Below are 56,017 nucleotides of genomic sequence, written 5' to 3'. Positions count from 1 at the left end.
TCAATCAAGGTCAAGGGCCGTACCATCAGCGCCTCCGGCGGCATCAATAAAGCAGGACTATTGTGCGGCAACTTCCTGCAACGGGCGATGAACGAGAGCGATATGGCCGAAGTCGTCTGTGATTTTGTCCGCGCCGCCGAGCTGTGCCGCGAGGCTGGTTTTGATGCGGTGGAGTTGCACATGGGCCACGGTTATCTGCTTAACCAGTTCATCTCGCCGCTGTCCAACAAGCGCAAGGATGAATACGGCGGCAGTGCCGAAAACCGGGTGCGTTTTCCGGCGCAGGTGCTCAAAGCGGTGAAGCGGGCGGTCGGTACCGATATCGCCGTACTGGCCAAGATCAATGTGGCCGATGGCGTGCGCAAGGGTTCTACGGTAGAGGATGGCATCGTTACCGGTCGTGCGCTGCAGGAGGCGGGTGCCGATATGTTGATCCTATCGGGCGGGCGCAACATTGAATCCGGCTGGTTCATGTTCGGCAGCAACATGAATATGGAGGAGATGAGCAAGGTGCTGGCTGGCCAAAAGCTGACCTTGGCGATGATCAAGCTGTCGCAAAAGGGCGTGCCCAAGGTCAAATTCCGGCCAATGTATTTCCTCGATTACTCTCGCCGTATTCGTGCCGAACTGGATATCCCGCTGGGCTATCTGGGCGGTGCCAGCTCGATGGCCGATGTAGGGCAGGCGATGGCTGAAGGCTTTGAGGCGGTAGTCATGGCGCGTCCGCTGCTGCATGACCCGGAGCTGGTGCGCAAATTCCAGCAGGGGCTGATCAGCAAAAGCGGCTGCACCTACTGCAACGGCTGCGTGCCTTATATCTATGACCCGGCCGGGACGCGCTGTATCGAAAACCCACCTAATGACCTGGCGCTGAATCAACAACGGGCACGTCTGGACGTATCAGCCACGAGCTGAGCCGTTAGCTTATCGCGCGCGTGGCGCGCTCCTACACTGCGTGTTCAGCGATGTTCGATGAATGTGGCGCGTACTTATAATGCGTGCTCGGTACTTGTGGGAGCTCGCTTGCGAGCGAAGGCTGCGGTGCAGGCATAAAAAGACCCCCGGGGTGTGCGGCCACCGGGGGCAAAAAACCATGTGAGATGGTTGGACTTACAAGGGTAGTGCTCGGTAATGTTCGGGTCTTGTCCCGGTCGTGCCTCAGGCGGTCAGGCTGCCACCGTTAAGCGGGTGGATCTGGCCGGTGACCCAGCTGGCTTCGGTGGAGGCCAGGTAGGCGACGCCTGCGCCCACATCCTCCGGTGAACCGGCGCGGGGAACCATGCAGCTTTTGGCTGCGATTCTTTCCGATCCGTCCCAGTTATTCATGGTGCCCAGTGACAGGCCGTTGACGGTGATGCCCTGACGGCCGGTCTCGGAAGCCAGCTGGCGGATGAAGCCGACGGCTCCGGCTTTGGAAGCGGCATAGGCAGCAATGCCCATGGGCACACCGGCACGCCAGGATTCAGAGGTAATGCAGATGATGCGGCCCCAGCCACGGTCCAGCATGCCCGGCAACACTGCCTGCGCGCCGTGCATCAGCGCCGTCAGGTTGAGATCGAGAAACTGCTGCCACTGGGCAGGGTCGGAGTCGATGAACTTGCCGTAACCCATGCCGTCGACCGGAACGCCTGCATTGGCGACAAAAATATCCAGGCTGCCAAAGGCTTCGTCGACGCGTGCGACCATCTGCTTCAGCTGCGCCGGATCAGTGATGTCGGCAGCAACGCCAATGGCGTCAAAGCCTTCACTGCGCAGTTGTTCGGCAGCGGCCTCGGCGCGGTCCGGGTAGAAGTCGTTGACGGCTACGCGGGCACCCTGGCGGGCCAGGGCGCGGGCAACACCCAGTCCCATGCCACGACCGGCACCGGTCACCAGTGCATTCTTGCCCTTGAGGGAAAACATCGGCTCGCTCATCTTGCTTCCTCCATGATTGGCGTTGTTCGCCTGTGTGTATTGCTGTGTCAGTGTTTATTCACCGGTGAACGTGGGATGACGTTTCTCCAGAAACGCCTGCATGCCTTCTTTCTGATCGCGTGACGCGAACAGCATGGCATTGGCCTTGCGCTCCAGTGACAGCGCGCTTTCCAGTGATGCATCCATGCCATGCAGGATGCACTCCTTGACTTGCTCGGCAGCCAGCGGCGGCATGCGCGCGATGGTGCGGGCGGTTTTCAATGCCGTTTCCAGCACATCCGCGTCGGCGCAGACTTCGCTGACCAGACCGGCAACCCAGGCTTCCTGCGCGGTGATCGGACGGCCGGTGAGCGCCATGCTCATCGCCTTGGTCTTGCCAACGGCGCGTACCAGACGCTGAGTGCCGCCGATGCCGGGCATGATACCGATGCGGATCTCCGGCTGGCAGAAGCTGGCGCTTTCACCGGCAATCAGGATGTCGGCGTGCATCGCCAGTTCGCAACCGCCACCGAAGGCATAGCCGCAGATGGCGGCGACGACCGGTTTGGGGCAGTGCTGGATCGGAGCCCACACGCGCTCGGTATGGCGCTTGTAGATCTCGATCGGATCGGCGTCGATCAGGCTGGTGATATCACCGCCGGCTGCAAACACCTTGTCACCACCGGTCAGCACGATGCAGCGCACGCTGTCATCCGTCGACAATTCAGTAAAGCGACGGTTGAGCTGCTGCTGCAGGTCCAGGCTCAGTGCGTTGGTGGCGTGCGGCCGGTTCAGTCGCAGCACAGCAATACCGGGCTCTGGGCGCTCCAGGAGCAAGGTTTCTTCAGGACGTTGGCTTTCGGACACCGGACTCGCCTCACTGACTTGTTGATTTGATGGCGATTGTTGACGTGACGCCATATAAAAACATCGTCCGTTCAGACGAAGAGTGAGACTTGTGGCGCTGATTAGACTGGGGGCATTGGTTAAAACAGGAGGCGTTATATGACGCAGGCAGCACACTTCGATTATACCGGCCAGGTCGTCCTGATCACCGGCGGTACCAAGGGAATCGGTGCCGGTATTGCCCGGTCTTTTTTACAGGCTGGCGCGACCGTCATTGTATGCGGACGCAATGCGCCCGAACAACTGCCGGTTGGCAACGGACGCGAAGCGGTGTTCATGCCCGTGGATGTGCGCGACTACGACGCGGCTGAAGCGATGCTGGCGACCATCGTACGTGAATACGGCCATCTCGATGTGCTGATCAATAACGCCGGTGGTTCGCCCCATGCGATGGCGGCCGACGTATCACCGCGTTTCCATGAAGGCATTCTGCGTCTGAACCTGATTGCGCCGCTGAACATGGCGCAGCTGGCCAACCGCCACATGCAGCAGCAGGAGCAGGGCGGCAACATCCTGTTTATCGGCAGTATCAGCGCACTGCGTGCTTCACCGGGTACCGCCGCCTACGGCGCAGCCAAGGCTGCGATCCTGTCGCTGACGCAGTCGCTGGCAGTGGAGTGGGCGCCCAAGGTGCGTGTGGCTGCGGTCAGTCCCGGACTGATCGAAACCGAACAGTCGCATCTGCATTATGGCGACGACGCAGGCATCCAGGCGGTTGCGGACACCATTCCGGCGGGCCGCATGGGCAAGCCTGACGATATCGGCAACGCCTGTCTGTACATGGCTTCTCCGATCGCGTCCTACACCAGCGGCAGTAACCTGCTGCTTAATGGCGGTGGCGAAAAGCCTGCATTCCTGCAGGCGGGCACGGCTGACAACTGAATCAAACCCGGTGCCACCTCTGACCGGGTGGCCCCATTATCAGAAAGGAGACGTATCTTGGCTGATTACGCATGGTTATCGGAAGTACGTTCTATTGTGGGGCGGGAATATGGCCGCATCTACGCATGGGATGAAGTGAATCCGGCGATGGTACGGCAGTGGTGCGAAGTGATGGGGGTGGATAATCCGCTCTACACCGATTCGGACTATGCCGCCACCACCGAGTTCGGCGAGATTGTGGCCCCGCCGGCCATGCTCCAGGCCTGGTGTCTGGAAGGCTTGCACATGAACAACTACCCGCCGGGTTCCACGGACGAAAATCCGTACGAAATTCTCACCCAAATCGAACAGCAGGGTTATCCGGCTGTGGTGGCGGTGAACTCCGAGCTGAGCTTTGACCGCTATGTACGCATGGGTGAAAAGCTGTACTACACCACCCTGATCAAAGAGATGAGCGAAGAGAAAACCACGGGCCTGGGCACCGGTTTCTTTGTGACTCAGGTGATGTCGTTCTTCTCCGAGCAGGAAGGCGAAGACGAGAAGGTCGGTGAGCTGCTGTTCCGTGTGTTCAAGTTCAAACCGGCACAGGCGGCCAAGCCTGTCGAGAAGAGTGATTCGGCCGTACCCGTGATCAAGCGACCGAAGCCGGGCATCAGCGATGACACCCGTTTCTTCTGGGATGGCTGCAACGCCGGTGAATTGCGTATTCAGCATTGCAAGAGCTGCGACAAGTTGCAGCACCCGCCGGCACCGGTCTGCAGTCATTGCCAGAGCTTTGAGCTCGACTATCACGTCAGCAAGGGCAACGGCGAGCTGTACTCCTTCGTGGTGATGCATTACCCGGAAGTACCGCCGTTCGATTACCCCAACCCCATAGGTTTGATTCAGCTGGATGAAGGCGTCCGTCTGCCCGCCGGTATTGTGGGTATCGATCCGTCCGAGTTGAAAATCGGCCAGCGACTGCAGGTCGAGTTCCAGACGTTTGACGACGAACTGACTCTGCCGTTGTTCCGACCGCTGTCAGCCTGAGGAGGCGATATGGACTTTACATTGACCGAAGATCAGCGCGCGATTGCCGATATGGCGGGTGGGCTGTTTACCGACTTCTGTACCGACGAGCGTCTGCGTGAATTTGATGTTTCCGGTGCCCTGTTGATGCAGGACCTGTGGCAGACCTGTGTCGAGACCGGCCTGCACTCACTGTACATCCCCGAGTCTGCCGGTGGCAGTGGCTTGGGTATGACGGAGTTGATGCTGGTGCTTGAAGCGCAGGGGCGTGGCCTTGGGCAGGTACCGCTGTGGCGTCACCAGTTGGCCGCGACGGCGTTGGCGACGTTTGCACCGGAATACTTTGCCGCGCAGCTGGAAACGGCGGCGTCTGCTGATGAAGTGCTGACGCTGAGCGCGGGTGACCGCAGCCGTTCGACCGGCCTGGCGTTGACCGCGACCCAGAATGCCGATGGCTGGCTGCTGCAGGGCACGGCGCATGCCGTATCTGGCGCAACCGAAGCCTCTGCAGCACTGGTGCTGGCTGAAACCGACGGCGGTGTACGTCCGCTGTGTGTGCGTTTCGACAGTGAAGGTTTGAGCCGGGTTGAAGGTGTACTGACCCACGGTGAGAGCGTGGCCGATCTGGTGTTTGACCAGGTGCAGGTCGGTGCTGAAGCGGTATTGCCGGTTGCAGCGACCGATTGGCTGGAAGTGCGAGCCATTGCCGCTCAGGCTTCGCTGCAGCTGGGTGTGAGTGCGGAGCAGATCCGTCGCACCGTCGAATATGTCAACGAACGCACCCAGTTCGAGCGTCGTATCGGCCAGTTCCAGGCGGTGCAGATGAGCATGGCCGACTGTCAGGTGGCCGTGGAAGCCCTACGCTCGGCGCTGTGGCAGCTGTGCTACCGCATCGACGCCGGTCTGCCGGCACCGTCCGAAGCACTGGCAACGGCCTGGCTGGCAACCGAGGCGGGTCACAAGATCGGCCACACGGCACAGCACGTGCATGGCGGTATCGGTGTCGATCTGACTTACCCGATCCACCGTTTTCTCTACTGGAGCCGCGCCCTGAGTCTGGGCCTGGGCGGCAGCCGTGCGACGCTTGAGCGTCTCGGCGATTGGTTGGCAACTCACGATACCTTGGGATGGAAATATGACCTCGATGAAAACCATGCGCTTTGAAGATGTCAGTCTCGGTGATCAGCTGCCGGCACTGGAAATTCCCATTACCGTGGCGTTGATCACCGGTGGTGCCATCGCGACCCGTGACTACTTTCCGGGTCACCATGACAAGGATGCCGCTCAGGAACTGGGTTCGCCGCATGTGTTCATGAACATTCTCACCACCAGCGGGCTGGTTGAGCGGTTCATCGAGCAGTGGAGCGGACCGGAAGGTCGCTTTCAGGATCTGCGGATCCGCCTGGGCGCGCCGAACTACCCCGGCGACACGATGAAATTCCAGGGTGAGATCACGGCGATTGATGCGGCCAGCCGCAGCGTCGAAGTGACCCTCAAAGGCAAGAATTCCATGGGCAACCACGTCACCGGTACGGTGGCGGTAACCCTGCCCTGAGCCGGAGGAGAACAGTAATGAACGACGATATGATCAGCAACAAGGCCGCGATTGTGGGCCTTGGTGCCACTGAATTTTCCAAGAACTCCGGCCGTACCGAACTGCGTCTGGCGATGGAAGCCACCTTGGCCGCATTGGAAGATGCCGGTATTGATCCGTCCGAAGTGGACGGTTTCAGCAGCTATTCGGTCGACAAGGTGCCCGAGTACGAGATCGCCCGTTTGCTGGGCTGCAAGGACGTGAAGTTCTTCTCCCAGATTCCGCACGGTGGCGGTGCTGCCTGTGCGCCGATCATGCATGCGGCGATGGCTGTGGCGACGGGCGTGGCCAAGACCGTGGTGGTCTACCGTGCCATGAACGAGCGTTCCTGGTATCGCTTCGGCAACGGTAACTACGGCTTCGGCGACAGCCCGATTTTCGAGAATATCAACTACGGCTGGTACATGCCGCACGGTTTCCACACCCCGGCGGCCTGGGTGGGCATGTTTGCTCAGCGTTACATGCACACCTATGGCGCGACCTCGGAAGACTTTGGCCGTGTAGCGGTAGCGGTGCGTGATTTCGCTGCCACCAACCCGAACGCCTTCTTCTACGAGAAGCCGATCACCCTTGAAGATCACCAGAATTCACGCTGGATCTGTGAACCGCTGCACCTGCTCGATTGCTGTCAGGAGTCTGACGGTGCGGTGGCCATGGTGATCACCAGTGCCGAGCGCGCGAAAGACCTGAAGCAGAAGCCGGTGCTGATCAAGGCCGCTTCCCAGGGGATCGCCGATGGTCAGCAGATCATGACCTCCTACTACCGTGAAGACATCACCGGTCTGCCGGAGATGGGTGTGGTTGCCCGTGAACTGTACCGTCAGTCGGGCCTGGGTCCGGACGACATCCAGACTGCGGTGATCTATGACCATTTCACTCCGTTCGTGTTGCCGCAGCTGGAAGAGTTCGGTTTTGCCAAACGTGGCGAGGCCAAGGACTTTATCCGTGCCGGTGAGCACGCCCGTGGCGGCAGGCTGCCGATCAACACCCACGGTGGTCAGTTGGGTGAAGCCTATATCCACGGTATGAACGGTGTTGCCGAAGGTGTGCGTCAGGTACGTGGCAGCTCGGTGAACCAGGTGGATGATGTTGAGAATGTTCTGGTCACGGCCGGTACCGGTGTGCCGACCAGTGGTTTGATTTTGAGCGCAAGCTAAGGAGATCAACATGTTTGTCGATCTGACACCCGAGCAGCATGCGCTGCGATTGAAGGTTCGTGACTACTTTACAGGGCTTATGACACCTGAGCTGCGCAGTTCTTTGCGTGGCAAAGAGGGTGGTGACGAGTTCCGCAATACCATCCGCCAAATGGGCAAGGACGGCTGGTTGGCCGTGGGCTGGCCGAAAGAGCATGGTGGTCAGGGCTATGGTCCTACCGAACAGTTGATCTTCTTCGAAGAAGCCAACATCGCGGGTGCGCCGCTGCCGTTCGTCACCATCAGCACCGTTGGCCCTGCGCTGATGGAGTTCGGTACCGAACTGCAGAAAGAGAAATTCCTGCCCGGTATCGCGGATGGCGAGATCAACTTCTCCATCGGTTACTCCGAGCCGGACGCCGGTTCCGACCTGGCGGTACTGAAGACCAGTGCGCGTATTGAAGACGATCACTTTGTGGTTAACGGCAACAAGCTGTGGACCTCCGGTGCCGAGTCGGCCGATTACGTCTGGCTGGCGGCGCGAACCGATCCCGATCTGCCGCGCCACAAGGGCGTGTCGATCCTGATCGTCGACACCCAGGATCCGGGTTTCTCCCACACCGTGATTCCGACCTGCTCCAACCCGACGGCGGCGACCTATTACGATAACGTCAAGGTGCCCAAGGAAATGCTGGTGGGTGAGCTGAACAAGGGCTGGAACCTGATCACCTCGCAGCTCAACCATGAGCGTCTGGGACTGGGCTCCTGGTCTGACAAGATCGCCGGTCTGTTCAAGCGCGTGTACCTCTGGGCCAAGGCCAAGGATGAAAATGGCCGCAGTGCCATGGACCAGGCATGGGTGCGCTCGGCACTGGCGGAATGCTACTCGCGTCTGGAAGCGATGCGGCTGATCAACTTCCGTATCGCTGCCGATCTGGAACAGGGGCAGATGGATATCGCGCTGGCGTCGATCACCAAGGTGTTCGGTTCTGAGTCTGCGGTTGAAATCCTGCGCCGTCTGGTGGATATCGTTGGCAGCAACGGTATGATCCGCGAAGGTTCGGCCGCTTCCATCCTGTTGGGCGAGCTGGAATACGAAGTCCGTGCCTCGGTCACCCTGACCTTCGGTGGTGGCACCAACGAGATCCAGCGTGAGTTGATTGCCCAGTTTGGTCTGGGTATGCCGCGCGGGCGTTAAGTCTGGCACGAGGAGAAAATAACAATGAGTGCAATTGAAACGTTTCGCGCCGAAACCCGCGCCTGGCTTGAGGCTAACTGCCCCGAGTCGCTGCGCGGCCCGGCCGCGGCCGGTGAGCTGGTGTGGGGGGGCTCACAGGTTGAGTTCGCCAATGAAGATCAGCGTCTCTGGTTCGAGCGCATGCGCGACCGTGGCTGGTTTTGTCCGGCCTGGCCGGAAGCCTACGGCGGCGGTGGTCTTGCTGCCGAGGAAGACGCCGTACTGCAGAAGGAACTGAAACGTCTGCGCTGCCGTCCGCCGCAGATCAACCTGGGCATCTGGATGCTGGGTCCGGTGCTGCTGGAGTTCGGGACTGAAGAGCAGAAGCAGCGCCTGCTGACGCCGATGACCCGTGGCGAAGTCCGCTGGTGTCAGGGCTTCAGTGAACCCAATGCCGGTTCGGATTTGGCCAATATCCGCACCACAGCGGTCGATGAGGGCGATCATTTCGTCGTCAACGGCAGCAAGATCTGGACCTCCTACGGCGACAAGTCCGACTGGATGTACGCGCTGGTGCGTACCGACAACAGCAGCCCCAAGAAGCAGGAAGGGATCAGTCTGCTGGTGCTGGATATGCACGCCGAAGGCGTTGATGCCCGTCCGATCGATCTGATCAGCGGCAAGTCATCTTTCTGCGAAGTGTTCTTCGACAACGTCAAGGTATCGAAAGATAACCTGATCGGGCCGTTGAACGGTGGCTGGACGCTGGCCAAGCGCCTGCTGCAGCATGAGCGCAGCGCCATGTCCAAGTTCGGCGAGTTCAGCCTGCCGACCCATTTCGACCTCATGAGCATTCTCGGCAAGTACCTGCCGGATGCGGAAACGCCGAGCGATATCGCCCTGCGTGCCCGTGCACAGGCGGCGGCACTGGACGAGCACGCCTACAACCTGACCGTGCAGCGGATGGGCGAAGCGGCGCGTGCAGGCCAGGATGTCAGTGGTATCGCTTCCATCATGAAGCTGGTTCACAGTGAGCAGGAAAAGCAGAAGTTTGAACTGCTGGTCGATGCCATGGGCCACCGTGCCTTGGGTTGGGATGGTGACGAGTTCAGCGAGCAGGAACTGGGCATCAGCAAGGCCTGGCTGCTCAGCTACACCCAGACCATTGCGGGCGGTTCCTCTGAAGTGCAGCTGAACGTGATTGCCAAGCGGGTACTGGAGCTGCCGGATGCTCCCAAAGGAGGTGCCAAATGAGCCTGATCTACAACGAAGAACAGCGCATGCTGCTGGACACGGCGCAGGAATTCTTTGCCGAGCGTAGCCCGGTATCGGCGCTGCGTGCCTTGCGCGATCGCAATGACGCGCTGGGCTTCGAACCGGCGCTCTGGCAAGAGATGACCGAGCTGGGCTGGACCGCGATCGCCTTCCCTGAAGCGCTGGGTGGCCTTGAGTTTGGCTACAAGGGCATGGGGACAGTGTTCGAGTCTGCCGGTCGTTATCTGAGCGCGTCGCCGCTGTTGTCCTCTGTCGTACTCTGTGGCTCGGTGCTGGAGCAGGGCGGCAGTGAAGCTCAGCAGAATGAGTGGCTGGCTGAAATGATTGCCGGCAGCAAGCGTCTGGCCCTGGCGGTCGATGAGGGTGCGCGCCATAACCCGGAACGTATCGCTTTGGCTGCGACGCGCACCGAGCAGGGTTTCGAGCTGAGCGGTGACAAGGTGATGGTTGTGGATGGCCTGGGTGCTGATGGCTGGATTGTGGCGGCACGGACCTCTGCAGCCGCTGACGGCGTCAGTCTGTTCATCGTACCGGCGGGGGCCGAAGGCGTTGCGGTCAGTCGTCAGAACCTGATCGACTCCCGCAACACTGCTCGTCTGCGTCTGAACCAGGTTCAGGTAGCACCGGAGCAGTTGATCGGTGAGCTGGGTCAGGGCAATGCCCTGCTGCAGACCGCACTGGACCGTGGTCGTGCCTGTATCGCCGCCGAGCTTCAGGGCGCGTGTGAAGAGCTGTTCAAAACCACATTGGATTACTTGCGTACCCGCGTACAGTTCGATGTGCCGATCGGCTCTTTCCAGGCCCTGCAGCACCGTGCAGCCTGGATCCATGTGGATCTGGAGCTGGCGCGCAGCAGTCTGATGGCGGCGCTGGATGCGATTGACCGTGGCGATGAGCAAGCTGCTCAGTTGGTCAGTCTGGCCAAATGGAAAGTGGGCCAGGTGGCCGATAAAGTCAGCAATGAAGCAGTGCAGATGCACGGCGGCATCGGGGTGACCGATGAGCTGGACGTAGGTCTGTACTTCAAGCGCATTCGTGTGCTGCAGGCACTGCTGGGTGATGCGGATTATCACCTGAACCGGGCGGCTCCTCTACTCGAGGAGACCTGATCCTGTCGGCAGGGGGCGTTCGTCCCCCTGCTTTTGCGTGCAGCCTGTCTGCACACCGATCTTGTAGTTACTTCGACACCATGATCATGGCCATATACGGACATATGGAGATCTGTTGTGCCTGATTTAAGTAGGTGTCGCTTAAAGGGGACGGTAATGAAAATAAAAACAAAATTCCTCTCGCTCTCTATTATCCCGATGATTCTGGTGGTGCTGTCGGTGATGCTGGTGGTGAAGTGGCAGTTGGAAATGCTGGAGCAGGAGGAAGTTGCCTCCATTCGCAGTGAGATGATCGAGGCGCGGCAGCAGGAGCTGCAAAACTATATCGATATGGCCATGGGCGCCATACGACCGCTACAGCATCGTCTTGATATGCGTTACCAGGAGAAGATCGACCAGGCGACCGAAGTGCTCAATGGCATGACGTTCGGTGACAACGGCTTTATCTACGGTTACGACCTGGACGGCAATATCGTCTTTCATTCCGGCAATGCCGACATGATCGGCAAATCGGTGCTGGAGCTGACCGACCCGGACGGTAAACCTTTCGTTAAAGACGTCATCGCCAAGGCAATGGAGGGCGGCGGCTTTGTCCAATTCCGCTGGCCGCGTGTTGAGGGTGGCACACCATCGCCCCGTTTGACCTATGCCCGTGAGATCGAGGTATGGGGTTGGGTGATCGCCACCGGTTTCTACATCGACGATATTGATGCGGAGGTGGCACGGCGTGGCGAGAGTATCGACCATACGGTGACCCAGACCATGATCTGGATATTGGCCTCGGGTGTGGTGCTGGCGCTGCTGGTGAGTGGCGTCAATCTGTTGCTGTCGCGGCGGATTCTGGGGCCGTTGCAGGACACGGCCCGTGCGTTGCTCGATATCGCTGAAGGCGAGGGCGATCTGACCCGACGCCTGGATGTGACCAGCCGTGACGAAGTGGGAGACGTGGCGCGCGGCTTCAATGGGTTTGTCGACAAGATTCACCAGTTGGTGCGGGAGGTGCAGTCCGCCGTCGGCTCGTTGAGCCAGTCGACCGAGTCGATGACCGGAGTGGTCAGCCAGGCGCAGGCCGATACTCGGCAGCAGCGTGAAGATACCGGTCGTACCGCCTCGGCGATTCAGGAGATGGTAGCGGCGGTACAGGAGGTTGCATCCAGTGCGGCACAGGCTGCGCAAGCGGCGCAGCAGGCTGACAGTGATGCGCATACCGGTGATCGAGTAGTGGCCGAGACGATTCGGTCGATCAATCAGCTGGCCGAAGATGTGGACCGCTCTGCCGACGTGATTGCACGTCTGGGGCAGGATGCCGACAATATTGGCAGCGTGGTGTCGGTGATCAGCAGTATTGCTGAACAAACCAACTTGTTGGCGCTGAACGCGGCGATCGAAGCAGCCCGCGCCGGTGATCAGGGCCGAGGCTTTTCAGTGGTGGCTGATGAGGTACGCACCTTGGCCAGCCGTACCCAGCAAAGCACTGACGAGATCCAGCGCATGATCGAACGGTTGCAAACGGGTGCGCGCGAAGCCGTTGATGTGATGGCCAATAGTCGGGAGCAGAGTGCCGCAACGACAGAGCGGGCGGCAGATGCCAGTCGGTCTTTACAGCAGATTACACACTCGGTGGCGACCATCAATGAGATGAATACGCAGATTGCAGGGGCGGCGGAACAGCAAACCGCCGTGGCGGCTGAAATTGAAACCAGTGTGCAGCAAGTCGCTACTATTGCCGATAAAGCGGAGCACAATGCCGGTATTTTGGCAGAGACCACGGCAGGGATGAGTGAGCTGGAGCAGCGGTTGAGCAAACTGGTGATGACGTTCAGGGTGTGAAATCAGGGTCCGCAGTCTGTCTGCGGGCCTGTTTTACAGGGTAGGGGAAAACAGGGTAATCCGTTACAGTCAGTAAATGCGGAGAGATCAAGGTGGACTGTTACGGTTTGTAAAATCGTTCGTGGGCAGGTGTTTGCAAAATACAGACGCAAAAAATTAGCCTCAAGGGCTATTTTCTACATATACATGAGATCAAATCAGAAGGGTGTAAGTAAGTGGTCGGAGCAGAGGGATTCGAACCCCCGACCCTCTGGTCCCAAACCAGATGCGCTACCAAACTGCGCTATGCTCCGACACTATCTTACAATTTTGAGTGGCTCCTCGAGCTGGACTCGAACCAGCGACCAATAGATTAACAGTCTACTGCTCTACCAACTGAGCTATCGAGGAATACTCAATCACGGTATTAAAGGTTGGCTCCTCGAGCTGGACTCGAACCAGCGACCAATAGATTAACAGTCTACTGCTCTACCAACTGAGCTATCGAGGAACACCTCAACCGTGGGGCCGTATATTAGTGACGAGACGGCATTCCGTCAAGCACTAATTCAAAATATTTTTCCTGTGTGATCAACGAGATAATGTAACCGCTTAAGTGTATCGCTGTTTTGATTGCTTAATGATCAATTCGGCCCTGTAGTTAAGTGACAAAAAGTATATGGCGCGTGGAGCGTAGTCTGTGACAATTCCCCTTATCTCCATGCGCGTTTTTCGCTAATATAGCGCGTTTACGCAAACCGACCATAACCGGACGATCTCGTGCTGTTCAACAAGCTTCCAGATGACATATTTCTCCCGCTCTCCGGGCAGAACCGGCAGGTGTACCAGTCGGTATTGCTGGAGTTGGCGGATCTCTTCTTTGATGAAGACCTGATCGACCCTTTTATTCCCCGTGATCTGGTGCGCTCCACGGTTGAAAACGCGGTTGTGCGCCTGGGCGTGCGCCGCTGGGAAGTTGAAGCGGATGAGGAGGCGGCGACCGAGTTGCCGCGTTCTACCGCGGAATACACCAATCGCATTTACCGTCGCCTGGTACAAACCGGTTGGCTGGAAGAAGAGCAGAAGGTTTACCGTACGTACGTCCTGTTGTCGCCCTCGGTCAGCTACCTGCTGCGCTCGCTGGTCAGTATCGCCAAGCTTGAGAAACGCAGTTACGGTGGTGCCGTGCTTAACGTGCTCAGTTCGCTGGAGTCGGCCGTCAATGATCCTGAAGGACGAGGCATTACCTTGGCCGAGGCCGCGCAGACGGCGGCGGACTTCAGTGCCCACCTGACCGACATGATGCTGGCCCTGCGTGAACTCAAGATCAACCTGACGGCCAGCAACAATCCGCAGGAGATCGTGCGCAGCTTCTTCGACCGCTTTGTCGAACAGGTGCTGGTGTCCGACTACAAGACGCTGAAAACGCGTAACAACCCGTTCCGCTTCCGTCGACAGATACTGGCTATCCTGCGTGATCTGCAGTTTGATCCGCTCAGGCTGCAACAGCTGTGCGAGCATTATCAGCTGCAGTTGGATATTTCCTACGATGTGGCTGAATCCCAGGTGCATCAGCACATCAACCGGATTGTCCGTATTTTTGAATCCGTTGATCAGCGTCTGGCGGCCATTGATGATTTCCGTTACCAGCTGGAGAAACGGGTCGCGGATACCGTGCGTTACATGGACAAGACCACGCCGGGCATGGCGGCGCGTCTGTCACGCCTGATCGCGGCGGCGGCCAAACTGCCGGATGAGCAGATCACACCGATTGCCACGCTGGATGAAGTCGGCTTCATCTCTCCGGCCAGTGTGCGTGCACCGGTACGGCGTCGGGTCGAGGCCACACCACGGGTGATCACTCAGCAGGTGATCGATCCCAAAGTGTTGGAGTTGCGGCGTCTGTTCAAGGAGTGGAAAGAGCGGCGTGAGGTCAATATCGACCGTCTTGAAGCCTATCTCGACAGTCAGTTTTCCGGGCGGGATCAGCTGCGGGCGACGGACTTCAACATCACGTCAGTGGAAGACTACATCTGCTTCAGTTACATCCGCCATCTGCACTCGCTGGGTAAAAAGACACAGCAGATGCGCAAACGTTACCGAATTCAATTTGAAGACACCTACGTCAATGTCGCCGATATGGTGACCTGTCGTGGTTTTATCATCCACAGGAAACCCTAAATGCTTGGTGATCTGCAGAAAATCGTCTCCCGCACTGAACAGCACGACGCCGATGACTTCATCCGCGCCGCTGGCCTGTTGTTGAGCAGCCAGTTCCTCTATGCGGACCGCCCGGTACACCGTGACGGCTACTTCCTGATTGCCAGCAACCTGGACTACTTCCGCAACCTGTTTGCCGCCATCGGCTGGACGCTGGTGTATCAACCGGATGAAGCGTTTCTGGGGGTGATTCCCCAAGGCGAAGAGCGCGTGCTCAAGTTGAAGCTGGATGAATCCCTGCTGATGCTGTGTCTGCGTCAGCAGTATGAGCAGAAACTGGAAAACTTCGAAGTCGAAAGCGGCAAGGCCTATACCAGCACCAATGAGCTGCTGCGCCTGTTTGCCAGCCTGACCGGCAAGGATATTCCCAACGAGACCCGGCTCAAGGAGATCCTGTCGCTGTTCACCCGTCATGGTTTGATTGAACGCGGCAAGCTTGACGAGACTGATCCGAAGAATATCCCGTTGAAAATCAACCCGACCATCCGTCAGGTCGTCGTTGAAGACTATATCGGTCAGCTGGAAGCCCTTTGCGATATCGACCTGAGCGATGCGCGTGACAGCGACGGTGAAGAGAGTGATGCCAGCGAAGAACAGGCGGACGCGACACCCGTTGTCGAAGCCGCTGCTCCCGAATCTGAACCCGAATCCGATAGTGAGTCTACCGAACAGGCTGATGAAACGACCGTGCGTAACGAGGAAGACCCGTCATGAAACAGCTGAATCGCATTGTACTGGTCAACTGGTATGTACTGGGCGCGGTCGAGATCCCGATCAAGGGTAACGTTGCCATCGTCGGTCCCAACGGCTCGGGCAAGTCCTCGCTGCTGGATGCCATCCAGACCGTCTTGATGGGCGGGCACAAGCGCCATCTGAGCTTCAACGCCTCCGCCGGCGACAAAAGCGAGCGTTCACTGCGCACCTACTGTCTCGGTTTCATGGATGATCAGGGCAAAATGGCGTCGGCCCGTGAAGACTCGCTGACGTACATGGCCTTGAGCTTCTTTGACACCGAAACCGCCAAGGAAAGCTGTATCGGTATCGCCATCAGCGCCTCCACCGCCACCGCTGAAGAGGACGTGCTCGGCCGTTTCATCCTGCCGGAGTTTTCGGTCTCGCTGGATGACTTCTCGGTCAAAGAAGGGGATGGCCGCATGCCGCGTCCCTGGAACGAAGTGCGTGACAGCCTGATGCAGCAGTGTCCGGATATGGTGCTGGAGAAGCGGGCCAACCGTTTCATCCGCGATATGGTGACTCACTTGAGTCACGACCCGCAGATGCCGAATGATGACGAAAAATTCGTCAAAAACTTCAAGAATGCGCTCAAATTCGTCCCGATCGACAGCCCGACCCGCTTTATTCGCGAATTCGTACTCGACGAAAACATCGTCCATGTTGGCGCATTCCGCAAATCGCTCGACGAATATCGGGCGATGGAAAACAAGACGCTGGAAGTGGCCAACCGCATCGGTGAGCTGGAAAAGGTGCAGGAACTCTGTACCGGTATCAGTCGCAACGTCAGGAACGCGGTGGAATACGAGTGGGTGGTACACGAAAGCCGCTTTGAAAATGCCGACCTGCGTAAGGAAGATACCGCCGAGCGTCTGGAAGGTGCCGCCGAGAAAGAAACCGAGCTGCAGCAGCAGCTGGAAGAAAACAGCACGCGCCTGAATCAGGCGATGCAGGACCTGGCCAACGCCCGCGCCGAGCTGAACACCAGCGACTCCGCGCATAAGGTTCAGGCGTTGGAATCCACGGTCAAGGCACGTCAGCATGAGCTGAGCGTGGTTGGCAGCAAAATCCAGCAGGCGTATAACCTGCTGCGCACTACCGTCGGGTTTGCCAATGATCACGACCTGCTGCCGGATGACTTCGCGCCGCTGGTCGAGCGGTCGGTGGAGCTGTGGCGTTCCGGTGAAGGCTTGGCGGCGGATGCCTGGCCTGCCGAGCCGGTCAGCGTCGATACCGTGATTGAACAGCTTCGTGGTCAGGTGGATGGTGTGCGCAAGGCAATTGCGCGCCGTTACGAAGAATCGGTGATTCGCATCAATGATCTGCGCAGCCTGATCCAGAATCAGAGAAGCGCGGTCGAGCAGCTGCAGCAGGGCCGCGCGCCGATCCGTCATAACACTCGTGAGCTGATGGAGCTGCTGGGCGAATACGGCATCGAGTCGACGCCAATCTGTGAACTGGCCGACATCAATGATGACAAATGGCGTATCGCCATCGAATCCTTCCTCGGTGCCCGTCGTGAAGCCTTGATCGTCGCACCGGACCGGGTCAAGGAAGCGATTACGCTTTACCGTCGCAAGGGCCGCCACCTCAAGGGCTGCCGGATCATTAACACTACCAAGTCCGGTGACTGGCTGCACCGCAGCAAGCGTGGCTCGCTGGCCGAGTTTATTGATACCGACAACGAACACGCCCGCGCCTATATGAATCGTGCGCTCGGCGGCGTGATGGCGGTGGAAACCGAACATGAACTACTGCAGCAGGAGCGGGCACTGACCTACGACTGCATGCTGCAGACCGAAGGCTCCACCACCTCGATCAATGAACTGAGCCCGATCATGGGTATCCGTCGGCGTCAGGATCAGCTGGTGGTGCAGGGCCGTGAAGTGGATGAACTGATTGCCGAGTTCACTACTCTGGGCAAGCGCCATGAAGCCTTGGAAAAACTGCGTGACACCCTGATCAGCATGACTGCCGGGCTGACGCAGATGACTGAAAGCGTGTTCGACCTGACCAATCAGCGTGAGCAGTTGAATGCCGAGATTCAGGGATACGAGCAGGCGGTAACGGACCTGCGTAACCACGATGACAGCGGCATCCAGATCCGCATTGCCGAGTTGGCCGAACAGCAGAAGCAGGTTGAATCCCGCCAGCGCACGCTGATGGACAAGTTGCAGAAAGTGCGCACCGGCATGATCAAGGACAATGCCAGTCTGGAAGTGCTGGAACAGGAGCTGGTCGAGCACGCCCAGGCCCGTAGTCGCTGTGCCGAGCAGGCGCACTTTGATGCCCAGTCTGCACAGGAAAAGCGCGACTATCTGGATGAAAGTTGTGCCGGTGAGCTGGAGCGCATTATCTTCGAAGCGGCGAAAAAGGCGCAGTCCGAACTGCAGCTGCATGAGAAGAAGAAAAACGCCGTGCGTGACGGCGTGGCCCAGTACAAGGCTCGCTACCACGGTGGCGGCATGAGCCATCAGGAACTCGACAATATCAGTGCCGAGTCCAGCCACGAAGATCTGGAATTTTACGTCAACAAGACCGTGCAGGCGCTGCGCGACTCTGAACTGGCGGAATACACGCACCGTGCCGAGCGGGCGCGTCTTGAAGCGGAGACGGCGTTCCGGTCCGACTTTGTGGCGCACCTGAACGACCAGATCAACAAGATCAAGGACTTGATTCGCGAGCTGAACAGCCACCTGAAGAACCGTCCGTTCCATCAGGAAATGTACAGCTTCGAGATGATGCCCAACCCGGAATTGAAAGATATTCTGGAGCTGGTCGAAGCCTATACCCGTCTGGATCAGGCCAATGTCGGCACCCTGTTCGATATTCAGCATGAGGGCGACAACACCCACCGTGACGCCCTGAACAAGATCCATGATGTGCTGCGTGACGAAGGCGAAAGCAGCCTGCTGCAGGATTACCGCAACTTCTACAATTTTGAACTGGTGGTAAAAGACCTGCAGGGCAACCGCAAAACCACGCTGACCCAGCGTATCAAGACCGGTTCCGGCGGTGAGCATCAGGTGCCGTTCTACGTGGCTATGGCTGCGGCGCTGGGCGCGACCTATCGCCTCAAGGAAAGCGGCGATGCACAGCCGGTGGGTGGCATGAGCCTGTCGGTGTTCGATGAAGCGTTCAACAAGCTCGACTCGGAAAACACCGTCACCTCGCTGGGCTTCATGTCGGATCTGGGCTTGCAGACTATTATCGCCGCCCCGGACGAGAAATACTCGCTGCTCTCATCCTGCATGGACACCATCATCAACGTCTGCCGCGATGGGCGGGTGGTGGATCTGGATGTGGAGTTCCCGACCGAGAAAGGCAAGGCGCTGCTGGCCTCTGACCATCCCTACACCCTGATGGCCGCTGCCGAAAAAGGCGAAAACGCGGTGCCGGTGTAAGCCGTTAGCGCAAGGGGGCGGCCAGCAATGGCTGCCCTTGATCCACGGACCGGGACGGTGGGCTGAGATCGGGAATCAGGCTAATCAACGGCTGGCGACGGCAACTGATCAGCAGGCGAGGCCCTGACGGGCTGGCACTCCAGTCTTCTGCATGGGCCAGCAGATCCAACAGCAGGGCAGCAGGCGTCAGGTTGATGCCTTCCTGTTCGCTGCGCCAATCACGGTACTGTTGATTGGCGAGCAGGCGTTTCAGGTTCCGGCTATCCCAGTATGCAGGCAGGCGACGTAGCGGGGTGAGTACCTCGCTGCATCCCGGTGCATGCAGGTGCGGGTCACGCGGGGTTGAGCGCCGTGCGCTCATATCGGTGTGTACGCCCAGCAAGTCGTTGTCGCGGACATTCCCTCCAAAATCCAGTGTATCCAGTCCCGCCACCAGTGTACTCAGGCTCCAATTGCAGCGTTTGATCAACTGCCAGGCCGGATCAATGGCGCGGCGCGAGCCCAGTGTATAACGCACTGGTGCGCCCTCGCCAAACAGGGTCAGCTGCAAAAAGTGGGTTTGAAAGTCGACCAGGCAGGCCGGTGTATCGACCAGACAATAAGGTGCCTCGCGGCGGCAGAAGGCGATCCACTCGGCTCGGCTTTCAAGATGTGGCAGTACGCGGATAATCATAAGTACTCGTGTTCGTTATAGTCCGCAAGTATAAAGCAAAGCCCGACGTATTGACGATCCGTCAGGGCTGTCCAAGCCGGTGACAATTCTTTACAGTTGTGGTTTTACTCGGGCTTGCCGATGAATATCCATCCTCTGCGTTCACACCTTTACGATGAGCTGCATTCGCGGCCCTTTCAGGTTATTCCCAGCCCGGCACGGGTCACGCATATCGCGCTGTTGTGCTCCGAGGCGGAAAAGCAGGCGCAGCATGAACATCTGCAGCAACTCCATGGCCTGTTCGGGTGTCCGGTGAACCAGCAGGATCTGAACTGCTATGAATACGACTGCGGTGATTTTCGTCTGCGCCGCGAAAAGCATACCGAATTTACCACCTACACCTTTATCAATCTTGATATTCCGGCAGACGCCGATGCTTTTGATGTAACTGGTCTCACACCTTTGCCCCAGGGCTGGATCGAATCGTTGCCCGGTGAAGTCGTGGCTGCCTTTCATGTCAGCATCGAAGATGCACGCGAAGGGGAGGAGCCTGCCTTACCGGCGGTGAAAGCAGCCTTCGAAGAGATGCGTCTGGTTGGCAGCAGCCCACAAGGGGGTGATGCGCAGGTGTGGGCCAGCTTCCAGCTGCACTCGGATGGTTTTGGCCGCTTGATGGTGGTCAACAAGCAGATGAGTGACAGCCAGCTGGGTCGACTGACGCAGCGACTGATGGAGATCGAAACCTACCGGTTGATGGCACTGCTGGCTCTGCCGCTGGCCCGTTCGGTCTCGCCGGAACTGGGACGGATGGATGCGCGGTTGGCCAAACTCACCCAGCAGCTGGCCGACAAGGGGGAAGTGGATGAGCCGAGCCTATTGGCCGATCTGATCGACATGGCGGCCAGTATCGAGTCATGGCGGGCGCGGCTTACCTTCCGCTTCAGCGCAACCAAGGCCTATCATGCGCTGGTACTGACCCGGCTTGAAGAGTTGCGCGAGAACGAAGTGTCCGGCCATTTGACCATCACCGAATTCATGACTCGGCGATTAACCCCAGCGGTGCGTACCTGTCAGGCCAGTGGCGAGCGTCTGGAAGACTTGTCGCGCCGCGTTGACCGTGTTTCTGACATGATGCGTACGCGGGTAGAGTTGGGTATTCAGCAGCAAAATCAGCAGCTGCTCAGTTCCATGGACCGGCGTTCACGCATTCAGTTGATGATGCAGCATACGGTGGAAGGACTGTCGGTGGTGGCAATCAGCTACTATCTGATCGGCTTGCTGAAGTATGTGTTCGAGGCGGTGTATGATGCCGGTATACCGATCGACAAATCACTGGCGACCGGTGTTTCGGTACCCGTGGTGGCGTTCAGCGTTTGGCTGGCGACACGGCGTATACATCACCGTTTTATTCAGATGGCGCGCAAGGAAAAACCGCAAGGTTAAGCCCAGTGTCTTCCCTGTACGTACGTGGAGTAGAGATGAGTATTGCAGAACAATTGGAAAGCCTGCTGAGGGCGGGTTTGAACGTCGAGCACCTTCAGCTGGAAAACGAGAGTCACATGCACTCCGGGCCTGCCACGGAAAGCCATTTCAAGCTGGTATTGGTGAGCCCTGATTTCGAAGGTGAGCGTCTGGTACCACGGCATCAGCAGGTGTACGGATTGGTTGCGGAGCTGATGCAAAACCCGATTCACGCCCTGGCGCTGCACCTGCATACGCCGGACGAGTGGCAGGCGCGCAACGGTGAAGTACCGTTGTCGCCGACCTGTAAGGGTGGTTCCAAGGCGGATCAGGGATAATATCGAAGGTGTCAGTGCCGGGTCGGCGTGAACGTCATCTCTTCGGCGGTCATGCCCGAGCTGAATTCATCAAGCGAAGGCTCGGCAGCAATCTGATAGCCCTCGCTGGCCCACTCGCCCAAGTCAATAAGACGGCAACGCTCCGAGCAGAACGGGCGGAAGGGATTGCTTTCAGCGTAAGCGGCGGGCTGGCTACACTGCGGACATTTCACCATTTTCACGCGGGTATCAGTCATTGCGGCTGTTCTCCTCGGCGGCCAGTGTTTGCAGTTGCGGATGCAGGGCGGCGACTGCCGCTGCCAAGGCATCCTGAGAGCCACTGTTGTCCAGTATGTAGTCGGCGTGGCTAAGGCGTTCCTCACGGGTGGCCTGTGCCGCCAGGATCTGCTTAACCTGCGCCTCTTCAATGCCGTCACGCTGCATGGTGCGCTCAACCTGCAGTGACTCGGGCACATCGACCACAATCACCTTGCTGATCAGCAGGTGCTGGTCGGTTTCCAGCAGCAGCGGCGAGGCCAGAATGGCGTAGTCGTGGCCGTCGGTGTCCAACTGCTCAATGGTGTCCAGAATCTGATTGCGAATCAGCGGATGCAGTAGAGTTTCCAGCCAGTTGCGCTCGCGCTCCTTATCGAACACGATGCGGCGCAGCGCCGGTCGGTCCAGCGTGCCGTCGGCCGTGATCACGTTTTGGCCGAAATGCGCAGCAATTTTGAGCAGGGCTTCGCTGCCTGGCTCAACCACCTGACGTGCGACTACATCGGCATCAATCACCGGTACGCCCAGTGCCGTGAAACATGCAGAGGCAGCACTTTTACCGCTGCCGATACCACCCGTGAGTCCTGCTACCAGCATCAAAAACTCCCAAGATATGCGGAAATGATCGGTTCACCCCAGAGCAAAGCTATCCACCCGGCGATCGCCAGGTAAGGTCCGAAAGGCAGAGGATTTTGCGCTTGATGACGGCGAAAAGCAATCAGCAGCATGGCTATCACCACTCCAACTACGGAGGAGAGCAGGATCACCAGTGGCAGAACTTGAAAGCCGCCCCAGGCACCAATGGCGGCGAGCAGCTTGAAGTCACCATAGCCCATGCCTTCTTTACCGGTTAGCAGCTTGAACGCCCAGTAAACCCCCCAGAGAATCAGGTAACCGGCAGCTGCACCAAAGACCGCACTCTCCAGTGAGGTAAACAGGCCCTGGGTATTCAGCAGCAGACCCAGCCACAGCAGCGGCAAGGTGATGGAGTCGGGCAGCAGGTGGTGGTCAAAGTCGATAAAGGTCAGCGTGATCAGGGCCCAGGTCAGCAGCACCAGTGCGCCACCTTCCACAGTGAAGCCGAACTGCCAGATGATCCAGCCGGAACCGGCAGCGGTCAGCAGTTCGATAAACGGATAGCGGAATGAGATGCCTGTACCGCACCCGCTGCAGCGCCCGCGCAGGAACAGCCAGCTGATCACCGGTATGTTCTCGAACCAGCGGATTTCATGGCCACAATTGCCGCAGCGCGAGCGTGGCGTCATCAAATTGAATGCGGGCTGCGCCTCGGCAGGTTTGCCAGATTCAGCATCGGCTTCAGCGGCCAGCATGGCATCCCATTCCCGCTGCATCATCACCGGCAGGCGCAGGATAACCACGTTCAGGAAGCTGCCGATCAGTAGCGAAAGCATGGCAGTAAAAAGAGCCACCAACAGCGGCTCGGCTTGCAACAGTTCAAACATTAAACAACGTTACCCAGCTGGAAGATCGGCAAGTACATGGCAATTACGAGGCCACCGACCAGCACGCCGAGTACGGCCATGATCAGTGGTTCCAGCAGGCTGGAAAGGTTGTCCACTGCGTTATCGACATCCTCTTCATAGAAGGTAGCAACCTTGTCCAGCATCATATCCAGGGAGCCGGCTTCTTCGCCAATGGCAATCATCTGGATGGTCATGGTGGGGAAAACACCGGTCATGGTGATGGCGTTTTGCAGTGACTGACCGGTGGAAACACCGTTACGGATCTGGATGATCGCGTCACTGTACACGACATTTCCTGCTGCGCCTGCGGCTGAATCGAGCGCTTCTACCAGCGGTACACCGGCTGCAAACGTGGTAGACAGGGTGCGGGTAAAGCGTGCAATGGCGGCTTTATGCAGAATGGGGCCAAGTATTGGGATACGTAACACTGCGCGGTCAACAAAGTTAGAGAATTTTTCGGATTTGGCACGGGCCTTGGTAAAGGTGAAGCCTATGCCCATGGCACCAATCAGACCGATAAACCACCATTGTTGCATCCATTCAGATAGCCCAATGACCCACTTGGTGAAGGCCGGCAGGTCTGCGCCAAAACTGGAAAAAACACTTTCAAACTGTGGTACCACTTTCACCAGCAAAATTGCGGACACGACAATACCAACCACTACAACAGCAGCGGGGTAAGTCATCGCCTTTTTAATTTTTTTCTTCAGTGACTCGACCTTTTCCTTGTAAGTGGCGATGCGGTCGAGCATGGTTTCCAGTGCGCCGGACTGCTCACCGGCATTGATCAGTGAACAGACCAGGTCATCGAAATGTTGCGGATGACGTTCAAAGGCGCGTGACAGGTTGGAACCACCGTTGACATCATCACGGATGGCATAAATCATCTGTTTGAGTTTCTCTTTTTCAGCTCCGTTGCCAACGATCTCCATCGCCTGTAGCAGGGGTACACCTGCTTTCATCATGGTAGCTAATTGGCGGATGAAATAGGCAACATCCGCTGGTTTGACCGGCTTATTCTTTGCGCTGAAAATAGAGCTGCGCTCTTTGACTACCTTGCCGGGCTTAATGCCCTGTTTGCGTAACAAAGTCTTGGCGGCTGCCAAGCTTTCTGCATCGATTTTACCCTTACTGGTATTGCCGCTTTTATCTTTGCCTTGCCAGTCAAAAGTGGCTCTCTTTGGGGCTTTTCTTGCTACCGTTGCCATGCTCTATCCCTGTCAGATTTTGATTACGCGGTTAAGCTCTTCAAGGCTGGTAACACCTGCGGCCACTTTGAGCAGTCCCGATTGGCGCAAGGTACGAAAGCCCTGTTGCTGAGCAACACGCAGAATATCGATGGAGTTGCCATTTTCCATAATACATTCGGCAATTTCAGGCGACATCTTCATCATCTCGTACACACCCACACGTCCTTTATAGCCTCTGTTGCATTTGCTGCAGCCGTCGGCATTAGCAGCATAGAGTTGCAAGTCAGGTATCTGGTTGGGCGTAAAGCCCTCTTCCAGTAGGGCAGCTTCCGGAAGATTGACGGGCTCTTTACAGCTTTCACATAAGCGTCGCCCCAGGCGCTGTGCAATGATTAGACTGACCGATGTAGCGATGTTAAATGCCGGTACACCCATGTTGCGCAAGCGGGTCAGTGTTTCCGGTGCGCTATTGGTATGCAGGGTTGAAAGCACCATATGGCCGGTTTGTGCCGCCTTGATGGAGATTTCGGCGGTTTCTAGGTCACGGATCTCACCCACCATGACGACATCCGGGTCCTGACGCAGGAATGAGCGCAACGCTTCGGCAAAGGTCAGCCCTACCTTGGCGTTTACGTGTACCTGGTTGATACCTTCCAGGTTGATTTCCACCGGGTCTTCCGCCGTGGAGATATTACGCTCTTCGGTATTGAGAATGTTCAGGCCGGTATACAGGGAAACGGTTTTACCGGAGCCGGTAGGGCCGGTTACCAGGATCATCCCTTGGGGCTGCTCCAGTGTGGTCAGGTATGCTTCTTTCTGATCGGGCTCAAAGCCTAGCGCCTCAACGCCCATCTTGGCACTGCTGGGGTCGAGAATACGCAGTACGATCTTCTCGCCCCATAGGGTCGGCAGGGTGTTAACACGAAAATCGATTGCGCGTTTGGCGGATACTTTCAGTTTGATACGGCCATCCTGAGGGACGCGTCGTTCTGATATATCCATCCGTGACATCACCTTGAGGCGAGCTGTCATGCGGCTAGCCAGGTTCAGCGGCGGGCGATGAACTTCCTGTAGCATGCCATCAATACGGCAGCGGACGCGATAGCTCTTCTCGTAGGGCTCAAAATGGATGTCCGAAGCCCCCTTTTTAATGGCGTCCATCAGTACTTTGTTAATGAAGCGGACGATAGGGGTTTCGTTCGCCGCATCTTCAGCACTTTCCTTGTCCTCAGTCTTGGGTTGGTCGTCTCCCAGTTCGATGTTATCGAGGTCGGCGTCTTCAAGCGCGTCCATGGCATTATCGGCACCATCAAGAAAGTGCTCCAGCCTGCGACTGAGTTTATCTTCCTCAACAATGACCGCTTCGGTAGTTTTACCCGTGTGAAACTTGATTTCATCCAGTGCTTGAATGTTGGTCGGGTCTGCCAGCGCGATATAGATGCGATTGTCACGCTGCATCAATGGCAGTGTTTTGTGCTTGGTAATCAAGGCCTCAGATATCAGGCTTTGCGGGATGGCATCGTCACCGAATGAGTCCAAATCGAAAAAAGGCAGGCCAAATTCTTCTGAAGCGGCCGTTGCCGCCCGGTGCGCACTGACCAGTCGATGGCTGATAATGTAATGAATGAGTGGCTGATTGGCTTCACGGGCTTGTGCCACCGCATCCTGGGCGACCTCAGTCGAGAACACACCATCGTTGACCAGCCGTTTGGCCAAGCCGGTTAGGGGCTGCAATCCTTGAGACACCGTAGCTCCTGTTGCCATGTAGAAGTTATAACGAAAGGGTAGGGAAAAGAGGTGCTAATAGTACTGCAATCAAACCACAGGCGCAGCTGAAGTGTAAACCGGCGAGTGTTAAGTACTGGTTTATTGATCAGGCTCAAGTCAATTGAGTGTTCAGTTTGTATTCAGGCTGGACACAGGGGGTCGCCGCTGTCTACTATGGTCACCAGCAGGCAATCACAGGATGTTGATTGCAGGCTTTCAAATATGGATTGTTAACTCGCTGGAGAGATAACTCAATGAACAACGAAATGATGAAGCACAATCAGCAGGGTTTCACCCTGATCGAACTCATGATCGTAGTTGCGATCATCGGTATTCTGGCTGCGATCGCGCTGCCGGCCTACCAGGATTACACGGGTCGTGCACAGGCGGCAGAAGCGTTGAGTGCTACAGCAGGTATTCGTGCGGACATCGCAGTTGTATTGTCTGAAGATGGTGACTTGGCTGACATTCCTGGACGTGTTGACGATGCGGCAGCTGCGCTCAATGGTAAGTATATTACAGACGGTGGGGCAACTATTGCCGCCAACACTGGCGCAATTAGCGTGCCTTTTGATAGCGGTGTATTGAGTGGTGAGACAATGACAATTACTCCGACTTTGAATGGTACTCAAATTTCTACTTGGGTATGTGCTGATGTACCTGCACAGTTCATCCCGTCTGGCTGTGAAGCTCCGTAAGTCAGATATATGGGGTGTCATGTCATGAGTTGATTTATTAAGGTGCCCCTTTAGTAGTTGAAAAAGCCTCGCTTAATGCGGGGCTTTTTCATGTGTGTGTTTTTTCATCTTGCTCGAATGTGTCGAGTTTTGTTTTTATGTCTATTATTGATACAGAGTTTGATATTAAGTGCCGATAGTGTGTGCTTGAAAATTCGTTCATGATGACCCTGTGCATGGGGTAAATTAAAGTAAGGGCTGCAATTCAATGGATAAAAATAAAGGCTTTACCCTGGTTGAGTTGATGATTGTAGTTGCAGTTATTGGTGTTTTGGCTGCGATTGCATTGCCTGCTTATCAAGTATATACCGCTCGTGCTCAGCTAATGGAGGCATTAACATTGACTGACGGTGTTCGTCAGACTGTCGGCATTTATTTTTATGAATACGGCCGCCTGGATGTTGCCAGCTCTGCCAGTGACTCTGCTGTGTCGATCAAAAATCGAGCGGCTGCACTGGATGGTCGCTATGTGAGCCAAGTCAGTATCCATGGCGCGGCAGGCAGTATCGGTGTTGCCTTTGATCAAGGTGCACTTGCTGGTATGGGATTGAGGTTTGAGCCTTCAGTGAGCACTAGCCAAATCGTTACTTGGCGCTGCATTGCTGATGGTAGCGTCGCAGGTGCGAGTGCCCCTGTTCCTGATAAATATCTACCGAGTTCATGTCGATAATATAGGTGGTAAGTATCTGGATAATGTCTTGTTCCCGAGCTATCCATGATAGACAGATACACACCTGTCCATCCGATATTCCAAAGGTGAAGGGTGCTACAGTGCTTCTTTTAGCTGTATGTTAATCAGAATAGAGGTTCGATCTACATCGTTAAAACAATAGCGGCCAGAATCCCATTCCATTGAAGTAGTAGCGCCGAAGCAGACTATTGGCTCTTGCAGGATGGTCCTGTCCCCATCGACACCCACCGGGTGGAGAACTTGATTCGTCTTTGTGTTCTGGGCCGCAAGAACTTTCTGTTCGCGGGTTCGTTACGCAGTGGTGGCCGTGCGATCGCCAAAATGCGCTACAGCATCAAAACTGGAAGCTGATAGATGACGCCTGACCAGAGACGGTTACGTTGGCAGGTAAAGACAATCAAGCTGGTACCCCAAAGCAGCAGAATATAGTTCCTGCTGCTTCGGAATCGGACGGCTACCTTTATTAATTAATGATTTCATACCAGTCTTTCATGTCGCCGTTGAGGCCAACACCAATGCTGTCTCCAGTGTTATCCAGTGCATCCGAGCTGTACTTAACGTCGGGTGTACCGTTACCGGCGAAAGGTGTATAGCCTTCTGGGCAGCCGGTTGCATCAACAATGATGGCACCATAGACAGAAAAGTTACCACCAAAGTTAACTTCGTTGCAGTCACGAATAACTATCAGGCCAGCATAAGCGCCGGTGCCTTGGTTTGACAGCGTACCGGGGTTGCCATTCTCATCAGTACCTTCAATTATCAATAAACCACCGGCAGTTGAGCCAGGCATATTGAAGTTGTCAGTTGCAGGGTTGATGACCGATGCCTTGGGGTTATTGATCGTGCCCAAAGAGCTGTCGGCGTTGGCGGCGGCCTTGAATATATCTTTCATGAACTTGCCGTCTTTGCCTACATAATCAGTGTCTTTGGGGGCCGTGTTGTTACCATCTGTATCGTCCGGGTAGTCATTGGGTCCCCAGACAGCACCGCTGCTTTTGTCCTTGCCACTGGCAACATCTGTATTGTTTTCATCACTTGAGTTGAAGCGGTCGAGGCCCGTAAACGCCTTTTTCTTCTTTCCGTTTGATCCGCCCTGAAGGGTGACATCACTGTCACTATAATCGGAAAAAAATACGGCAGGCACCACTGCCTTGTCAGCGTCGACAGGGTCAACCCAGCATGCGCTGCCGGTACAGCCTTCGTTTGGAACGGGGTGGTTTTGACCACTGATAGGAGCGTCGTTTGCAGCGCCGGCTTGGACATTACAAGCACCGCCAAAGCAGCTTATGGCGGCTGGTGCTGGCGGCATACCAATGCCGCCACCGCCAACATCAAGGTCAAAACCGATCATGCGCTGTGCGTTACCGGTTTGGCCCAGGCTGATTAATTTGAGCTTGCCGGGAGTTGGAGTAGCACTGCCACCTTCGAATATGGGTTCTGCCATCACGGTGTAGGTGGATGCAGGGCCGTTACCATTATTAGCGAAAGGGATGCCTGCAAAGTTGGGCAGGTTGCGAGGTTTTTCATTTGGCCCCCAGTTTTTTGTTACCTGGCCATATACCTTGTCCCAATTCTGCTGAGCTTTTGCAATTTTTTCGGCTTTTTTATCAGGCGTACTGTCGTCCATGTTTGCCGCCGTCACATGATCGACAAATGCTCGGCGACCCGCTTCGGCTGCAAAAAAGGCTTCAGTATGTGTTTTACTGTTACCTGTCATCCTTTCGTCGCTGATCGTTGCATTCATCAGACTGGTTGCACCGATCATCAATATGGCCAGGAGTATCAGGCCAACCAGAAGGACGGCGCCCTGTTGCTTGTGCGCACCGATGCTGTGGGGGCGGTGTAATGACATGAAAGTCTCCTTGCTAGCTAGCGCGTTTTGCGGCTTTGCGGTTATTGTTCCAGGACCGTCCGCATGGTGGGCGGCCTCATCCTTGAATGCGGCTTTTGACGTCATTCGGCGCCATAAGTTTAAGCGCTATGAATAGAAGCTTAACAAACTACATTGTTGGTTATTATCTGCTCAGACTCAAGTCCGGTAGGCGTTGATTAGTGATCTGGCGCAACATTTTTTTCTACACAAGTATTGATAATGGCTTAAGTGGTGTTTTTGTGTAGACTTCTCATCAAAGTAATTGAAGGGGCTTGCAAGAATGCCTGAATCGGCTGGCAACTGTCATGAACAAGGACTGACGCTGATTGAACTGCTTATTGTGCTGCTGATTGTAGGAATTCTTTCCTCTATTGCGCTGCCATCTTTTGTCAATCAGATTGAGCGTGGCCGAATAGAGGCTGCAACGGATGATTTAGTTTCGGCTTTGCGTTTGGCCAGGAGCGAGGCCATCCAGCAAAACGCACGTGTCCTTGTGGTGGGTGCGGATGGGGGCGGTAACCCTGATGCAGACCGAAATTATGCGAATGGCTGGGCGGTGCGCCTGCAGGATGCTGAAGGAGTAGTAGATGATGCAGACGAGCTGTTGCGCGTGTACGAGGGCTTTCCAGAAGGTGTTGCGTGTGCGGCCTGTAGCGGAGAAGTTGTATTCAACGGTATGGGAGAGGCAATTACGAACTCTCTGAGTTTGCAGCTGCTTGACGGAGATGAGACCGAATGCATCAATCTGTCGCGTAGTGGTGGTGTGATAACGGGCTGCTAGCTGTACTGGTGTATATGGGGAGGATCTGAATCAGATGGAACTGCATAGGCTATATTACAAGCAACAAGGATTTTCGTTGCTGGAAGCATTGATTGCGCTGGTTATTTTTTCGGTTGCGCTATTAGGTTTGGCGAGAATGTACACTCAAATGATGAGTATGAGTCATAGTGCATATTTTCGTACGCTGGCGACCATTCAGGCCAATGATTTTGAAGAGCGCTTGCGGGCCAATCCTGAAAATGTCGATGATTATGCACTGGCATCCTGCAGTAATGCACCGGCTGGAGGCGATATGGCAGCTACTGATTTGGCGCGGTGGTGTGCTAATTCGGCAGCATTATTTGGCGGAGCTTTTTACCCCGGCAACACAACTGTTGTTGATCTGGTTGATGATTATGAAATTACGATCGCATGGAAAGAGCGAGGCTTGGAAACGGGTGAGCAGGACTTTGAAGATATCGATTTTGTCTACAGAGTGAGTAAATAATCATGGATGGCAAAACACTCTTTACCGGCATTGGTAGGCAACGTGGTTTTTCATTGGTTGAGCTGATGATTGCCATGATTATTGGTCTGGTCCTGTTGGGTGGGATTATTCAAACCATGCTGGCCAGCAAGGAAGCAAGCGCCACGCGGCAAAGTATTTCGACGATTACCGACAACGCTCGTTTCCTGTTTGACTTTATGGCGCGTGACTTGCGTATGGCCGGCAGGGGCTATTGCAATGCGGCAGAGGGTGCCGCTTTTCCTAATGGGTGTGGTAGTGCGAATTGGCCAGCTGACCCGGCAACAGGCCAGCCGATAACACCAGTGGAGCTTGCCAATGACGCGTTGGTGGTTCGTTATGTCACCTTTGCCGACCCGGATAATGACGGTGTAACACAGTCAGTTTTTGTAGAAGCGCAGTATTCACTGGATGGCGATACGGTGGACTATTCGCGGCAAATGACACGGGGTGCTGCACCAGTTCCCGGTACTCCATTCGATATATCGGCTGCCAACCTGCAAGGTTACAACTCCGAACCGCTGGTGACAGGGGTTTCCGCTCTGGGATATGAGTTTGCTCGCTACGATTCGGCAGCTGCGTATGGCTATCATGATGGTAGTACAACCGGTGGCTGGGGGCTTGCGCAATGGCAACGTGTTACTGCCATACGCACCTTTGTCACTTTTGAAGATGTCGATGCTTGGGGTGAAGGGGTGCCGGACAAAGAACTCAGCTTTACAGTTGCCATGCGTAACCAAGTGTCGCGTTGGATACCTTGAAGTTTATCTGCTCAATATTATCAGGTTCGAATACTATGACTGTTTCTAATACGCGCTCGGGTGGCTTTACCCTGATCGAATTGATGATTGTAGTATTGATCATCGGGATTCTCAGTGCCATTGCTTACCCATCATATGTTAATCAAGTTCAACGGGGTAACCGTGCTGAGGGGCGTGCCGCTATTGCAACAGCTGCACAACAGCTAGAGCGCTGTTATACCCGGTACAACAGCTATAATGATGCCAATTGCAATACTATCAATGGTGACACAGAAACAGGGCTTTACTCTATTGCAATCAATGCAGCTGCAGATTCTTATACGATCACTGCAACGCAGCAGTTTGGTGATGCGACCTGTGGCAACTTGACGCTTCAACATAATGGCGTGAAGGGCTCAAACGATAACGATGAATGCTGGTGACAGGGAATGTGTCATGGAAACAGCAAGAGGGTTTGAAAATGGCTAATCACGACATGGCAGGCATGCAAAATATATCGACAGGGCGTCAGCAAGGTTATGTGTTGGTTGTGGGTATGATTTTCCTCCTGATCTTGATGGTAGGTGCTGTTTCATTGATGAGCGGTGTAACACAAGATGAAAAAATGAGTGGTAACACTCAGCGTTCGTCAGGTGCTTTTATGGCGGCCGAAGCAGGCATGCAGACTGCTATTGATGAGCTTTGGGCGGAATACCAAACACATGACTACAATCCGCCCAGCTGGTTTTATTATGAGTGTGATGCAGATGGTAATCTCAGTATTCCTACCGATCCTATCACCGGTGTAACGGAAGAGGTTGTACTTATTGTTGATCAGACTCTCTTTGGTACAGATGGTAGTTCTTTTAGCGTAAATTATGGTGGTATCTGCGATCAAGATGATCAAAATGTCAAGAGTATTAGCCTTGTCAGTCGTGGAGATAAGCATCAGTCGTTGCGTCGTATTCACTTTAATGTAAGCCATGACGGTGAAATTACCTGGCCAGCAGTGTTTGTTAATGAAGATCCTTTGAACCCGGAGTGTAGTTTCAATTTTGGTAACTCCAATTCATATCTTTATGATGGTAATGGCGGACCTGCATTGTCCAGTAATACTCGAGCATGTGCCGAGGATATTCGCCAGTCTGACCATGACAGAGGCCAGCTTGTAGGTGGGGTTATCGCTAATAACCCTGCGCCAGATTTTACCAGCCCTGAAGGGTTGCGCCGTTTTTATGAAGCGATACAAGGTAGCAGCCACACGCAAAACGTATATCCTTCCGAGCCCAAGAACGCGGGTAAAGGTGTGGAGCCGATTGATTTGAACTCACCGGATTTTAGTTGGGTTGAACTGGGTGAGTCTGGCGTTGAGTCTGATCTGACAGATTATGATGAGATGGAAACCGTTGTTGTGCACGGAGACCTGGATATGAAAGGCAGTCTAGACGGCTCAGGTGTCCTGATTGTCACCGGTACGGCTAGCTTTAGTGGTACGCCTAACTGGAATGGTCTAGTCATTATCATGGGGGGAGATGTCAATATTGGTGGTGGTGGTACGACCAATGGCTTACGAGGATCAATGATTGTTTCTAATCTTGATTTTGGTGACTACCGTTATTGCAATAATAGCGGTAGCTGTACTGATAGTAATAGTACGACCCATTATGCGCCGAGCCCTGCATTTAGCGATGAGGGCAGTTGGGACTATCATGGTAACCCGGAAATAAACTGGGATGTAAGTGGCGGTGGTACGGCACGTTATAACTATGCCTGTGAGTTCCTGATGAAGGTTGATGGCTTCCTCACCGACGACGATGAAATGGATCTGGATGAAGAGGATAGTTTCCCAGGGCCTGAAGATTGCCCCGGCAGTGGTGACAGTGGCGACTTTGGTACCCTGTATGTCTTTGACTGGTACGAAGAGGTGAATTAAACAAGCCCTGACTTGCTCGGATGTCTGCTTGACCCCGGTCAGTTTTTGACCAGGGTCTTTTCGTTTCAACGTATGGCTCAGAGCTTGTTTTTTCGATACTATGAATCTTATATAAACAGAGATTCATGTATGTGAATTTTGGTGTATGAGTAGACTAATGGAGTAGTCGATTTCTGCAGTACGGTCCGCGTATCGTCTATTGCATGGCACTCCCTCTGTCTTCCCATGCTATCCATGTCTCCGTTCGTGTGACCATGCAGGAGAGCAGAAGTGAGACGCAAGCGCCCCCATGTACACAGGGAAGCCGTATCCGGTTTTACCCTTCTTGAGGTGATGGTCACGGTCACCATCCTCTCCATCATTCTGTTTATTGGTATCCCCGGTTTCAGCTCGATGTTTGAATCGGCGCGCGAGCGGGCAGCAGCCAGCAGTTTCGTCACGGCTGTCAGCTTGGCACGTTCTGAAGCCTTGACCCGCAACACCTTTACCCATGTGTGCGTGATGGATGCCTGCGGTGCCGGCAGTCGCGAGATTCGTGTGCAAGCTGAAAATGACGATAGCACCCTGGAGTTGTTGCGTGTCTGGGATGTGGAACGAAATGTCGCCTACGAGCAGGCCGGGAATCCCGGCGTGACCATCCGCTTCGCCGCTTTGGGGCTTGCGGTCGATAACAGCGGACAGCAGTTGATGGCACCGCAATCGGTTGATGTGATGGACACGTCCAAGGGTACTGCCAAGGTGTTGGCCAGTTACTGCATTGCCGTGACCGGAAGCCTGACCAAAGGAGGGTGTCAGTAATGATTCAACCGGATCTGAAAGGTTTGCATCAGCAGCAGGGTGCAACGCTGCTGGAGGCGCTGATTTCCATGGTGGTCGTGGCCTTTGGCCTGTTGGGTGTGCTGTCCCTGCAGCTGTACACCATCAAGGCCGGGCAAAGTGCCCAGCTCAGCTCAATGGCTACGCTTCACGCGTATGAGCTGTTTGATCTGATGCGCGCGAATCGTACGGCCGCCCTAAAGGGCAAGTTTGATGATGGCAGCCCCGGAGACCGTGCCTATTGGCAAGGGCGGCTGAGCGATTTGCTGGGCACAGGTACTGGTGCCGAGCTGACGCGCCAGGATCGCCTGTTCACGCTGACCATCACCTGGGATGATTCACGCGGTGCTGTGGTAGATGCCGAGGGCAATGCCTCGACGGATGCCAGTGGCGGTACGCTGACACTGAGTACGGAGATCTGACATGGATACTGTCTACCGCAGACAAGCGGGCTTCAGTTTGATTGAGTTGATGATCGGCCTGACGATCGGGTTGTTCATTTTGATGGGGGTGGTGATGGTGTATGTCAGCAGCACCCGCTCTCAAGCCGCCAGTGAGGCGTTGGCGCGGGTACAGGAAAGCGGTCGTTTCGCTACTTACCTGATGACCAAAGAGGTACGCCAGGCCGGATTCAAGTATGCATGTCCGGGCGAAATCAACAATCTTTTGGATACCGATAACGGTGCTTATAAAGAAGAACTGTTTGATCTGAATAACGCCGTACTCGGCTGGCAGGGCGGCACCGGGCCGCTGACGAACCTGGCGCCGGATTATGTGCGCGGCGATGCATTGCTGATCAAGCATGCGGCCCATGCGACCGGTGCCGTGGCCAAGGGCAACAATCCGGTACAGGCCAGTGCAATCGCAGTGGAAAAGGGACATGGGATCAAGAAGGGCTCGATCATCATGATTGCCGATGCCTATGGCTGTGATCTGTTTCAAAGCGGCAACAATGAAAATGCGTCTTCGTTGAACCGTGGCGCTGGTGGTACACCGGGTAACCTCAATAAGGCCGCATGGAGTCATCAGTATGATGATGACTTGCAAATCCTGTACTTCACCAGTGTGCTGTATTATATCGGCACCGGCAGCAATGGTCAGCCTGCACTCAAGGCGTATCGCGTGATGCCAAGTGCAGGTGGCGGCCTGGGGCAATCGGTGGAACTGGTCAGCGGCGTGGAAGACATGCGCCTGGTGTATGGTCTGGATACCGATGGCAGCGGCAGCGCCAACGCCGAGCTGGATGCCTATGTGCAGGCCGATAACGTATCGGACTGGGACGAGGTGGTATCGGTGCGGATCGGCCTGTTGACCACCAGCCCGACCGGTGGTCTGAATGATGTCGAACAGTCACTTACCTGGCCGTTCGACCTCAATGGTGATGGCGCACCCGATGAGGTTGAGTTTACGCCTGATGGGCACCTGCGCAGCTTGTTCACAACAACTGTTGCCATAAGGAATCGCTTGCCATGAATCAAACCCCATATGCAGTCAGACATCAGGACGGCGCCACCTTGCTGGTTGCCATGATCATGCTGGTGCTGATCACTATTGTCGGGTTCAGTGCCATGCAGACCGCAACCGTTCAGGAGCGCATGACCGGTAACCTGCGTGACAAGGAAGTGTCGTTTCAGGCCGCCGAGGCGGCATTGCGCGAGCAGGAGGCCATGTTGAGAGAGGCGCTTGAATTGCCGGAACTGGCCGAAGGCGCCAGCCAGTATGGTGATGGCGCCTCTACCGATCTGTCTGCGGTATCCGGTGATCCCGAGTCGCAGGTGGAAAAGAAATATTTTATTGCCGACAGCCTTGATTTGGGTTTCAAGCCGCAAACAGGGCGCGATGTGTATCGTATTGAAGCCAAGGGGTTTGGCCAGAGCGACCAAGCCGAATCCGTGCTTGAAACTCTGTATGCCAAGCGGTTCAACTAGGGATGGATCATGATTAAATTCAGTCAGTTTACAACCTGTGTGCTGGCCGGAGCCTACTGTTCGTCGGCACTGGCTGTTACCAACCTATCCTTGCCCAATGAGCCGCTGTCGGTGCTCTCGTCCAGGGTACAGCCCAATGTCATGCTGGTGATGGATAATTCGGGCAGCATGCGCAACATCATTTGGGCTGACGGTTACGATCCGGATGTGGAATACCCGCGCTGGGACGATAAAATCAGGCGCGATAATCATAACTACTATGACGAGGGTAGTGAGTGGAATAAGAACTCCGGCAACGTGGACCTGGGGGACTTGCGTCATGATAACTGTGACGATGAGTTCGGTAGCGGCTTTTATGAGGCTGTGCGCAAGGAAGACGTGACCGACCGCAAGTGTCTTGCGCTGCCGGATCCGTTTGGTAACGAAAATACGCGTTATACCGGCAACTATTTGAACTATCTGTTCGAGACGTTTCCCAGTGGCACTGATCTGCGCGATGGCAGCAAGATTCCGATCGAATACCGCATGCAGGTTGCCCGTAATGTGGCCAAGTCGGTGGTCGACAGTGTTGAAAATATCCGCTACGGCGTCACCATCTTCTACAGTAGCCAAGGCGGCAAGGTGATCAATGAATGTCGCGATTACATTGGCAACAAGCAGGCTGTGATGAATGCCCTCGACAGCATCACAGCTAGAACCAATACCCCCATAAGTGAAGCCTACTACGAAGTCACCCGGTATTTTCGAGGCATGTCGTCCATGTGGACCAACGGTGGCTCCTTTACGTCCCCCATCGAATACCGTTGCCAGCGCAACTTCTCCATTCTGATTACGGATGGCGAGCCGACCAGGGATAGCTTTGAGGACAGGACGCTGCACACGTCCGATATCATCGAAGGCAAGGATAACCGCTTGCCGGATTGGAACGGTGATGAAGCCAAATACTACCTGGATGATATTGCCCTGTTTGCCCGTGAGCTTGACATGCGTACTTCCGGGCTGGACAAGGAAGGCAAGAGCTTTGATGACCCCGAGTTCAAGCAACAGAACATGAACACCTATACGGTCGGTTTTGCGCTTGACCATGAGCTGTTGAAATCAACAGCTGCGCTGGGCAAGGGGCAGTATTACACAGCTAACAATGCGGAACAGCTAGCCACCGCGTTACGCAGCGCGCTATCCGATATTTCGGACAAGGTGCTGAGCGTGTCGTCGGCAGCGGTCAGCCAGGGCCCATTGAATGCCGGCACTCTGACGGTCTTCCCGAAGTACAACAGCGGCAACTGGACCGGTGACTTGAGTGCCTACCGCTTTGACAGTGACCCAACCAGCAGCACCTATCTGCAGCTGGTGCCCGAGTGGACCAGTGCCGCAGCCAAGATCGAGCAAACCGGCTGGCGTAACCGTCGCATCATCACCAACTTGAATGGCAGTGGGGTGCCTTTCCGTTGGGGTAGCTTCTCGGGCCAGCAGCAAAATGATTTCTTCCAAGGCAAGCAGAGCCTGCTGCAATACCTGCGCGGCGATCAAGCGGATGAAGGCAGCGCGTACCGAGAGCGGGCTAAGCTGTTGGGCGATATTGTGTACTCTTCGCCACAGTATGTGGGCGCACCGTCCTTCCGTTATGAGAATACCGAGTATCAGCGCTTCAAGAAGGATCATGCCGATCGCGAACCGGTCATTTACGTGGGTGCCAACGACGGCATGCTGCATGGTTTCAAGGCCAGCACCGGTGAAGAGCTTCTGGCTTATGTTCCCGGCAGCCTGAACGGACACCTGGCCGCGCTGGCCGATCAGGATTACAGTCATCGATTCTATGTCGATGGCACCCCTACGGTCGTTGATGCGCAGGTCAACAGCCGCTGGCGCACGGTGCTGGTGGGCGGCCTGGGGCGTGGCGGGCAGTCCATCTATGCGCTGGATGTGACCGACCCCACGCGGTTTACCGAGGGTGCGGCCAGAAACGTTTTCCTGTGGGAATTCATGGATCCGGACTTGGGGTATAGCTATAGCCGTCCGGCGGTTGTGCAGCTTGAAAATGGCCAGTGGGTCGCCGTGTTCGGCAACGGTTACAACAGCACGGATGATCGGTTCGATTCTACCTCCAGCAGTGATGGCGATGCCGTACTCTTCGTGCTGGATCTGGCCAGCGGTACGCTGCTGCAGAAAATAGATACCGGTGTCGGCTATGCCGAAGATCCGACCGGCCAGACGCGCCCCAATGGTCTGGGTACGGTCAAGCCTATTGATACCGATGGCAACGGCATGGCGGATACCATCTATGCGGGTGATCTGTTCGGCAATCTATGGAAGTTTGACTTGACCGGCAATAGCGCTTCGTCCTGGAAAGTTGCCGGCAATGCGCCGATTTTCAAGGCCTGCCAGGGTGATAGCTGTAGCGCCAACACAGTTCAGCCAATCACCTCTGCACCGACAGTGGGCCGCCACCCGATGGGGGGCGTGATGGTGTACTTCGGTACCGGCAAATACCTGGAAACCACGGACAAGTCTGATAATGGCACGTTGCAGAGCTTGTACGGCATCTGGGATCAGCCGTCTAAAAATGGTGGTGGCAATAACGGTGGCGGTAACAAGGGCGGCGGTAACAAAGGCGGCGGCAACAATGCCCAGGGCACTGTCAGCCGAGCCGATCTGCTGGAGCAGACCATTACTTACGAGGGCCGCGCCACGTTTGACGGCGAGAGCTATAACCTGCGCCTGACCAGCCAGAATGAACCGGACTGGACCGTGCACAAGGGCTGGTATCTGGACCTGAACAAGTCCTCATCTGAGCGAGTGGTCGCCGGCGCGACGCTGCGTAACGGCAAGATCATCTTCACTACCTTTACGCCGTTGACCGATGATTCGGACATGTGCAAGAGCGATGCCGTGACCTGGCTGATGGAAATGGATGCAGTGACCGGTGGGGCATTGGAGTATGCCAGCTTTGACCTGGATGGCGATCTTGATTTTGATGAGAGTGATTGGATTGATCCGGGCAATGGAGGAGGCAAGGCACCGCCATCCGGTATACAAATGGATGGTGAAAAGCCGCATCCATCCATCGTGCCAGTCGATCCTGAAAAGGAGATCAAGGTGCTGGACGAAAGTACCATCATTGTTGAAAACCCGGGGCCCCACCTTGAAGGGCGCATCAGCTGGCGTGAACTGTTGTGAGGAGCTGTAAAATGCGAACACTAGTACGAACAGCCCTTTTGGGTGGACTGTGTGCGGTGGCCTGGCTACCGGCACAGGCCGAGGAAAGTACCGGCGTGATTACTCGTGTGCAGGGGAGCGTGGTGCATATCGACAATACGTATTATCGCACCACGCTTCAGACCCGCCAGGGCGAGACCCTGAGTGACCAGTCCGAGGCCTTCTGGGATGAAACGCCTAGGTTTGAGGTGGGCGACGAGGTTGTTTTCGATACCCGATCGCCAGACGGCGCCGAACTGGATTATCTGCTGCGACGGATCAAATGATGCATTCCAATAAGCGTCAGCCACATCGTGGTTTCACCCTGATTGAACTCATGATCGTGGTGGCAATTATCGGTATCCTTGCGGCCATCGCGTATCCGTCATATGTGGAGTATGTCAACGAGTCTCGGCGCTCTGAAGCGCGTTCGAACCTGCTGGAACTGGCGCAGTTCATGGAGCGTTATCACGCTGCCAACGGTCGCTATGTCACGTCGGCTGGCGGCAGCGACGCGCCGGCATTGCCATACAGTCAGTCACCCAAGGAAGGGGACTCAAAATTCTACAATCTGAGTCTCAGCGATGTCAGCAGCGGAGCCTACCAGCTGAATGCGGCGCCGATCGGAGTCATGGCGGGTGACCGTTGCGGCACCCTGACCCTGAGTCACCAGGGCCTGAAAGGCAGTACCAGCGGTGACAAGAACGACTGCTGGGGGCGTTGAGGTACTCGTGCTTGGAGGGAGGATTGCCGTTCGTGCTAGAGTGCATTAAATACTGCCAGCGAACGGGAAGCGAACGATATGCACTGGCCTGACCTCCTCACCACTCACCGCTACGGTCATGAATCGCTGACGCCCGACGAGATCGGGCGCAGCCATTTCCACAAAGACCATGACCGCATTATTTTCTCCAGCGCTTTCCGCCGTCTCGGGCGGAAGACGCAAGTTCATCCCTTCGCGCTCAACGATCACATTCATACCCGCCTGACGCACTCCATGGAAGTTGGCAGTGTCGGCCGCAGCTTGGGTATTCGAGTGGGTGAGTTGATCGCTGATCAATTGCCATCCTGGGTAACGCCTCATGATCTGGGCATGATCGTGCAGTCTGCCTGTCTGGCACATGACATCGGTAACCCTCCGTTTGGCCATGCGGGTGAGTATGCCATTCGTGACTGGTTTGCCTGTCATGCCGATGACCGCCGGTTGGCTTCATTATCACCGCTTGAGCGTCTGGATTTACAGATGTTTGAAGGTAATGCTCAAGGCTTTCGCGTGGTGACACGGATCGAAAATCATTTGTTCGATGGCGGCTTGCGGCTGACATTTCCAACGCTCGGGGCGTTGCTCAAATATCCCTGGGACGTTGAGCAGTGTGGCAGCAAACGCAAATTCAGTGCCTTTTTATCCGAAGTGGAGATTCTCAACGCGCTGGGGCGTGATTTGGGACTGGTTGCACGGGGTGCCAACGCTTGGTGCCGCCATCCATTGGCGTATCTGTTGGAAGCCGCTGATGATATCTGTTACGCCATTCTTGATCTTGAAGATGCGATAGAGCTGCACATCCTGAGCTTTGATGATGTGAAGACAATATTGCTTCAGTTGTGTGGTGATCTGGCATTTGATGATGCGATCTTCAACACTGAAGCGTCCGCCCGGCGCAAAATTTCCGCGCTGCGGGGCAAGGCAATGGAGAATATGGTTGATTCGGTGGTCGAGGCCTTCATGCAGCATTACGCTGACATTATGGCAGGCACCTACCATGGCGAACTGTTACTGGACGGTGATCCCATGGTGCGTGATGGCATTCTGACCGCCAAGCGTGTAGCCCGTGAACGGGTGTTTCCCAATACTCGCAAGGCCGAGCTTGAGGTGGGATCCTACACGACCTTGGGCGTGTTGCTGGAAGCCTTTTGCAGTGCTGTGTATGAGCAATATTGTAAAGGCAGTGAGGGGCTTGGTTATCGGTCAGAGAAGGTGCTGCGCCTGATGGGTATTCATGCGCCGGGGCCTGAACAATCATTGTATACCGGCTACCGACAGGTGCTGGATTTCATCTCGGGTATGACCGACAACTATGCTTCCTATCTGGCGCGGCAAATCGGTGGGGTAGGGTTGTAGGTCTCGGTGTGCATTGTGCCCTATGCGTGGATGTTTAATGTCGTAGAATAGTGATTTAAGCAGATAAAGAGTCTAGCAGTATGGCAAGTTTACGTGATCAGCTTGGCGGGTTGGTATATTCGACAGAAAGCGGGCGTCACTGTCCCGATTGTGGTGAGGTGCTGGATGCCTGTTGTTGTCATGAGCAGGCGGAAGCCGAGCGTGTGGCGACATTGGACGGTGTGGTACGCATTCGCCGTGAAACCAGCGGGCGCAAGGGTAAAGGGGTAACCACCATCAGTGGCATACCGCTGGTGGAAAAGGAACTGAAACAGCTGGCTAAAAAGTTGAAGCAGCGCTGTGGCACCGGTGGTGCGGTAAAGGATGGGATCGTTGAAATTCAGGGCGATCACCGCGAGACATTGAAAATAGCGCTGGAAGCAGAAGGTTACAAGGTCAAGCTGGCCGGCGGTTAAGTCCTGGGTATAAAGCTAGGTATAGAGGATGCAGGGATGAAGGTTAAAAGTCTGATAGCGGGACTGGTGCTGTTGACCCAGCCGGTGTGGGTTACACCGGTGGCGGCGGAGATCTATCACTATGTTGATGATCGTGGGCGCAAAGTGTATGTGGATCGGCAAAGTCAGATACCGCCGCAGTTCCGCAGCCAGACCCAGCGGCTCAAGGAAGAATCAGCAACACTGAGCACGTCTGAGCGCATGCGCCGTGAGCAAACTTTACAGCGGCTGGACGCTCAAAAGGGTGCCCGGGGCGAAGTGGCTGCAATTGAAGCCGAAATGGCTAGTCTGGAGCAGCGCGCCAATGTTAATGGCAACAGTGTGCAGGTACCGGTTACGTTGCGATATCTGGGGAAGACGAAAACGGTCAACCTGATTGTGGATACCGGCGCCAGCCGGACGGTGCTGCACCAGTCCGCCGTGCGCAGCCTGGGTGCGGTGGGTAAGCCCGCCGGCTTTGCTCAGGTGGTCGGTGGAGCGCGTATTCCCACCAGCCTGATCCCGGTAGACGGTCTTTCGTTCGGGCCGGTGGATCAAGGCAAGTCGGAACTGCTGGTCATTGAGCCAACGGCCGCGCCTGGCTACGACGGCTTGCTTGGAATGGATATTCTGAGTCAGCTTAAATATGAGATCGACATGCAGCGTAAAGTCGTGATCTGGCATGCCGACCGTTATCGTGAGCTGGCGCGGACCAAACAGGAATTGCTGGCGAAGGCAGAAGAGTAGAAGGTGGTCGCTTGCAAGCAGATATCCTAAGGGATGCGCCTGCCTGCAAGCGAGGTGGTAAGTTAATCGCTTTGTAGCCTGCAGGCGAAGAAGTCATTAATCGCTTGCAAGCAAGCTCCTACAGGCGGCAAGTGTAAGTTGATCGCTAGTGGGCGACTGAAGACGAAGGGATCGGTTATCGTTTGTAGGAGCCTGCTTTCAGGCGAAAATGCTGGTTCATCGTTTGTAGGGGTCTGCCTGCAGGCGAAGAGGTTGGTTCATTGTTTGTAGGAGCCTGCTTGCAGGCGAGACAGTTTGTTGGCATATCAGAAAGCAGGGACGCTTTATGCATGCTTCTCACCGTTTACGTATTGGGCGTTATTCGATGCCGGGTCAGATTTATCTGGTGACCGCGGTATGCAAGCACCGTCGCGCTATTTTCCATGACTTCGCTGCGGCACGTGCTGTTGTTCACTCATTGCACGAGATGAATCATGCTGCCGAAACGCTGGCGTATGTAGTGATGCCGGATCATTTGCATTGGCTGATGCAGCTGGGCGATCAGCTTGATCTTTCTGCAACAGTTCAAGCAGTTAAAAGCCGCACGACCTCACGTATTCGTCAGCAGGTGGGCACCTCAATCGATGTATGGCAAAAAGGCTTCCATGATCGTCAGTTGCGCAAGGAAGATGACTTGGTGGATATGGCACGTTATGTAGTGGCGAACCCGCTACGGGCTGGTTTGGTGAACTCCGTCAGGGAGTATTCGTTTTGGGATGCTGTCTGGTTATGAGCTGACGCTACATAATTGGCATGTAGGAGCCTGCCTGTAGGCAAAATGCTGGTTCATCGCTTTCATGCGAAAGCATTGGCTAATCGCTTGCAAGCAAGCTCCAACAGGGGGCGGTGTTGTGTGAGCTTGCAGGGTTGTTAATCGCTTTGTAGGAGCCTGCCTGCAGTCGAAAATACCGGTTCATCGCTTGCAGGCGAAAGTATTGGCTAATCGCTTGCAAGCAAGCTCCTACAGAGGTGCGCGGTGGGTTGAGGATCAGCCGGCTTGGTTCAAGTGGCGCTCGGCCAGGCGCAGGTCGAGGGTTGCCTTCAGTAACTGGTACAGATGAATGGCGGCATCGATCTCGGCCTTGCGGTTGGTCAGGCTCTCGATATTGAGGCCGATCGGGAGGCCCAGCGGCAGGCAGGCGTCCAGGATCTGTTCCAGGTTGTTCTGGCAGATGCGGATCGATTCGGCCAGCGGTTTTTCGGCATCCAGAATACGGTAGCGGGTGGCTTCCGGTACCGAGATGCCCAGCCATTCCATGAACTCCAGCGTTTTGGCGCTGCCGCACGGAGAAAACGTGAGGATGATCCGCTTGGGAGTAACGCCCATCTCACGGCAGCTGCGGGCGTAAGAGGTCAGCAAATCGATGGTCGCCTGGGCGTTGTATACTGCCTGGGAAACGAAGAACTCGCAGCCGTTTTCAACCTTGTTAATCAAGCGCTGGTGTTCGTTGCCTTTCACCGCATGGCGCTCAGCGATGGTGACGCCACCGAGGTGGAACGGCTTGTCGTGCTCTTTGAGTGCAGCATAGGCATCGTTCAGCGAGAGTTTGATGTCGCCTTCAGACGAAGGGCTACCGACCAACACCAGGTTGCGAATGTCGTAATCGCTCCATGCCTCTTCCAGCCACTGGTCAAAGTCGGCACGATCACGCTGAGCGACGCTCTTGTAGGTGATGATCGGACGCTGGCTACTCTGGCTCAGCAGCTTCGAGTATTCGCGCGGATCGCGGGTTTCCATGTAAGGGAACGGGCGCGGTGTATCGATGCGGCTGCTTTCGTCCTGAATGTCGTATACGATCAAACCGTCATACTCCAATGTGTCCAGGCGAGCCAGCAAGCGGTCGGCAATCTCCTGCATCTGCATATCCTCGGTGCTGGCCTTGGGCGGAGTGGTTCCGACAAAGCAGACGCTGCGATGAGGGTCGGCAAATTTCTGTTGCAGGGATTCGCTCATGATGATGTCCGTCGTCCTTCGTGTGTGTTTTGTTATGATTGAATTATATTCATTTATTTGATCAGCATGATGAAATCTTTTTTAGCGCCAGTGAGAGCTACTCATGGTTGTGCGCAATGGCTCAAGGAGTAAGCAATGAGCAGTACATTCGATCCGGCAGCAATTGGTCAGCAACTCAAGGGGCAGGACGGTATTCCGCCGTTGGCACAATGGAATCCGGACTTCTGTGGCGACATCGATATGCGCATTGCTCGTGACGGGCGCTGGTTCTATCAAGGATCACCGATTGGTCGTGAAGCGATGGTGAAAATGTTTTCCCGTATTCTGTGGCGTGAGGGCGAGAGCTACTTCCTGAAAACGCCGGTGGAAAAAGTGGGGATTCAAGTGGACGATGCCCCGTTCTTTGTCGTCAGTGTCGAGCATGCCGTGGGCGAGCAGGGGCCGGAGCTATTGTTTACCACCTCAACCGGTGACCAAGTGCGCGCCGATGCGGAGCACCCGATCCGAGTTGAAGAGGATGCCGCGACCGGAGAACCGTCTCCTTATCTGATGATCCGCTTCGGCATGGAGGGGCGCATTGCTCGTAACCTGTTCTACCAGCTGGTGGAGCTGGGTCGCATGGTTGAACACGCACATGGCACTGAACTGGTCGTGGAGAGTGCCGGTGAGACGTTCAGTCTGGGGACGTTGTAAGGCGCCTGCAGCAGGTTCACACCAGCAGCAGCGTTCCCAGGCCCAGAAAGGCAACGAACCCGACCACGTCGGTGACGGTGGTCAGGATGACCGAGCCGGAGAGTGCCGGGTCGATCTTGAGCCGTTCCAGTAGAATCGGAATGAGTACACCCGAGAGGGCCGCTGCGGCGATATTGATCACAATCGCCAGTCCGATGACCAGGCCGATGGCGGCACTTTCGAACCAGACGGAGGCAACAATGCCGACGACGATGGCCCAGAGTACGCCATTGAGGCCACCGACGCTGAGCTCTTTTTTCAGCAGCGGTATCATGTTGGCGGTGGTGATCTGTCCCAATGCCAGGCCGCGAATCATTAGGGTCAGCGTCTGGCTACCGGCGATGCCGCCCATCGACGCTACCACCGGCATCAGCACAGCCAGTGCCACAACCTGTTGCAACGTGGCTTCAAACAGACCGATTGCCCAGGACGCCAGAAAGGCCGTCAGCAGGTTGATGCCCAGCCAAGTGGCGCGGCGCTTGGAGCTGCGCATGACCGGCGCGAACAGGTCTTCATCTTCGTCCAGACCGGCGCTGGCCATCAGTTGGGCTTCATAACCCTCATGTACCACTTCAAAGGCCAGACGCTGAGTCATGCGGCCCAGCAGGCGGCCATCTTCGGCGGTCACTACCGGCAGGGCAGCAACAGCGGCGGTTTCAAACCGGTCACAGGCGTCCTTGAGTGGCAGGTCGGCATTCAGCGGTTCCAGGTCCTGATCGTACAGTTCGGCCAGCGGCTGGTGTGAGGCGGCACCAAACAGCTGGTTGATCGCCACGGCACCGGTGTAACGGCCGGTTCGGTCAATCAACCAGACATGTTCGCTGTAGTCCGGTACCTGGCGACGCAGTAGGCGCTCGGCATCACGTACTCGGCTGTTGTGCGGCAGGATCAGCAGCTCATGGTCAACATAGCGGCCCAGAAGATCCTCGGCATAGCTGGCACTTTGTTCATAGTGCCCACGCTGGCGGTCATCCATTCGGGCCAGTGCAATGTCGACGATTTCATCCGGCAGAGAATCGGCCAGTTCAATCAGGGTTTCGGCATCAAGGTCCGAGGTGAGCTGGTCAAGGGTGTCGCTATCGAATTGACGCAGCAGGCTCTCGCGGGCCTCGCTGCGCATCGCCACCAGCACCTCGGCATAGTGTTCAACCGATACCTGATTCCATGCATGGCGACGGACATCCTGCGGCAATGACTCCAGCAACAGGGCGATCTGTTCGGGTTCCAGGTCGTCAAGCCGCTCCGGCAGCGGGTTACGGTTATCGTCATCTTCATGCCGGATCATCTGATCAATATGTTGGCTGATCTCTTCGCTCATATTCCTGTCCCGCCGGTTTCCTTTGGTTGCATGTTAACTGCCTGTGGGAGTTGGTGTAAGTCGGTGAAGAGAGTTTTGTTACTTCTGTTTGGTATGCGTCACTTGGCTGTTGCATCAGAGCCACGCATTATGGCGCTTTTTGTGCGAGAATCCGGCTTTTAATTGCGACAAGGCTGTTCTGATATGAGACTGGGCATCTATACATGGCTACTCGTCTGTCTTGGTCTCTTTACCCTGTCGCCCGCGTTTGCTGCCCCGGTTACGCTTGGGAATCAGGTCATAGCGTTGGACAATGGCCAGCTTAGCTTGCTTGAGGATCCTCAGGGCGAACTTGGTCTCGAAGAGGCAATGCAACGTTTTCGCGCCGGGGAGTTCAAGCCGATTCCACATGGGGTCGGGGAAGGGTATACGCATTCGGCATTTTGGGTGCATGCCGAGTTGGAGCGCCCTCCCGAGATTAGCGCAGATTGGGCATTTTCCATCAGTCCCTCCTATCTCGACCAGGTTGATATTTACGTGGTGCAAGCTGGTCGGCCGGTTCAGCAGTTGGCAACGGGGGACCAGGTTGAGCACTCAGGTGATGCGGCGCACAACCGTCTTCATGTGGTGAGATCGGAGTTGCCGGAAGGCCGCATCGATGTGTTCATGCGGCTCAGCACAACCAGCACGTCAGCGTTATTGGTTCGGTTGGTTCCCGGAGAACGGCTGGTGACCCATTTGGATACCCGCGTATTTTCGGAAGGGGTCTTAATCGGTATCGTATTAACGGTTCTGATCATCAACTTTATTAATGGAATCTGGCTTAAACGCAGCCTGTTTCTCTATTTCGTCGCCTATGAGTTTGCGTTGATGGTGACTATTCTGTTGTCAACCAGTACGTTGCGTACGCTTTACCCAGCCCTTTCGGCCGCTGATCAGAATATATGGATGCGCTACGGAGTATTAGTCTCCGGTATGTTGGCGTTTATTTTCTTCTACCGTATGTTGTCCTTTCCGTTTCGTGGTCGCCGTTGGATCGATATTCTGTTCGTTATTGGTGTTAGCCATAGTCTGACTGGCATACTGTTAACTTATTGGGATGAATATATTGATGGCATGTATCATATTAATAACTTTGTCATTGTTTATCCGTTGGTCGTATCACTGATTCTGCTTTTTTATTGGCGTGACTTTAATGCCGAACAACGTTTTCGTGCCAGTGGTTTTTTTGCATTTGGTATTTTCTGCTCTATCAATTCGCTGTACGTCAGCGGTTATCTTGGTGTTACCGCAATCACCAGTTATATTGCTCCAGTGATGATTCTTTCATTTCAGCTTTGTTTGCATTTCATTATCATGTTCTCGGTACGCAAATCAGAGAAGTCTTTGCTTGAAGCTCATCGAAATACAGAAATGTCAGTGCGTAAAATGGAACTTGAGCGCACGCAGCGCCAAGCGCATGAAACATTTATGGCGATGTTCTCACACGAAGTCAGAACCCCTCTGGCAGTCATTGATGCATCGAGTCAGTCTCTGGTTTTGCTGGAGCAAGATCCTGGGGCGCGTGAGCAGCGAGAGCGACGCTATCAGCGTATTCGTGCGGCCGTTGCCCGTATTGACCAACTGTTGCAGATGAGCCTGGTGCGCGGGCGTCATGAGATCGATGCGGCAGAAGGCACTTTGCTGCATGAATACGATATCGCGGCACTCATTAAGAGTGTAGTGGTAGAGTTTCCCGAGTTGAGCCAGCAGCGGCTTGAATTTGAGGGTGTGGATGAGACGCTTTTATTCCGTACTCGACTGCCCGCGCCTTTACTTAGTGTTATTGTGCGGAATCTGATCGATAATGCGCTTAAATACAGCCCTGCCGAGCGTCCGGTGGCTGTGATTGTAAAGCCGGAAAAACAGCATCTTGTCTTTTCCGTCAGGGACCAGGGGCACGGGATCAGCGAATATGCGCTTGAGCATATATATGAACGTCATTTCAGGGCCAGTGAGCAAGAGTCAGTTCCCGGTTTGGGATTGGGGCTGTTTGTGGTTAAAGAAATGCTGGACCGTTATCAGGGTGAGATAAATCTCGAAACCGGACGAGAGGGGACAGTATTTAGCTGTCGCTTGAGCAGGGAGGTTATATAGCTGTATCAGCACCGTATTGCCTTATTGAAAGATAATACAGACCTAAGTGATGATGCCTGCTTTCTGTTGCGAGCTGAAGGTTTCCAGATAGAAGGTTTCGGCACAGCATCATCCTCAACATGTCTCACGCGCACGGCTGGTGGAAGGGCTGGGTGAAGACTATCGTGTGTATGATGACCGGCGGCTGGAACAGATTATGAGTCGACTGCGCAAAAAAATACGTGAGGGGTGTAGTGCTTCGCCCATCAAAGCTGTGCGTGGGCGGGGCTACGTATTCAGCGAGTCTATTGAGCTGGCAGTCTGACCCCAATGGTGCGATGATTCTGTCCCCACGATTAACGATATAAAAACGGACAGATTTGATGGCACAGAACGCAACGGTCTGCAGGGTCCACTTGCAGCTGGCGGATATGGATCGGCATCATTACGCCGACTATACCCACACATTGGCGCAACACCCGTCTGAAACCGAAGAGCGGTTGATGATGCGGTTGCTGGCATTCATGCTGCGCGCCGATGAGCGCTTGGAGTTCACCCGTGGGCTGTGTGTTGATGATGAGCCGGATTTGTGGCGCAAAAGCTATTCCGGAGAGGTTGAACTCTGGATCGAAGTGGGCCTGCCCAGCGACAAACGTATCCGCAAGGCCTGCAACCGTTCAAGCCAGGTGTTGGTATTGGCCTACGGCTCTGACCAGGCAGTCACGCCCTGGTGGGATGGCATCAAGGGTAATGTACACCGTTTCGATAATCTTGAAGTGATTCGGATACCGGCTCAGCAAAGTCAGGCATTGGCTGCGCTGGTCGAACGGGGCATGCACCTGCAGGTCACCATTGAAGATGGCCAGGTGTGGGTCAGCAATGCCAATGAAACGGTTAGCGTTGAAGGTGTACAGATCTGGCCGGAATAACGCGCCATTGAAGGATGTGCTTCAGCCACGCTGACGTGAGCGGGACTGAAGCGGTCGTGCGCCTGTTAGCGAGTGATGTGCGCAAACAGTTTGAAATATTCCGGGAAGGTCTTGCGTGTGCAGCCTGGATCATTAATCGTGATCGGCGCACCACCGAAAGCCGCCAAGGAAAAACACATCGCCATGCGGTGGTCGTCATAGGTATCAATCGCAGCGCTCTGCACCTGTGCCGGCGGTGTGATCTCGATGAAATCTTCCCCTTCTACCACGTCAGCCCCGACCTTGCGCAGTTCGGTTGCCATTGCGCTGAGGCGATCGGTTTCCTTGACCCGCCAGTTATATACGTTTCGAATGGCTGTTGGCCCTTTGGCAAACAGCGCTGTGGTGGCAATCGTCATCGCCGCGTCCGGGATCGCATTCAGGTCCAGATCCACACCGTTCAGCTCACCCCTGGTTACCTCGATCCAGGTCGGGCCATAGCTGACGTTTGCGCCCATCTTGCCCAATACTTCGGCAAAGGCCTTGTCGCCCTGTACGCTGTCGGCACCAACGCCGTAGACGCGAACGGTACCACCGGCGATGGCCGCTGCAGCCAGGAAGTAAGACGCCGAAGATGCATCCCCCTCAACCATTACTTCGCCCGGTGAGCGGTACACTTGCCCAGCCCTGACGACGAAGCGCTGGTAGTTGTGGTTCTCAACTTCAACACCGAACAGCGCCATGGTATGCAGGGTGATGTCGATATAAGGCTTGGAGACCAGTTCGCCGTCTACGTTGATGGTCAGGTCACTACTGGCCAGCGGTGCCGCCATCAACAGGGCGGTCAGGAATTGGCTGGAAATATTGCCCTTGATGCTGACTTCGCCGCCGTGCAAACCGTTGGCTTGAATGCGCATGGGCGGGTAGCCGGGCTCGCCGAGGTAATCGATGTCAGCGCCCAGCGGCAACAGAGCATCCACCAGATCAGCAATGGGACGTTCATACATGCGCGGTTCACCGGTCAGGGTAAATTCACCGGTGCTGGCGCAAAGGGCTGCACAGAGTGGGCGCATGGCGGTGCCGGCGTTGCCCAGAAACAGCTCGACCGCCTCATTACAGGTAAAGGTACGCCCAAGCCCTTCCAGTTCGCAGCTGCGGCGATCATCGGCCAGCGTGTAGTGTACGCCCAGCGCCTGCAGTGCGTTGAGCATGTGGCGCACGTCGTCGCTATCAAGCAGGTTGGTGATCCGGGTGGTACCTTGGGCCAGAGCCGCAAGTAACAGGATTCGGTTGGACAGGCTCTTGGAGCCCGGAATCTGAACTTCGCCGTTGGCGTGGGCCAGCGGCTGCAGGGTCAGGGTATCCATCGGTGGCAGCTTCACTCTACGCAGGGGGTGGGGTGCATAAGCTACCGTTATTCGACGCCGAGGTCGAGTCTCCTAAGGTGTATTGCCACGCTTGCGCATCTGTACACGGTACTGCTCCGGCTGCGTGGCGGGTACGAGGGCGACATGTTCCAGCTCCAGGAGCAGAATCTTGGTGATCAGGCCGCCTCCGTATCCGGTCAATGCACCGTTGCTGCCAACGACTCGGTGACAGGGAATAATGATGGAGATCGGGTTGCGGTTATTGGCCATGCCGACCGCGCGGGAGGCCTTGGGTCGGCCGACGCTATCGGCAATGTCGCCGTAACTGCGTACCTGGCCATAGGGTATCGCCTGCAGCGCATCCCAGACTTCGCCTTGAAAGGCTGTGCCGACAGGGGCCAGCGGCAGGTCGAAGGTGGTGCGCTCGCCGCGAAAGTAAGCGTTCAGCTGTGTTTCCGCCGCGTGTAAAACCGGATGGGTCGGGGTGCAGCATTCAATACGGGCACGCAGTCCGAAGTCGACCCGGCACAAACCTTGAGCATCCGCTTGCAAGGTCAATGGCCCGACCGGTGTGTTGAGCATGACATGGGTATAAATCAATTCTGCCTCCCGTAGTGCGGCGTGATGGAACCCCTCTTGATGCGGATCAATGACGCCAGTCGATAGCTGAAGGATAGTGAATGTACACAACGACAACAACTGCAGGAAGGCATCGTACATGACAATCGAACATCACGACCTGGTCCACGAACTGCCGGAATACCGCGAGCAGATCCATACTTTGAAAATGGAAAACAGCCATTTTGCTCGCCTGTTCGATGAATATCACATGGTCACCAAGGACGTCGAGCGTATGGAATCGGAAGTTGAGCCGGTTTCGACGCGCACCGAGGAAGAGCACAAGTTGAAGCGGCTGCAGCTCAAGGATCAGCTGTATGCCATGCTCAAGGACGCCGGTAACTGATCAACGGCATCTTGCGTGACACGACACCCGCGTTTGCGGGTGTTTTTATATTCGGGGCTGGCGTACATTTAACATCAGGCAGGCGAGTTTCTGCGTAAAACCTGTGATGTTGTCTGTTGCAAGGAGCTTCGGGTGTCCCTATCCAACCCATCTCGTTATACCTGGCGGTATATTTTCAATATTGCGCTTGAGCACAAGCGTGAATTGATACTGGCCAACCTGATCGCGATCGGTGCGGCCACGTTGAGCGTGCCGTTACCGTTATTGATGCCACTGCTGGTAGATGAGGTGCTGTTACAACAGCCCGGTATTCTGGTAGAGGCGGTTAACGCAGTACTGCCGGAAACCTGGCGAGGACCGCAGCTGTATATCGGCGCGGTGCTGGTACTGACCATCCTGTTGCGGCTGTTCTCCATCGGCTTGAACGTGCTGCAGGCACGCCAGTTCACCATCATTTCCAAGGACATTATCTATCGTATCCGTGCCGGGCTGCTGGAGCGTCTACAGCGCATCTCCATGGCCGAGTATGAGACGCTGGGGAGCGGCAGTGTGGCGTCCCATTTTGTTACCGATCTGGATACGGTCGACCGTTTTGTCGGCAGTTCGGTCAGCCGCTTTCTGGTGGCGGTACTATCGATCATCGGCACGGCGGTCATATTGATCTGGATGCACTGGCAGCTGGCGCTGTTCATTCTGTTCCTGAACCCGTTCGTGATTTGGCTCACCATGGCCGTTGGGAAGCGGGTCAAGCATTTGAAGGCGCGTGAGAATTCCGCGTATGAGTTGTTTCAGTCGGCATTGGCCGAAACGCTGGATGCGATTCAGCAGATCCGGGCTGCCAATCGTGAGCAACACTACCTCAAGCAACTGACCGACCGTGCCCGAGATGTACGTGACCATTCGACCAGTTTTGAATGGCGCTCCGACGCGGCCAACCGGTTCAGCTTCATGCTATTCATGATCGGTGTTGATGTGTTCCGTGCCGTTGCCATGTTGATGGTGGTTTTTTCTGATCTGTCGGTGGGGCAAATGATGGCGGTATTCGGCTATCTCTGGTTCATGATGGGGCCAGTGCAGGAAATACTGGGCATGCAGTATGCCTGGTTTGGTGCCAAAGCTGCGCTGGAGCGGGTGAATCATTTGCTGGCGCTGCGCCCCGAGCCGCGCTATCCACAACTGCAAGATCCGTTTGCGGGCCGCAAAACCGTCGGTATCAGCCTGCGTAACCTGCACTTCAGCTATGCGCAGGGGCAAGAGGTGTTGCGCGGCATTTCGCTGGAGATTCCCGCCGGGCAAAAAGTGGCACTGGTTGGGGCCAGCGGCGGTGGCAAATCGACGTTGGTGCAAGTGCTGTTGGGGCTTTATCCGGTGGAGCAGGGGGAGATCTGTTTTGATGGCGTACCGGTGCAGCGCATTGGTCTGGAACGTGTGCGTGAGCATGTGGCCACGGTATTGCAGCAGCCGGCGCTGTTTAACGGCACGGTGCGCGATAACCTGACCATGGGGCGGTCATTCAGCGATCAGCAGCTCTGGAATGCACTGGAGGTGGCCCAGTTGAAGCCGTTTGTGGCGGCGCTGGAGTTGGGTCTGGAAACGCGGGTCGGGCGTCAGGGCGTGCGCTTGTCCGGTGGTCAGCGTCAGCGTCTGGCCATTGCGCGCATGGTGTTGTCGGACCCAGCAGTGGTCATTCTGGATGAGGCGACCTCTGCGCTGGATACCGAAACCGAGTTTGCGTTGCATCGCGCCATGTCCGAGTTCCTGCGCGGGCGTACCACAGTGATCGTGGCGCACCGTCTCAGTGCCGTGAAACAGGCGGATCGGGTGTATGTGTTTGAAGATGGCCAGGTGATCGAACAGGGCAGTCATGACGAATTGCTGGACCAGCAGGGCCTGTATGCGCGGCTTTACGGGCAGCGGCAGATGTAGGGAATAGGCTTCGGTATGCGACAGCGTTTCAATTGGCGTGGCGGTAACCAGATCCAACTGATGGTGGACGGCGAACAGTTCTTTCCGGCCATGCTGGCTGCGATTGAGCAGGCCGAATCGTCCCTGCTGTTGGAGTTTTACCTGGCCATCTCCGGCAAGATCACGGATCGTTTCATTCATGCACTGACCGACGCTGCGCGGCGGGGCGTCATTGTGCGCCTGATCATCGATGGCTTTGGCGGACGCGGCTTGAGTCGTGCGGACCGTCAGCGTCTGCAGGCCGCCGGTATCCGGCTGGTGATTTACAACCCGCTGCAGCTGAACAAGCTGACCCGCAATTTCGCCCGTGACCATCGCAAGTTGATGGTAGTGGATGAGCGCATTGCCTTCATTGGCGGGGCTGGTTTGGCGGATGAGTATTGGTTGTCGGAACGCCCCGGGTGTCCGTGGCATGAGGTGATGTGCCGTATCGAAGGGCCGGTGGTGGCTGACCTGGTGAGCCTGTATCAGCAACTCTGGTTTCGCTGCACCGGGAAATCACTGCCTGCGCCTTCTGCACGGCCCGATCAGGGTCCTGCATTGATGAAGGTGACCACCGTCCAGGGGCTTTATCAGCAGGATATCAAGGTGGCATTTCTTAACCATGTCAACGCCGCCCGCGAGCGGGTGTGGCTGGCCACGGCCTACTTCATGCCCTCGTTTTCGATCCGCTCGGCATTGCGTAAGGCCGCCGAACGCGGTGTGGATGTGCGGGTGATGGTTGCAGGGCCGTATACCGATCAGTTTTGGGTCTATCATGCGTCCAAGCGTTACTACCGTCGCTTGCTCAAGGCCGGGGTGCGCATCTATGAATATGAGCCGCGCTTTCTGCATGCCAAGGTTGGTTTGGTGGATACCTGGGTATCATTGGGTTCCTGCAATCTGGATCACTGGAACCTGCGCTGGAATCTGGAGGCCAATGTCGAGGTGGTGGAACCGGCGTTGACCGCGCAGGTCGAACAGCTGATCCGTGCGGATCTGGAGCAATGCACCGAGATTACCGCCTCCGAGTGGTCAAAACGGCCCTGGTATCGCAAACTGAAGGAGCTGGTCTGGGCGTTGCTCAGTCAATTGGTGTTGAAGATCAAGTAGAGAGAGCCTTATGAAAAAAGTAATGGTAGCCGTGGTGCTGTCGGCGGCAACAGTGTTGGGTGGTTGTGCGCAACAAGGGCTGTACGGTACCAGTTACAGCCGCAGCCAGGTCGGGCAGGCGCAGAGCGTTCAGTATGGCACGGTAGAATCGGTAACGGCGGTCAGAATCGAAGGGCGTGCCGATGGTGTGGTCGGTAGCGGCACCGGTGCGATCGTGGGCGGCATCGCCGGTAACCAGATCGGTGGCGGCAGTGGCCGTACACTGGCGACGGTGGTGGGTGCAGTCGCCGGCGGTTTGATCGGTCAACGTGTCGAGCAGGCGACTACGCAGCGTCAGGGCCAGGAAATTACCGTGCGGCTGGATTCGGGACGGATTGTCTCGGTGGTACAGGAAGTGGAAAACGGTCAGTTCTTCAATCCGGGTGATCGTATCCGGATGTTGGGGCAGGGCAGTTCACTGAAAGTCACGTACTGATGACGCGGATGGCCGGGCAGATGCCCGGCCGGTTGCGGATCACGGTAATTACTTTTCCGGTGCGTGGAAATGCAGGTACAGATCGACCAGTACTTCCGGGATCTGTACGCACATCTCTTCACGCAGGGAGCGGTCCTGGCTGATTTCGCGTACGTCTTCATCTTCGAACAGGTCAGAGGCAACCATGATCGGCAACAGCAGGCCGGCAACGGTTTCTTCATCCTGGCCGAACCAGTCTTCCTCATTCAGGAATACGCCTTCCATGAATGACTGTGACCA

At 55.8% G+C, this 56,017-nt stretch carries 54 protein-coding genes, 3 tRNA genes and 3 pseudogenes (2 of these 60 only partly in view); 43 read left to right on the top strand and 17 right to left on the bottom strand.

The genetic code is table 11. The features are described from left to right. A protein-coding gene (locus CLV44_RS03400; protein WP_106590700.1) for an NADH:flavin oxidoreductase crosses the window boundary here: on the top strand, positions 1-915 show its 3' portion. It extends 333 nt beyond the left edge of the window; the window shows 915 of its 1,248 coding nt (coding positions 334-1,248); its start codon lies off the left edge, out of view; it ends in the stop codon at positions 913-915. Between the two features lie 243 nt (positions 916-1,158). Here the strand turns inward: CLV44_RS03400 and CLV44_RS03395 are convergent, their stop codons facing one another. Together CLV44_RS03395 and CLV44_RS03390 are read right to left on the bottom strand one after the other, a co-directional pair. Beyond that, on the bottom strand, positions 1,159-1,914 hold the full coding sequence (locus CLV44_RS03395; RefSeq protein ID WP_106590699.1) for an SDR family NAD(P)-dependent oxidoreductase: 756 nt from the start codon (positions 1,912-1,914) through the stop codon (positions 1,159-1,161). 54 nt (positions 1,915-1,968) lie between these two features. Further along, positions 1,969-2,760, bottom strand: a complete 792-nt coding sequence (locus CLV44_RS03390; RefSeq protein WP_106590698.1) for an enoyl-CoA hydratase — start codon at positions 2,758-2,760, stop codon at positions 1,969-1,971. 138 nt (positions 2,761-2,898) lie between these two features. Here CLV44_RS03390 and CLV44_RS03385 point away from each other — a divergent pair, with 138 nt between their 5' ends. The 9 genes from CLV44_RS03385 to CLV44_RS03345 all read left to right on the top strand — a co-directional run bounded on the left by CLV44_RS03385 (position 2,899) and on the right by CLV44_RS03345 (position 12,810). Then, on the top strand, positions 2,899-3,681 hold the full coding sequence (locus CLV44_RS03385; protein WP_106590697.1) for an SDR family oxidoreductase: 783 nt from the start codon (positions 2,899-2,901) through the stop codon (positions 3,679-3,681). 57 nt (positions 3,682-3,738) lie between these two features. Then, complete coding sequence (locus tag CLV44_RS03380) at positions 3,739-4,710, top strand: OB-fold domain-containing protein (protein ID WP_106590696.1); 972 nt, start codon at positions 3,739-3,741, stop codon at positions 4,708-4,710. 9 nt (positions 4,711-4,719) lie between these two features. After that, positions 4,720-5,853 carry an acyl-CoA dehydrogenase family protein gene (locus tag CLV44_RS03375; RefSeq protein WP_106590695.1) on the top strand — a complete coding sequence of 378 codons (1,134 nt, stop codon included), beginning with the start codon at positions 4,720-4,722 and terminating at the stop codon, positions 5,851-5,853. Beyond that, positions 5,825-6,244, top strand: a complete 420-nt coding sequence (locus CLV44_RS03370) for a MaoC family dehydratase (RefSeq protein WP_106590694.1) — start codon at positions 5,825-5,827, stop codon at positions 6,242-6,244. The genes CLV44_RS03375 and CLV44_RS03370 overlap by 29 nt, the downstream gene beginning before the upstream one ends. A 17-nt stretch (positions 6,245-6,261) precedes the next feature. Then, complete coding sequence (locus CLV44_RS03365) at positions 6,262-7,440, top strand: lipid-transfer protein (RefSeq protein WP_106590693.1); 1,179 nt, start codon at positions 6,262-6,264, stop codon at positions 7,438-7,440. A gap of 10 nt (positions 7,441-7,450) precedes the next feature. Then, positions 7,451-8,617 carry an acyl-CoA dehydrogenase family protein gene (locus CLV44_RS03360; protein ID WP_106590692.1) on the top strand — a complete coding sequence of 389 codons (1,167 nt, stop codon included), beginning with the start codon at positions 7,451-7,453 and terminating at the stop codon, positions 8,615-8,617. Between the two features lie 24 nt (positions 8,618-8,641). Continuing rightward, positions 8,642-9,850 carry an acyl-CoA dehydrogenase family protein gene (locus CLV44_RS03355; protein WP_106590691.1) on the top strand — a complete coding sequence of 403 codons (1,209 nt, stop codon included), beginning with the start codon at positions 8,642-8,644 and terminating at the stop codon, positions 9,848-9,850. Then, positions 9,847-10,980 (top strand): acyl-CoA dehydrogenase family protein, encoded by a 1,134-nt coding sequence (locus tag CLV44_RS03350; protein WP_106590690.1) that lies wholly within the window; start codon positions 9,847-9,849, stop codon positions 10,978-10,980. Before CLV44_RS03355 ends, CLV44_RS03350 begins: the two co-directional genes overlap by 4 nt. 156 nt (positions 10,981-11,136) lie before the next feature. Next, the gene (locus CLV44_RS03345; RefSeq protein WP_245912588.1) at positions 11,137-12,810 is read left to right on the top strand and encodes a methyl-accepting chemotaxis protein; all 1,674 of its coding nucleotides are present in this window, start codon (positions 11,137-11,139) and stop codon (positions 12,808-12,810) included. A gap of 216 nt (positions 12,811-13,026) precedes the next feature. Here CLV44_RS03345 and CLV44_RS03340 read toward each other — a convergent pair. From CLV44_RS03340 to CLV44_RS03330, 3 genes are all read right to left on the bottom strand, one after another. Next, positions 13,027-13,103, bottom strand: a tRNA-Pro gene (locus CLV44_RS03340). 21 nt (positions 13,104-13,124) lie between these two features. Then, positions 13,125-13,200, bottom strand: a tRNA-Asn gene (locus tag CLV44_RS03335). Between the two features lie 24 nt (positions 13,201-13,224). Further along, a tRNA-Asn gene (locus CLV44_RS03330) sits at positions 13,225-13,300 on the bottom strand. A gap of 269 nt (positions 13,301-13,569) precedes the next feature. On the opposite strand from CLV44_RS03330, the gene CLV44_RS03325 reads away from it, so the two are divergent. Genes CLV44_RS03325 through CLV44_RS03315 form a run of 3 tightly spaced genes read left to right on the top strand, consistent with a single transcriptional unit; the run spans position 13,570 to position 19,145 of the window. Next, positions 13,570-14,970: a Wadjet anti-phage system protein JetA family protein gene (locus CLV44_RS03325; protein ID WP_106590689.1), complete on the top strand. Its 1,401-nt coding sequence runs from the start codon at positions 13,570-13,572 to the stop codon at positions 14,968-14,970. Then, a complete protein-coding gene (locus CLV44_RS03320; protein ID WP_106590688.1) occupies positions 14,971-15,723 on the top strand; it encodes a DUF4194 domain-containing protein in 753 nt (250 codons plus the stop codon). Further along, on the top strand, positions 15,720-19,145 hold the full coding sequence (locus tag CLV44_RS03315; RefSeq protein ID WP_106590687.1) for an SbcC/MukB-like Walker B domain-containing protein: 3,426 nt from the start codon (positions 15,720-15,722) through the stop codon (positions 19,143-19,145). Before CLV44_RS03320 ends, CLV44_RS03315 begins: the two co-directional genes overlap by 4 nt. Before the next feature lie 4 nt (positions 19,146-19,149). On the opposite strand, the gene CLV44_RS03310 is transcribed toward CLV44_RS03315, so the two are convergent. Next, the gene (locus CLV44_RS03310) at positions 19,150-19,818 is read right to left on the bottom strand and encodes a hypothetical protein (protein WP_106590686.1); all 669 of its coding nucleotides are present in this window, start codon (positions 19,816-19,818) and stop codon (positions 19,150-19,152) included. 120 nt (positions 19,819-19,938) lie between these two features. Here CLV44_RS03310 and CLV44_RS03305 point away from each other — a divergent pair, with 120 nt between their 5' ends. Together CLV44_RS03305 and CLV44_RS03300 are read left to right on the top strand one after the other, a co-directional pair. After that, the gene (locus CLV44_RS03305) at positions 19,939-21,240 is read left to right on the top strand and encodes a DUF3422 family protein (protein WP_106590685.1); all 1,302 of its coding nucleotides are present in this window, start codon (positions 19,939-19,941) and stop codon (positions 21,238-21,240) included. Between the two features lie 35 nt (positions 21,241-21,275). After that, positions 21,276-21,596 carry a BolA family protein gene (locus CLV44_RS03300; protein ID WP_106590684.1) on the top strand — a complete coding sequence of 107 codons (321 nt, stop codon included), beginning with the start codon at positions 21,276-21,278 and terminating at the stop codon, positions 21,594-21,596. Between the two features lie 11 nt (positions 21,597-21,607). Here CLV44_RS03300 and CLV44_RS03295 read toward each other — a convergent pair whose 3' ends face one another. From CLV44_RS03295 to pilB, 5 genes are read right to left on the bottom strand one after another with little or no spacing between them, the layout of a single operon-like run. Then, on the bottom strand, positions 21,608-21,832 hold the full coding sequence (locus CLV44_RS03295; RefSeq protein WP_245912587.1) for a DNA gyrase inhibitor YacG: 225 nt from the start codon (positions 21,830-21,832) through the stop codon (positions 21,608-21,610). Continuing rightward, entirely contained in the window at positions 21,825-22,448 is a 624-nt protein-coding gene (gene coaE / locus CLV44_RS03290) for a dephospho-CoA kinase (protein WP_106590683.1), read from the bottom strand. Before coaE ends, CLV44_RS03295 begins: the two co-directional genes overlap by 8 nt. Further along, positions 22,448-23,314, bottom strand: coding sequence for a prepilin peptidase (locus CLV44_RS03285; RefSeq protein ID WP_106590682.1), 867 nt, complete (start codon positions 23,312-23,314; stop codon positions 22,448-22,450). The genes coaE and CLV44_RS03285 overlap by 1 nt, the downstream gene beginning before the upstream one ends. After that, a complete protein-coding gene (locus tag CLV44_RS03280; protein ID WP_106590681.1) occupies positions 23,314-24,543 on the bottom strand; it encodes a type II secretion system F family protein in 1,230 nt (409 codons plus the stop codon). Before CLV44_RS03280 ends, CLV44_RS03285 begins: the two co-directional genes overlap by 1 nt. Positions 24,544-24,555: 12 nt before the next feature. Further along, entirely contained in the window at positions 24,556-26,271 is a 1,716-nt protein-coding gene (gene pilB / locus CLV44_RS03275) for a type IV-A pilus assembly ATPase PilB (protein WP_245912586.1), read from the bottom strand. 290 nt (positions 26,272-26,561) lie between these two features. On the opposite strand from pilB, the pseudogene CLV44_RS17700 reads away from it, so the two are divergent. From CLV44_RS17700 to CLV44_RS03260, 4 genes and pseudogenes are all read left to right on the top strand, one after another. Further along, positions 26,562-26,670 (top strand): annotated as a pseudogene (locus CLV44_RS17700) (prepilin-type N-terminal cleavage/methylation domain-containing protein); the annotation flags it as partial. A gap of 20 nt (positions 26,671-26,690) precedes the next feature. Beyond that, positions 26,691-26,990: a pilin gene (locus CLV44_RS03270; RefSeq protein ID WP_425436392.1), complete on the top strand. Its 300-nt coding sequence runs from the start codon at positions 26,691-26,693 to the stop codon at positions 26,988-26,990. Between the two features lie 247 nt (positions 26,991-27,237). Next, positions 27,238-27,699, top strand: coding sequence for a pilin (locus CLV44_RS03265; protein WP_106590679.1), 462 nt, complete (start codon positions 27,238-27,240; stop codon positions 27,697-27,699). Positions 27,700-27,915: 216 nt separating this feature from the next. Next, positions 27,916-28,032, top strand: a pseudogene (locus CLV44_RS03260) (IS66 family transposase); the annotation flags it as partial. A 151-nt stretch (positions 28,033-28,183) separates the two neighbouring features. On the opposite strand, the gene CLV44_RS03255 reads toward CLV44_RS03260, so the two are convergent. Continuing rightward, positions 28,184-29,572 carry a pilus assembly PilX family protein gene (locus CLV44_RS03255; protein WP_170069250.1) on the bottom strand — a complete coding sequence of 463 codons (1,389 nt, stop codon included), beginning with the start codon at positions 29,570-29,572 and terminating at the stop codon, positions 28,184-28,186. Between the two features lie 301 nt (positions 29,573-29,873). Between CLV44_RS03255 and CLV44_RS03250 the strand changes: the two genes are divergently transcribed. From CLV44_RS03250 to CLV44_RS03175, 16 genes are all read left to right on the top strand, one after another. Further along, positions 29,874-30,374, top strand: a complete 501-nt coding sequence (locus tag CLV44_RS03250; protein ID WP_106590677.1) for a GspH/FimT family pseudopilin — start codon at positions 29,874-29,876, stop codon at positions 30,372-30,374. A 34-nt stretch (positions 30,375-30,408) separates the two neighbouring features. Beyond that, positions 30,409-30,861, top strand: coding sequence for a type IV pilus modification protein PilV (gene pilV / locus CLV44_RS03245; RefSeq protein WP_106590676.1), 453 nt, complete (start codon positions 30,409-30,411; stop codon positions 30,859-30,861). A 2-nt stretch (positions 30,862-30,863) separates the two neighbouring features. Then, positions 30,864-31,640 (top strand): PilW family protein, encoded by a 777-nt coding sequence (locus CLV44_RS03240; RefSeq protein ID WP_106590675.1) that lies wholly within the window; start codon positions 30,864-30,866, stop codon positions 31,638-31,640. A 35-nt stretch (positions 31,641-31,675) separates the two neighbouring features. Next, on the top strand, positions 31,676-32,062 hold the full coding sequence (locus CLV44_RS17615) for a type IV pilin protein (protein WP_106590674.1): 387 nt from the start codon (positions 31,676-31,678) through the stop codon (positions 32,060-32,062). Between the two features lie 8 nt (positions 32,063-32,070). Continuing rightward, positions 32,071-33,552 (top strand): pilus assembly PilX family protein, encoded by a 1,482-nt coding sequence (locus CLV44_RS03230; protein ID WP_170069249.1) that lies wholly within the window; start codon positions 32,071-32,073, stop codon positions 33,550-33,552. Between the two features lie 270 nt (positions 33,553-33,822). Next, positions 33,823-34,350: a GspH/FimT family pseudopilin gene (locus tag CLV44_RS03225; RefSeq protein ID WP_106590672.1), complete on the top strand. Its 528-nt coding sequence runs from the start codon at positions 33,823-33,825 to the stop codon at positions 34,348-34,350. Then, the gene (gene pilV, locus CLV44_RS03220; protein WP_106590671.1) at positions 34,350-34,790 is read left to right on the top strand and encodes a type IV pilus modification protein PilV; all 441 of its coding nucleotides are present in this window, start codon (positions 34,350-34,352) and stop codon (positions 34,788-34,790) included. The genes CLV44_RS03225 and pilV (CLV44_RS03220) overlap by 1 nt, the downstream gene beginning before the upstream one ends. A 1-nt stretch (position 34,791) precedes the next feature. Beyond that, positions 34,792-35,841 (top strand): PilW family protein, encoded by a 1,050-nt coding sequence (locus CLV44_RS03215; RefSeq protein WP_106590670.1) that lies wholly within the window; start codon positions 34,792-34,794, stop codon positions 35,839-35,841. Next, on the top strand, positions 35,838-36,296 hold the full coding sequence (locus CLV44_RS03210) for a pilus assembly PilX family protein (RefSeq protein WP_106590669.1): 459 nt from the start codon (positions 35,838-35,840) through the stop codon (positions 36,294-36,296). Before CLV44_RS03215 ends, CLV44_RS03210 begins: the two co-directional genes overlap by 4 nt. A 9-nt stretch (positions 36,297-36,305) precedes the next feature. Beyond that, positions 36,306-39,473 (top strand): PilC/PilY family type IV pilus protein, encoded by a 3,168-nt coding sequence (locus CLV44_RS03205; RefSeq protein WP_106590668.1) that lies wholly within the window; start codon positions 36,306-36,308, stop codon positions 39,471-39,473. 11 nt (positions 39,474-39,484) lie between these two features. Continuing rightward, positions 39,485-39,778, top strand: coding sequence for a hypothetical protein (locus CLV44_RS03200; RefSeq protein ID WP_146139976.1), 294 nt, complete (start codon positions 39,485-39,487; stop codon positions 39,776-39,778). Beyond that, the gene (locus CLV44_RS03195; RefSeq protein ID WP_106590666.1) at positions 39,778-40,215 is read left to right on the top strand and encodes a type IV pilin protein; all 438 of its coding nucleotides are present in this window, start codon (positions 39,778-39,780) and stop codon (positions 40,213-40,215) included. Before CLV44_RS03200 ends, CLV44_RS03195 begins: the two co-directional genes overlap by 1 nt. 78 nt (positions 40,216-40,293) lie before the next feature. After that, positions 40,294-41,610 (top strand): deoxyguanosinetriphosphate triphosphohydrolase, encoded by a 1,317-nt coding sequence (locus CLV44_RS03190; protein WP_106590665.1) that lies wholly within the window; start codon positions 40,294-40,296, stop codon positions 41,608-41,610. Positions 41,611-41,690: 80 nt separating this feature from the next. Beyond that, positions 41,691-42,065: a translation initiation factor Sui1 gene (locus tag CLV44_RS03185; RefSeq protein WP_106590664.1), complete on the top strand. Its 375-nt coding sequence runs from the start codon at positions 41,691-41,693 to the stop codon at positions 42,063-42,065. Positions 42,066-42,101: 36 nt separating this feature from the next. Next, the gene (locus CLV44_RS03180; RefSeq protein ID WP_106590663.1) at positions 42,102-42,830 is read left to right on the top strand and encodes a retropepsin-like aspartic protease; all 729 of its coding nucleotides are present in this window, start codon (positions 42,102-42,104) and stop codon (positions 42,828-42,830) included. 325 nt (positions 42,831-43,155) lie between these two features. Then, entirely contained in the window at positions 43,156-43,602 is a 447-nt protein-coding gene (locus tag CLV44_RS03175; RefSeq protein WP_106590662.1) for an REP-associated tyrosine transposase, read from the top strand. 255 nt (positions 43,603-43,857) lie between these two features. Here the strand turns inward: CLV44_RS03175 and CLV44_RS03170 are convergent, their stop codons facing one another. Further along, positions 43,858-44,823: a methylenetetrahydrofolate reductase gene (locus tag CLV44_RS03170; protein ID WP_106590661.1), complete on the bottom strand. Its 966-nt coding sequence runs from the start codon at positions 44,821-44,823 to the stop codon at positions 43,858-43,860. 135 nt (positions 44,824-44,958) lie between these two features. On the opposite strand from CLV44_RS03170, the gene CLV44_RS03165 reads away from it, so the two are divergent. Next, a complete protein-coding gene (locus CLV44_RS03165) occupies positions 44,959-45,516 on the top strand; it encodes a DUF1285 domain-containing protein (RefSeq protein ID WP_106590660.1) in 558 nt (185 codons plus the stop codon). A gap of 16 nt (positions 45,517-45,532) precedes the next feature. Here the strand turns inward: CLV44_RS03165 and CLV44_RS03160 are convergent, their stop codons facing one another. Continuing rightward, complete coding sequence (locus tag CLV44_RS03160) at positions 45,533-46,873, bottom strand: magnesium transporter (RefSeq protein WP_106590659.1); 1,341 nt, start codon at positions 46,871-46,873, stop codon at positions 45,533-45,535. 183 nt (positions 46,874-47,056) lie between these two features. Here CLV44_RS03160 and CLV44_RS03155 point away from each other — a divergent pair, with 183 nt between their 5' ends. The 3 genes and pseudogenes from CLV44_RS03155 to CLV44_RS03145 all read left to right on the top strand — a co-directional run bounded on the left by CLV44_RS03155 (position 47,057) and on the right by CLV44_RS03145 (position 49,896). Further along, complete coding sequence (locus CLV44_RS03155) at positions 47,057-48,988, top strand: sensor histidine kinase (protein ID WP_106590658.1); 1,932 nt, start codon at positions 47,057-47,059, stop codon at positions 48,986-48,988. Positions 48,989-49,100: 112 nt separating this feature from the next. Then, a pseudogene (locus CLV44_RS17695) lies at positions 49,101-49,292 on the top strand (helix-turn-helix domain-containing protein); the annotation flags it as partial. A 58-nt stretch (positions 49,293-49,350) separates the two neighbouring features. Then, entirely contained in the window at positions 49,351-49,896 is a 546-nt protein-coding gene (locus tag CLV44_RS03145; RefSeq protein ID WP_106590656.1) for a YaeQ family protein, read from the top strand. A 65-nt stretch (positions 49,897-49,961) separates the two neighbouring features. Here CLV44_RS03145 and aroA read toward each other — a convergent pair whose 3' ends face one another. Together aroA and CLV44_RS17610 are read right to left on the bottom strand one after the other, a co-directional pair. Then, the gene (gene aroA / locus CLV44_RS03140) at positions 49,962-51,242 is read right to left on the bottom strand and encodes a 3-phosphoshikimate 1-carboxyvinyltransferase (RefSeq protein ID WP_106590655.1); all 1,281 of its coding nucleotides are present in this window, start codon (positions 51,240-51,242) and stop codon (positions 49,962-49,964) included. A 72-nt stretch (positions 51,243-51,314) separates the two neighbouring features. After that, positions 51,315-51,962, bottom strand: a complete 648-nt coding sequence (locus tag CLV44_RS17610; RefSeq protein WP_281257808.1) for a methylated-DNA--[protein]-cysteine S-methyltransferase — start codon at positions 51,960-51,962, stop codon at positions 51,315-51,317. On the opposite strand from CLV44_RS17610, the gene CLV44_RS03130 reads away from it, so the two are divergent. The 4 genes from CLV44_RS03130 to CLV44_RS03115 all read left to right on the top strand — a co-directional run bounded on the left by CLV44_RS03130 (position 51,961) and on the right by CLV44_RS03115 (position 55,738). Then, positions 51,961-52,206 carry an HP1242/YdcH family protein gene (locus CLV44_RS03130; protein WP_106590654.1) on the top strand — a complete coding sequence of 82 codons (246 nt, stop codon included), beginning with the start codon at positions 51,961-51,963 and terminating at the stop codon, positions 52,204-52,206. The two genes, CLV44_RS17610 and CLV44_RS03130, sit on opposite strands and share 2 nt — an antisense overlap. A gap of 132 nt (positions 52,207-52,338) precedes the next feature. Further along, a complete protein-coding gene (locus tag CLV44_RS03125; RefSeq protein ID WP_106590653.1) occupies positions 52,339-54,132 on the top strand; it encodes an ABC transporter ATP-binding protein in 1,794 nt (597 codons plus the stop codon). A 15-nt stretch (positions 54,133-54,147) separates the two neighbouring features. Continuing rightward, positions 54,148-55,263, top strand: a complete 1,116-nt coding sequence (locus CLV44_RS03120) for a phospholipase D-like domain-containing protein (protein WP_106590652.1) — start codon at positions 54,148-54,150, stop codon at positions 55,261-55,263. 10 nt (positions 55,264-55,273) lie between these two features. After that, positions 55,274-55,738: an outer membrane lipoprotein gene (locus CLV44_RS03115; protein WP_106590651.1), complete on the top strand. Its 465-nt coding sequence runs from the start codon at positions 55,274-55,276 to the stop codon at positions 55,736-55,738. 48 nt (positions 55,739-55,786) lie between these two features. On the opposite strand, the gene CLV44_RS03110 is transcribed toward CLV44_RS03115, so the two are convergent. Then, positions 55,787-56,017 carry the 3' end of a YecA/YgfB family protein gene (locus CLV44_RS03110; RefSeq protein WP_106590650.1) on the bottom strand. It continues 348 nt past the right edge of the window, so 231 of the gene's 579 nt are visible here — the last part of the coding sequence; the start codon falls outside the window, past its right edge — the gene reads right to left on this strand; its stop codon occupies positions 55,787-55,789.

The sequence above is a fragment of the Marinobacterium halophilum genome, assembly GCF_003014615.1.
Classification (GTDB): Bacteria; Pseudomonadota; Gammaproteobacteria; order Pseudomonadales; family Balneatricaceae; genus Marinobacterium; species Marinobacterium halophilum.
Note: the sequence above shows the minus strand (reverse complement) of the source record. Positions and strands in the feature narration are given on the sequence as shown.

Excerpts from the sequence above, each read along its gene's own strand:
- CLV44_RS03395 (WP_106590699.1), bottom strand. The coding sequence starts at position 1,914 with ATGAGCGAGCCGATGTTTTCCCTCAAGGGCAAGAATGCACTGGTGACC.
- CLV44_RS03385 (WP_106590697.1), top strand. The coding sequence starts at position 2,899 with ATGACGCAGGCAGCACACTTCGATTATACCGGCCAGGTCGTCCTGATC.
- CLV44_RS03375 (WP_106590695.1), top strand. The coding sequence starts at position 4,720 with ATGGACTTTACATTGACCGAAGATCAGCGCGCGATTGCCGATATGGCG.
- CLV44_RS03370 (WP_106590694.1), top strand. The coding sequence starts at position 5,825 with ATGACCTCGATGAAAACCATGCGCTTTGAAGATGTCAGTCTCGGTGAT.
- CLV44_RS03365 (WP_106590693.1), top strand. The coding sequence starts at position 6,262 with ATGAACGACGATATGATCAGCAACAAGGCCGCGATTGTGGGCCTTGGT.
- CLV44_RS03360 (WP_106590692.1), top strand. The coding sequence starts at position 7,451 with ATGTTTGTCGATCTGACACCCGAGCAGCATGCGCTGCGATTGAAGGTT.
- CLV44_RS03355 (WP_106590691.1), top strand. The coding sequence starts at position 8,642 with ATGAGTGCAATTGAAACGTTTCGCGCCGAAACCCGCGCCTGGCTTGAG.
- CLV44_RS03350 (WP_106590690.1), top strand. The coding sequence starts at position 9,847 with ATGAGCCTGATCTACAACGAAGAACAGCGCATGCTGCTGGACACGGCG.
- CLV44_RS03345 (WP_245912588.1), top strand. The coding sequence starts at position 11,137 with ATGAAAATAAAAACAAAATTCCTCTCGCTCTCTATTATCCCGATGATT.
- CLV44_RS03320 (WP_106590688.1), top strand. The coding sequence starts at position 14,971 with ATGCTTGGTGATCTGCAGAAAATCGTCTCCCGCACTGAACAGCACGAC.
- CLV44_RS03315 (WP_106590687.1), top strand. The coding sequence starts at position 15,720 with ATGAAACAGCTGAATCGCATTGTACTGGTCAACTGGTATGTACTGGGC.
- CLV44_RS03310 (WP_106590686.1), bottom strand. The coding sequence starts at position 19,818 with ATGATTATCCGCGTACTGCCACATCTTGAAAGCCGAGCCGAGTGGATC.
- CLV44_RS03305 (WP_106590685.1), top strand. The coding sequence starts at position 19,939 with ATGAATATCCATCCTCTGCGTTCACACCTTTACGATGAGCTGCATTCG.
- CLV44_RS03300 (WP_106590684.1), top strand. The coding sequence starts at position 21,276 with ATGAGTATTGCAGAACAATTGGAAAGCCTGCTGAGGGCGGGTTTGAAC.
- CLV44_RS03295 (WP_245912587.1), bottom strand. The coding sequence starts at position 21,832 with ATGACTGATACCCGCGTGAAAATGGTGAAATGTCCGCAGTGTAGCCAG.
- coaE (WP_106590683.1), bottom strand. The coding sequence starts at position 22,448 with ATGCTGGTAGCAGGACTCACGGGTGGTATCGGCAGCGGTAAAAGTGCT.
- CLV44_RS03285 (WP_106590682.1), bottom strand. The coding sequence starts at position 23,314 with ATGTTTGAACTGTTGCAAGCCGAGCCGCTGTTGGTGGCTCTTTTTACT.
- CLV44_RS03280 (WP_106590681.1), bottom strand. The coding sequence starts at position 24,543 with ATGGCAACGGTAGCAAGAAAAGCCCCAAAGAGAGCCACTTTTGACTGG.
- CLV44_RS03265 (WP_106590679.1), top strand. The coding sequence starts at position 27,238 with ATGGATAAAAATAAAGGCTTTACCCTGGTTGAGTTGATGATTGTAGTT.
- CLV44_RS03255 (WP_170069250.1), bottom strand. The coding sequence starts at position 29,572 with ATGTCATTACACCGCCCCCACAGCATCGGTGCGCACAAGCAACAGGGC.
- CLV44_RS03250 (WP_106590677.1), top strand. The coding sequence starts at position 29,874 with ATGCCTGAATCGGCTGGCAACTGTCATGAACAAGGACTGACGCTGATT.
- pilV (WP_106590676.1), top strand. The coding sequence starts at position 30,409 with ATGGAACTGCATAGGCTATATTACAAGCAACAAGGATTTTCGTTGCTG.
- CLV44_RS03240 (WP_106590675.1), top strand. The coding sequence starts at position 30,864 with ATGGATGGCAAAACACTCTTTACCGGCATTGGTAGGCAACGTGGTTTT.
- CLV44_RS17615 (WP_106590674.1), top strand. The coding sequence starts at position 31,676 with ATGACTGTTTCTAATACGCGCTCGGGTGGCTTTACCCTGATCGAATTG.
- pilV (WP_106590671.1), top strand. The coding sequence starts at position 34,350 with ATGATTCAACCGGATCTGAAAGGTTTGCATCAGCAGCAGGGTGCAACG.
- CLV44_RS03215 (WP_106590670.1), top strand. The coding sequence starts at position 34,792 with ATGGATACTGTCTACCGCAGACAAGCGGGCTTCAGTTTGATTGAGTTG.
- CLV44_RS03210 (WP_106590669.1), top strand. The coding sequence starts at position 35,838 with ATGAATCAAACCCCATATGCAGTCAGACATCAGGACGGCGCCACCTTG.
- CLV44_RS03205 (WP_106590668.1), top strand. The coding sequence starts at position 36,306 with ATGATTAAATTCAGTCAGTTTACAACCTGTGTGCTGGCCGGAGCCTAC.
- CLV44_RS03200 (WP_146139976.1), top strand. The coding sequence starts at position 39,485 with ATGCGAACACTAGTACGAACAGCCCTTTTGGGTGGACTGTGTGCGGTG.
- CLV44_RS03195 (WP_106590666.1), top strand. The coding sequence starts at position 39,778 with ATGCATTCCAATAAGCGTCAGCCACATCGTGGTTTCACCCTGATTGAA.
- CLV44_RS03190 (WP_106590665.1), top strand. The coding sequence starts at position 40,294 with ATGCACTGGCCTGACCTCCTCACCACTCACCGCTACGGTCATGAATCG.
- CLV44_RS03185 (WP_106590664.1), top strand. The coding sequence starts at position 41,691 with ATGGCAAGTTTACGTGATCAGCTTGGCGGGTTGGTATATTCGACAGAA.
- CLV44_RS03180 (WP_106590663.1), top strand. The coding sequence starts at position 42,102 with ATGAAGGTTAAAAGTCTGATAGCGGGACTGGTGCTGTTGACCCAGCCG.
- CLV44_RS03175 (WP_106590662.1), top strand. The coding sequence starts at position 43,156 with ATGCATGCTTCTCACCGTTTACGTATTGGGCGTTATTCGATGCCGGGT.
- CLV44_RS03170 (WP_106590661.1), bottom strand. The coding sequence starts at position 44,823 with ATGAGCGAATCCCTGCAACAGAAATTTGCCGACCCTCATCGCAGCGTC.
- CLV44_RS03165 (WP_106590660.1), top strand. The coding sequence starts at position 44,959 with ATGAGCAGTACATTCGATCCGGCAGCAATTGGTCAGCAACTCAAGGGG.
- CLV44_RS03160 (WP_106590659.1), bottom strand. The coding sequence starts at position 46,873 with ATGAGCGAAGAGATCAGCCAACATATTGATCAGATGATCCGGCATGAA.
- CLV44_RS03155 (WP_106590658.1), top strand. The coding sequence starts at position 47,057 with ATGAGACTGGGCATCTATACATGGCTACTCGTCTGTCTTGGTCTCTTT.
- CLV44_RS03145 (WP_106590656.1), top strand. The coding sequence starts at position 49,351 with ATGGCACAGAACGCAACGGTCTGCAGGGTCCACTTGCAGCTGGCGGAT.
- aroA (WP_106590655.1), bottom strand. The coding sequence starts at position 51,242 with ATGGATACCCTGACCCTGCAGCCGCTGGCCCACGCCAACGGCGAAGTT.
- CLV44_RS03130 (WP_106590654.1), top strand. The coding sequence starts at position 51,961 with ATGACAATCGAACATCACGACCTGGTCCACGAACTGCCGGAATACCGC.
- CLV44_RS17610 (WP_281257808.1), bottom strand. The coding sequence starts at position 51,962 with ATGTACGATGCCTTCCTGCAGTTGTTGTCGTTGTGTACATTCACTATC.
- CLV44_RS03120 (WP_106590652.1), top strand. The coding sequence starts at position 54,148 with ATGCGACAGCGTTTCAATTGGCGTGGCGGTAACCAGATCCAACTGATG.
- CLV44_RS03115 (WP_106590651.1), top strand. The coding sequence starts at position 55,274 with ATGAAAAAAGTAATGGTAGCCGTGGTGCTGTCGGCGGCAACAGTGTTG.